Here is a 56289-nt window from a genome sequence, read left to right as displayed (position 1 = left end):
CCGGCGGTCCGGGCTGAGCAAGTCGACGGCCTTCCGGATCCTCGGCATGCTCGAGCGCAACCACGCCGTCGAGCGGGTCGGCAGCGACTACCGGCTCGGTGCCGAGCTCCACAACCTCGGCGGCCGGGTATACGCGCCACAGCACTCCGTCGTCCGCGACGTCCTCACCCCGTTCCTGGCCGACCTGTACGAGGCCACCCGTCAGACGGTGCATCTCGCGGTGCTGCACGGCGCGGACATCCTCTACATCAACAAGCTCTACGGTCACCGGTCCGTCGCGTCGCCGTCCCGCGTCGGCGGGCGCGCGCCGGCGCACTGCACCGCGGTGGGCAAGGCGCTGCTCGCGTACTCCGGTCAGGACGCCGAGGCGCTCATCGGCTCGCAGCTGGCCTCCCGGACGACGCACACGATCACCGACATCGGTCAGTTGCGGGTCGAGCTGTCCCAGGTGCGCAGGACGGGTGTCGCCTTCGACCGCGAGGAGACCCGCGAGGGGCTCGTGTGCGTCGGGGGTGTCGTGACGGGCGCCGGGTCGCGGCCGATCGCGGCGTTCTCGGTCTCGGGTCAGGCCTCCCGCTACTCGCCCGCGAGTGCGGAACCCGCGCTGCGTCGGGTGTGCCTGGCCGCGTCGCGGGCGCTGTCCGCGTCGCAGGTCGCACTCGCGTCGTAGGCGCCGTCACACAACGTTCGGGAAGAACCTGTCCCGGAATCTGATTCAGGCCGAAGGAGCCGTTCATGCCAGTCGCGCTGGTTGCGCTGTCCCACTCACCGCTGATCGGGCTCAACGATCCCGCTCAGCAGGTGCTCGACGAGGTCGATCACGCCGTTGCCGGGGCGCGGAAGTTCATCGAGGAGTTCGATCCCGAGGTCGTCGTGCTGTTCGCGCCCGACCACTACAACGGCTTCTTCTACGAGAAGATGCCCCCGTTCGCGATCGCCACCGGCGCGATCGCGGTGGGCGACTTCGGTTCCGCGGAGGGCGAGATCCTCGTCGACGCGGAGTCGGCCAACCGGATCGCCGAGGGTGTGCTCGAGCGGGACATCGACCTGACGATCTCGGCCCGCATGGTGGTCGACCACGGCTTCGTGCAGCCGCTGGAGATGCTGTTCGGCGGCATCCGGTCGGTCCCGGTCGTGCCGGTGTTCATCAATGGTGTCGCGGCTCCGCTCGGCCCGGTACGCCGCATCCGCCAGTTCGGCAAGGCGCTCGGCGAGGCGGCGGCGCTGCTCGACAAGCGGGTGCTGTTCCTGGCGTCCGGCGGCCTGTCGCACGACCCGCCGGTGCCGATCCTCGCGGGCGCCCCGCCGCGCGTCGCCGAGGCCCTGATCCTCGGCAATCCGCCCACCCCCGAGCAGCGTGCCCGCGGTGAGCAGCGCGTCGTGCAGTCCGGAATCGACCTGGCGGCCGGCACGTCCACCCGCAGGCCGCTGAATCCCGAGTGGGACAACGACGTTCTCGACATCGTCGCGTCCGGTGACCTCGAGCAGTTCGACGGCTGGAGCAACGAGTTCTTCGAGGAGCACGGCGGCGGATCGTCGCACGAGGTCCGCACCTGGATCGCGGCCTACGCCGCGCTCGCGGCATCCGGCGCGTACGAACTGCAGTCGCGCTACTACCGCGCCATCCCCGAGTGGGTGGCCGGCTTCGCGGTGACCACCGCGAAGTAGCACGTACTTCCGTGCAGGGCCGGGCGTTCGTCGGGAGCGCCCGGCCCTTGTCGTTCCGGGACCCGGGTGCTACCCATGAAGGACGCCTCGGGGGAGGAGACGACATGGTGACGTCGGCGTATCGCGGGGGATCCGGTGAGCCCGTGCTGTTGTTGCACGGCTTCACGCTGTCACACCACGTGTGGCATCGCGTGGTCGACGATCTGGCGTCCGACTACGACGTCCTCGCGCTCACGATGCCCGGGCACTGGGGCGGGCCGCGACTGCGGTGGCGCGATCTGGGGATCGGCGGAATCACCGACGGCATTGAACGGGAACTCGACGAGATCGGATGGGACACCTGCCATGTCGTCGGGAACTCGCTGGGCGGCCAGGTCGCGTTCGAACTGGCGCGTCGGGGCCGTGCCCGTTCCATAGCGGGGGTCAACCCGGGAGGTGGTTGGAAGCGGTTCTCTCGCACCGAGTTCCGGACCGGCTTCGGGTTCGTGGCGCAGTACCCGCTCATGGCGCTCGCCCGGGTGCTCGGTGACCGTGCCGCGTCGAATCGGTTCTTCCAACGACCCGTCATCGCGAACTGTAGCCACGACACGTCCCGGGTCGACCCCGACGACGCCACGAACGTCATCCGGGCGGTGTCGCACTGCACCGTGTACCTGCCGATCCTGCTCGCGTTCCTGCGCGACGGGCCTCTCACCGGACTCGACCGCGTCACCGCGCCGACCTCGCTGATCCTGGGGGAGTTCGACACGTTCCTGACCCGGGACACGTGCATCCAGCGATTCTTCGACGAACTGCCCGGGAGCGTCGAGGAGATCGTGCTGTCGGGTGTCGGGCACATCCCGATGCTGGAGGGCCCGGACGTGGTGGCGCGGGCGGTGCGCACGCACCTCGAGCGAGTCGTGGATTGCAACGATGTCGCCTGACGTCGAGTGACGGTTCGGACGGACCTTGGCCTGGCGGGGCGCAGGGCCTCGGGGGTTACATGGAGAACGGATCGGCGTCGATCGACTGCGGGGCAGGTCGGCGAGCGCGGCGAGCGGATCTGCCAACTCGACAACCGCCGAATGCTCGCCATCGTCGAGGAAGGCCACTGAGATGTCGGGTCGGCTTGCGGGAAAGATCTGCGTGATCACCGGCACGGGGGGAGCCATGGGGTGCGCCACCGCCCGGGTGTTCGCCCGGGAGGGAGCACTGATCGTCGGATGCGACGTGGCCGTCGCAGAGGCGGAGGAGACCGCCGAACTGGTGCGCGCCGTCGGTGGCGAGATGGTGTCGCTGCAGCCGTGCCGGCTGAGTGATCCGGCCGAATGCGCGCGGCTGGTCGAGTTCGCGACGGACCGGTTCGGGAGGATCGATGTGCTGTTCAACCTCGCCGGTCGGGCCTACTTCGACCGCCTCGAAGACATCAGCGACGCCGACTGGGCCGGCGCGCGTCGGGACGAGGTCGACCTGGTCTTCTACCTCACTCGCGCCGCCTGGCCCTGGCTGAAGGCCAGCCACGGAGTGGTGGTGAACATGGCCTCGCTCAACGCCTCGCTCAGCTTCAAGCAGATCCCGTCCCTGTCACACACCGCGAACAAATCGGCGGTCATCGGCATGACCCGCCAACTTGCTCTGGAGGGCAGCGAGCACGGGATCCGCGTCAACTCGATCTCGCCCGGCCTGATCGAGAGCAAGGCCACCGAGGCGCAGTTGGCGGACGCCGAGTGGACCAGGGCCATGCTCGGCCGGACGCTGCTGGGTCGGTTCGGTCGGCCCGAGGAGGTCGCAAACGTCGCGCTCTTCCTCGCGTCCGATGAGAGCTCGTACGTGACCGGCGTCGACCTCGTCGTCGACGGGGGCATGCGGGTCTGGTGATGAGCGCCCCTCACTGCGACGGCGATCCGCCGCCGTTCTGAGGCGCACTCAGTTGCACGTCGGCGACGAGTCCGTGGTGATCCGAGCCGACGACGTCGATGCGTTCGAGCGACGTCGCCTGCGCGCCCTTGGTGAGGATGTGGTCGATCCCGACGACCGCGGGGTAGCTCTTGTCGGTCGGGTACGTCGGCAGGATGCCGGCGCCCAGTTGGTCCGCGGCGTCGACGTAGCCGCCGTGGCGGAGATCCCGGAACTTGCGGTGCGCGTAGGTGGCATTGAAGTCCCCGCTGACGATCACGTTCTCGTGCACCGCGGCCTCGTCCATCGCGTCCCGCAGTCGATCGAAATCCTCGATCCAGTCGGTGGCCGGCGCGATGTACGCGGGCACGGGGTGCACGTCGAACACCACCACCGGTTCGGTCAGTCCGGCATCGACCTCGGCAACCAGATTCGTCAGCGCCATCCCGTCCACCTTGCGGCCGTTCGACAGCGGCAACCGGCTGTAGATCCCGGCGCCGCCGCCACCGGTCACGTGCGGCGCCAGGAAGGTGTGCGGCAGGACCTCCTCGAGCCCTGCCGCCCGCAACGCCTCCACCGACGGCTCGGTCAGCTCCTGGATCGTGAGCACGTCGACATCCCGCTCGCGGACCGACCGCACCAGCTCCGCCGGGTCCGCCGATCCCACCATGATGTTGGACTGCATCACCCGGATCGCCGGGCCCGTCGGTGGGGCGTGCTCGCCCGCGGCGCCGCCCACCCACAGCGGCCCCAACGCCCACGCACCCAGCGCCAGGACGACCGCCGAGACCCCGAGCAGCACCCACTGTCGAGCCGCGGCGGCGGCGATCGCGCCGACCACTGTCCCGACCAGCAGCAGCGGAGCGAACGAGGCCGCCACGATGACCACGTTGCTGGTGGCCCCGGAGCCGAACGCGACCAACGCGGCGAGCCCCGCCGCGATCCCGGCACCGGCGACGACCGCCGCCGCCCGCCGAAGTGTGACCGCACGCCTCATCGGATCCCCCACGTGTCGTCGAACCGGACGCCGCGAGCCTATCCGTCTCGTCCGGTGCGCGGCGGCGGCGACAGCCTGGCGTGGGTGAAGCGGACCAACTCCATGGGCCGCAGTGCGACCGACCGTGCCCAGAATCCCGCAGGGGCGGAGTCGGATTCACGCACGGACGCGACCGTCGACCATCCGGTCGCGTCCAGTCGACCCTCCAGTTCGGAGAGCGGAGGCGTGTACCGCCACGGTTCGCCCTGCGCGCCGACCGCGGCGGACACGGCCCGGGCGTAGTCGGCGCCGGCGTCGTCGCGGTCGGCCGGGGGAACGATGTGGTCGAACACCAACTCGGACCCCGGTGCGAGTGCACCCAGGGATTCGAAGGTGCGCCGCACCCCGTCGGCGTCGAGATACATCGACACCCCGAGCCAGGACACGAAGACGGGCTCGTCGGCTCGAAGGCCCGCGCGCACGAGTGCGGGAACCGGGTCGGCGACGGCGAGGTCGACCGGCACCGGCACACCGCGGTCCGGGACACCGGCCCCGTCGAGCAGCGACCCGCGCCACGCGAGCACCCCGGGGAGGTCGACGTGCCACACGGCGCACGATCCCGGTGCGCGCGATGCGGCGGTGTCGAGGCCCGCGCCCAGGACGACGAACTGGCGGAGGCCCGAGGAGCGCAGCAGTTGCTCGGCGTAGGCGCTGCGGGCGGCGGCCGACACGCGGGCCGCGGCGAGGATCGGTTCGGTGGGGTGGGCAAGGTGGAAGTCGAGCGGCGACGGGCTGCCGGCGGCCGCGCAGATGCGTCGCGCGGTCTCGTCGACGATCAGATGCGGCGGCGGGTCCACGATCGCGTGGGCGGCGCGGGCGGCGGCGGACATGAGGGCCGATGGGCTCGGCGTGGCAGATGCATTCACCTCAACCAAGTACCAGAACTCGAGTCGAGTGCGGGGGAGGCGCGCCGCAGCGATCCCCGAAAATGACTGAAGGGCGGTCGGATTCGGGTGAATCCGACCGCCCTTCGGGGCCGGCTCGGTCAGAGGGGCAGGTCGTCGACGGCGGTCGGCGCGTCCGCGACCCAGCCCGGTTCCAGGACCAGGAGGGACAGTTCGGTGATCGCACCGCGTTCCCCGGGCACGTCGACGTCGACGACGTAGCGGAATCCGGCGTCCTCGGCGAAGCCGATCGCGTCGAGGTCGCCGACCGGTACCGGCAGCACGATCCGTCGGCACGCCGGGTTCTCGCGCAGGATCCGCGCCCCGAGTCCGCGCAGCACCTGGGCGTCGCGCAGTCCGTCGATGTCGAGTTCGAGGTCGGCGATACCCGCGGGGTAGGCGTTCCCGAGGGGCCCGCGCACGGCGAACCGTGCGCGGACCGCGTGCGGAGCGCCACCGTCGTCGACGGTGTACGTCAGCGGCCAGCCCGGCGTGCTCATCGGCTCAGGGAACCGTGGCCGTCGGCCGCGAGCTTGCGGAGCGAGACCTTGTCGAGCTTTCCGGAACCGTTGCGCGGCAAAGAATCCAGAACGAGGATCTCCTTGGGCAGCTTGTACCGGGCGAGGCGTTCGCCGGTGAACTCGCGGATCTCCTCGAGCGTCGGATCGGTCTCGGTGGAGACGACCAGGACCGCGACGACGATCTCGCCCCACTTGGGATCCGGTGCGCCGACGACGGCCGCGTCCGTGACGCCCGGGTACTCGACGAGCACCCGCTCGACCTCGGCCGGGTAGACGTTCTCGCCGCCGGTGATGATCATGTCCTTGATCCGGTCGACGATGTAGAGGAAGCCCTCCTCGTCGAGGCAGCCCAGATCGCCCGAGTGGAACCAGTTCTCGGCGTCGAACGCGGCCTCCGTGGCCTGCTGGTTGGCCCAGTAGCCCGGCGTGACGTTCGGGCCGCGCACACAGATCTCACCGGCCGCGTTGGGTTCGGTGAGCGTCGTGCCCGTCGCCGGATCGACGATCTTGATCTCGGTGAACGGCATCGGCAGGCCCGCCGACGACGCCCGCTCGAGCGTGCGCTCGGGCGGCAGCGAGGTCGCGAACGGCGCGGTCTCGGTCAGACCCCAGGCCTGCTGCAGCGCGACACCGTGATGGCCGTAGTCCTTGACCAGGCTCGGCGGCACGGGAGCGCCGGCGACGATCGCCGAGCGCAACTGCGACAGGTCCGCGTCGGCGAAATGGGGCAGCTGGGCGATCGCGGAGAACATCGCCGGCACCGCGAAGATCGTGTTGACCTTGTACTCGACCATGTCGGCGAGCGTGCGCGCCGGATCGAACGTGCGGCGCACCAGCGTGGCACCGCCACGGGCGAGGCTGCGCAGGGTGAACGAGTTGAGGCAGCCGATGTGGAACAGAGGCGCCACCGCGAGGTTGACGTCGCTGCGGCTGGTCTCGACCACCGAGTCCACGTTGAACGAGTTCCACCAGATGTTGCCGTGCGTGAGCATCACGCCCTTGGGGCGTCCGGTGGTGCCCGACGTGTACATCAGCGCGGCCAGGTCGTCTGCATACCGCGGCAGCGGCGACAGGGTGAGTTCCTGGGCCGCGCCGCGGGCGAGGGCGGCCGTCAGTCGCTCCCAGCGCTCGGACGGCTCCCCGGTCAGCGGCACCGCGTCGTCGTTGTCGACCGCGAGCATCCGCGACGGCAGGACGGACGGATCGATCTCGTCGACCACCGGCATGTGGCCGGGCTCGACGACCAGAACGCGCGGTCCGAAATCGCCCAGCTGGTAGGCGATCTCGGCGGCGGCCAGGCGGAAGTTGATCGGCACGAACACGGCACCCACCCACGCCGAGGCGAGGTAGGTCACGAGGAACGTCGGGCTGTTCAGACCGAGGTAGGCCACCCGGTCGCCCTTGCGGATGCCCGACGCGTGGAGGGCGAGCGCCGCCGCGTGCACCCGCGTCGTCAGGTCGCGGTAGTCGATCGTGTGGTCTTCGTAGATCAGCGCCGTGCGGTCACCGTGCAGCCGGCCCAGGTTCTGGAGCGCACGGGCCGGGCTGATGTCGACAGGGGTCTTCTCGGTGCTCACAGATCGTCTCCGCCCGCTGCAGTGCGGAACCCGCGGGCGGCGATGCCGCCGTCGACGGGGATGATCGCACCGGTGATGTTGGAGCTGTTGGCCGACGAGGCCAGCAGCACGTACGGCGCCGTGAAGTCGGCAGGGTCGACGCTGGCGTCGTGCAGCGGCAGCAACGGGTTGGCGCCCGTCGTGGCGCTGCGCGCGAACGACGCCTCGATCGAGCGGTCGGCCAGACCGATCGATTCGGGTCCGCGCAGGTCGGTGCGCATGCCGCCGGCGGCGACGCCGTTGACGCGCACCTTCGGGGCCAGCTCGTAGGCAAGTTCGAGCACCAGTCCGCGGCAGGCGTGCTTGCTCGCGGTGTACAGCGGACCGCCTCCGTTCGGGTAGAAGGCCGAGTTCGACAGCGTCATCACGACGCTGCCCCGGGTCTTGACCAGCTCGCGCCACGCGGCCTCGACGGCCAGCAGGTAGCCCTTGACGTTGATCGCGAACAGTTCGTCGAACGCCGCGGACAGTTCCTCGCCGTCCAGGCGGGTGATGCTGCGCTGGTAGTCCCAGATGCCGGCATTGGGCACCAGGGTGTCGAGTTTACCGAAGCGCCCGACCGCCTCGGCGACCGCACGATGCTGGTCGGCGGTGGACCGGACGTCGGCCTCGACGGTGTGGACGCGGTCGGCGCGATCGCCGGCCGCCTCCAGCAGCTCGCTCAGCTTGGCGGGATCGCGGTCCGCGACGACGACCGATGCGCCCTCGTCGAGGAACCGCTCGGCGACGGCCCGGCCCAGCCCGGAGCCGCCGCCGGTGATGAGGGCGACATTGCCCTCGAGCCACCCGGTCACTGATCCTCCAGGAAATCCACCACGAGCCGCTCGAACTCCTTCTGCCGCTCGACCTGGACCCAGTGGCCGCACCGGCTGAACGCGTGCAGCTGCACGTCCGGGATCTGCTTGAGCATCAGCTGCGAGCCCTCGAACGTGATGGTGCGGTCGTCGGTGCCCCACAGCAGCAGCGTCGGCGCCTTGATCTTGTGGGCGTCGCGCCACAGCGGATCCATACCGTGACGACGGGCGAACGCGGCGTTGTAGCGGTGGTAGAACTCGATGTGGCTCTCGTCCAGCGACGCCTCGTAGCGGGCCTGGATGTTGGCGTCGTCGAACTGCTTGGGATCGGCGACCATGGTGCGGACGAAGTCCTTCATCTTCTTCACGGTCGGGCCGCCGCCGTTGTAGTAGCGGAACATCGCCTTCTGGCCCTCGGTCGGCGTCGGGCCGAACGGCAGCCAGCCGCCGCCCGGAGCCATCAGCACCAGGCGGGTGACGCGGTGCGGGATCGCCAGGGCGAGCGCGATCGCGGCGGCACCACCGAGGCTGTTGCCCATCAGGTGGAACTCCTCGATGCCCATTGCGTCGAGGGTCTGGATGAGCGCGTCCACGGTGATCTGCGTGATGCTGCGCTCCTGGAGGTCCTCCTCCGAGGGGCGGTAGCTGCCGCCGAAGCCCGGCTGGTCCGGCAGCACGACGCGGAAGTGCGGCGTCAGCGCCGGCAGGTTCTGGCTGTAGTTGGCGATCGCCGACGCGCCCGGGCCGCCGCCGTGCAGCATCACCAGGACCGGGCCGCTGCCGGCCTCGCTCACCTTGATGGTGCCGAGCGAGGTCTCGACCTCGCGGGTGGTCACGGCCGTCTCCGCCGCTGCATTCGTTGTCACTGTGTCACGCGCTCCTTGTGTCTGGGGGAGGATCGTCGCTTGTCGTCCGAGGGGGAACGAGAATCAGAAGAAGGTGCTGATGTTCTTGGCCAGCAGCACGTTCTGGTCGAGCAGGATCGTGCGGCGGGCGACCACCAGGCCGTTCTCGGTCTCGCGGAGGATGTCCTCGCGGCCGCCGGAGTAGATGTCGACCTCGCGCTCGAGCCGGTTGCGGTAGACGATGAAGTTCGAACGCGCGTACCACTGCCCGATCTCGCGCTCGTCCTCGCCGGTGTGTCGGACGATGACGTTGCTCACCAGGTGCCGGGTGCGCGACGGCGGATCCTCCGCCCACGCCATGCCCGAGTCGAAGCGGCGGATGCGCCACGCCAGGCTCGCCCGGGTCTCGTCGAAGAAGGCGGCCTCGCCGCGCGCGGCGACCGCGAGCGACTGCTGGCGGCGCAGACGGTTGCTGCGGGTCGGGGCCCAGTAGTGCAGGTCCTCCGCGAGCAGGTCGAGCCAGTCGGTGAAGCGGCCGTCGTCGAGCAGTTCGGCCTCGTGGAAGTAGAACTGCTGAACCCGGAAGTGGGTGTCGGCGTCAGCGGCCTGCCGCTGGGCGGCCGCGGTGGTGTCGGTTGCCATGAGTCGAGTCATCCTTTGGCGAGCTTGCGCAGATTGACGGACGGATCGGCCAGAGCGGTCGGATCCACCGGAAGTGCGCGGTCGATGATGATGCGCGCGGCCCGCACTGCGGGACCGCCGTCGATGAACGCGGCTCCGACCAGGGTGTTGCCCCGGACTCGGAACACCATCTGCGGGCGGGCGGCGTCGTCGGGGTGCGGCCGGATCACGGTCTCGCCCTCGGCGGTCATCGATCCGACGCCCTGCACGTGGATGCCGTGTCGGTCGGACCAGAACCAACCCGCGCACTCGGGCTCGGGTTCCTGCCCCAGGACGCGGGCGGCAACCGCACGTCCGTTCAGTTGTGCTGCTTCCCAATGCTCTTCGCGCCGGTGCAGCGTGCCGTCGGACTCGCGGCGGCGAGCGACGTCGCCGGCGGCGAACACCGCCGGGTGGCTCGTGCGGAAGTTCTCGTCGACGAGCACACCGCCGTCGACGTCGAGGCCCGCGGACTCGGCGAGTTCGGTCGAGGGGATCGACCCGATTCCCACGAGCACCGCGTCGGCGGCAAGTTCCTCACCGGTGGTGAGCACGACGGTCACCGAGTCGCCGGTTTCCCGGATCTCGGTGACACCCGCGGTGTGCACCGCGATGCCGTGCTCGGCGTGCTGGTCGTGCAGGTAGCGCGCCATCTCCGGGCCGACCGCGGGAACGATCGGCGGATCGGTCGGGTCGACCAGCGTGACCTGGGCGCCGAGCTGCAATGCCGCCGAAGCAGTTTCGGCGCCGATCAGGCCGGCGCCGATCACGACGAGGCGTGCACCGGGGACGAGCCGGGCCTTGAGGGCGCGGGCGTCGTCGATCGTGCGGAGCAGGTGCACCTGCGGCAGGTCGCCGCCGGGCACCGGCAGGGGTCGGGCGCCGGCTCCGGTGGTCAGGATCGTCACGTCCGCGTCCAGCCGGGTGCCGTCCGCGAGTTCGACCACGCCCTCGTCCGGCTTCAGTGCCGTCACCGGGGCTCCGGTGCACAGCGTGATCCGCTGCGTGACATACCAATCCGGCTTGGCCAGGGCGAGATCCGACTCGTCGGCGGTGCCGAACATGAACGCCTTGGACAGCGGCGGACGGTCGTACGGCGCGGGCCCGCCGTCGACCAGCGTGATCTCACCGTCGAAGCCGCGGTTACGCAGTTCGCCGGCGGCGCTGACGCCGGCCAGCCCGCCACCGACGACGACGATGCGCTCAGGGGTGCGCTCGAGTGTGCTCATGGACGCGTCACTCCGCGGCGGCGGCCTGGCCGGGGTACAGCCAGATCTCGTCGCCGTCGACCTCGACCTTGTGGGCCGCGACGTCCTCGGTGGCGGGCATGGAGAGCACGGAACCGGTGCGCAGGCAGAACTTGCCCGAGTGCAGCGGGCACTCCACCTGGCCGCCCTCGATCCAGCCGTCCGCGAGGGACGCCTCGCCGTGGCTGCAGCGGTCGTTGAGTGCGAAGTACTCGCCCTCGTCGTGGAAGACCGCGATGGGCTCGCCCGTGCCCGTCTGCTCGGCGTCGACGACCAGCGCCTCGCCGTCCTCGATGTCGCCGACCGCGCCGACCTTGATCTTGGTGATGGTCTCGCTCACTTCGCGCCCTTTTCGTGCCATGCCGGTGTGTTCATCAGTTCAGCCCAGCGCCGGTAGAAACCGCGTCCGGCAGCGTCGCTGTACAGCTCGCTGGTCTTGCCGGGGTAGACGCCGTCCTCGCGCTCGGAGCCCAGGCCCATCTGGTAGTTCAGCGGCACACCGTTGGTGATGAAACCGCCTGCGATGGACTGGCACTCGCTCCAGTTCTCTCCGTCGTCCTGCTCGAAGATGCCGCTGGGACCGAAGGTGCGCAGGTTGTAGAGACGCTGCGCCTCACGCACGTCCTCGGGCATCGACTTGTCGACGATGGTCCACGCCCAGACCTCCATCTTGTCCGGTCCCTTGGGGTGCCAGACGCGGATGCTGCCGTTGACGGGCAGGTACGAGAAGTTGGGGAAGACAGTCGCGTGACCGGTGGTCAGCGGGCCCTCGACGCGCTCGTCGCCGAGGCGCTCGCGCAGCGCGTCGTAGTCGTAGTACTCGTGCACCGGCTGCGCATCGAAGCGGCTGCGCGGGTGCGTGGGGAACCCGGCGCCGTGCCCCAGCGGGTCGCTGAACTGGCGGCCGGGGGTGTTGGCGATTTCCGTCTTCGGTCCGCGGCCGGTGGGGGAGAGCACCATCAGCGCCGACGCGTGCGACATGTTGACGTGGTACCAGTCGGTGGCGAACTGCTCGGCCGCCAGCTTCCAGTTGCCGTCGAGCACCCACTTGTGGATGCCGCCGACGGCGACCGTGCCCTCGGGGTCGCGGTCGAGCATCGCGTCCATGTAGTAGGTCATCCCGCCGAGCGCTTCCTTCAGCGGGGGCGCAGCGGGGTTCCACGTCGCGAAGATCAGCCCGTGGTAGGTGTCGAGCTGGGCGACCTCGACCAGGCCCCAGTCCTTCTTGTCGAAGGACTCCGGGTAGCCGGCCTCGTTCGGGACGCTCACCAGCTGACCGGCGGTGTCGAAACTCCAGCCGTGGTAGGTGCACGTGAAGTTCTTGGTGGCGCCGAAGTCGGCGCGGCACACCCGTGCTCCGCGGTGGCGGCACGAGTTGAGGAACGCCCGAATCTTGCGGTCCTTGCCCATCGAGACGATGACCGGGTCCTCACCCATGTAGGTGGTGAGGAACTCGCCGGGCTTGGAGATCTGCGACGTGTGCCCCAGGAACAGCCAGCTCGGCGCGAAGATGCGACGCAACTCCTGCTGGTAGATCGACTGGTCGGTGAAGACCGCGCGATCGACGTAGCCGTTGTCGCTGTCCACCATCGTCGACACGTCGACGAACCTGGTGAGGGCGGACGGCCTCTTGATCGAGCCCGTGGTCGGGCTGCCTCCGTCGGAGGTACACATGTGTCGTCTCCCTTGATCTAGACGATGCGGACGGTGACGTCGGGCAGGCCCGGCGAACTGACACCGAATGTGGAGCCGGCGGCCAGCGGAACCGCGGCGTGCACCGCGCCGGCCAGGACGAGGTCCCCGGCGCGCAGATGATCGCCGTACTCGGCGAGCGAATTGGCCAACCAGACAATGGCATTGAGCGGATGATCGAGTACCGCCGAGCCGGGGCCCGCGGCGACGTCGTCGCCGTCGCGGGTGAGCGTGAGGATCATCTCCGGAAGGGCGTCGAGGAGTTCCCGGGTGGCGGGCACGCTCGGTCCCGCCACCAGCCGCGCGCTGGACGCGTTGTCCGCGACGGTGTCGATCAGGCCGATCTTCCAGTCGGCGATCCGGCTGTCGATGAGTTCGAGGCTCAGCATCACCTCGCCGATCGCGTCCCGGACCTGCTCGAACGTGAACGGGGCGTCGCCGGGAACCAGGTCGCGGCTGAGCCGGAACGTGAACTCCGCCTCGGCGCGCGGCGCGACCAGGTCGTCCGCGGCCTGCTCGCCCTCGTGGGCGATCACCATCGTGTCGAGGATCGCACCGAAGTCCGGCTGGTCGACACCGAGCTGCTGCTGCATCGCGAGCGAGGTGAGTCCGATCTTGCGACCCACGATCCGCTCGCCGGCCTCGATCCGCTGCGCGATGTTGCGGCGCTGGATCTCGTAGGCGTCGGCAACCGTCAGGTCGGGATACGACGAGGTGGGTTGCGCGACCGGCTGCCGAGTGCGCTCCGCCTCGGCCAGCTGCGCGGCGAGGGAAGGTACCGCCGTGTGCAGCGCGCCCGTGGTGTCAGTTGGCATGCGTACAGGAGAACGCCACCTCGAGTTCCGGGGCCAGCGGTCGTGCCGAGGTACGGAACGCGCCCTCGCGCGCGATGGGGCGCCGCGCCGAACATGGCTATCCGAACACGTATTTCACGGCCGCTGCACCCGGTGGCTGTGTCCGACCGCACAGGAGAACCCCATGCTCGCAGCCGTCGCCGTCGCCCAGAACGCAGACGATCCGCTGAGCGGACTCGAGCTCCGCGAGGTCCCCGACCCGGTCGTTCCGGACGGCTGGGCCAAGGTCGCAGTGCGTTCGTCCGCCCTCAACATGCACGACGTGTGGACGCTGCGCGGCGTCGGTCACCCGGCCGACCGGATTCCGATGATCCTCGGCTGCGATGCCGCCGGCGTCGACGAGGACGGCAACGAGGTGATCGTCTACCCGGTGATCGCCGACGCAGACGGGGGCATGGGCGACGAGACGCTGGACCCGGGGCGCGCTCTCCTGTCGGAGCAGCACGACGGTGCCTTCGCCGAGTACCTGGTGGTGCCGAAGCGCAACCTGATCCCCAAGCCGGAGTGGCTCTCGTTCGACGAGGCCGCCTGCCTGCCGGTCGCGTGGACCACCGCCTACCGGATGCTGTTCACCCAGGCGCAGATCAAGGCGGGCGACCGGGTGCTGGTGCAGGGCGCCGGCGGCGGTGTCGCGACCGCCGCGATCAGCCTGGCCGCCGCCGCGGGCGCCAAGGTGTACGCCGCGAGCCGCAGCGCCGAGAAGCGTGCCACCGCGCTCGAACTCGGTGCACACGCCGCGATCGAGGCCGGCGCGCGGCTGCCCGAGAAGGTCGACGTCGTCATCGAGACCGTCGGCGAGGCGACGTGGGCGCACTCGATGCGTTCGCTGCGTCCCGGCGGCACCATCGTCATCGCCGGCGCGACGTCCGGCTCCAACCCGCCGGCGGACCTGACCCGGATCTTCTACCTGCAGCAGCGCATCCTGGGCTCCACCGGCTGCACCCGCGCCGAGCTCGTGTCGATGCTGCGGATGATGGAGGCGACCGGCCTGCGGCCGAAGATCGACCGCGTGATCCCGTTGCAGGACATTCACGCCGGATTCCAGGCCATGATCGACGGTGACGTCAACGGAAAGGTCGTGGTGAAGGTCTCATGAGCATCTGGATCGGCGATCCCACCGTCGAGATCGCCAACGAGAAGGGCGTCGACACCCTCAACCGGAACCTCGGCATCGAACTGACCGAGATGACCGAGGACTCGATGAAGGGCCGGATGCCGGTCGACGAGCGGACCAAGCAGCCCGCGGGGGTGCTGCACGGCGGAGCGTCGGTCGCGTTCGCCGAGACGCTCGCGAGCTGGGCCTCGATCTTCGCGGTGGACCGCACAAGGTTCCATTGCGTCGGCATGGAGATCAACGCCAACCATGTGCGCCCCGTGAGCTCGGGGTGGGTCTACGGCGAGGCGACGCCGCTGGCGCTCGGGCGTCGGACGCACGTCTGGGAGATCAGGATCGTGAACGACGAGGGCAAGCTGGTGTGCGTCTCGCGCTGCACGATGGCCGTGCTGGAGATGCCGTCGCAGTACTGAGGATCCCGGGAAGTGGCGTCGGAGCAATCCTCCGGCGCCACTTTCGTGTTCCGGCGCGGGGCTCCGGCGCACGCCGCCCTTGAGTGCTGGCACTCTCATGTATAGAGTGCTAGTCGACGCTGAGCGAGTCCCGGCACCCGCGACGACGGGACCCGTGAGGAGTCACCGTGGTGACTGAACTGATCGTGGTCCGAGGAACAGCCTCGGGCCCAACGAACCCCTGAAAGTGGAGGGCTCATCGTGGCGAGCGTGAACATCAAGCCGCTCGAGGACAAGATCCTCGTCCAGGCCAACGAGGCCGAGACGACGACTGCCTCCGGCCTGGTCATCCCCGACACGGCGAAGGAGAAGCCCCAGGAGGGCACCGTCGTCGCCGTTGGCCCCGGCCGCTGGGACGAGGATGGCGAGAAGCGCATCCCGCTGGACGTCCAGGAAGGCGACACCGTCATCTACAGCAAGTACGGCGGAACCGAGATCAAGTACGCCGGCCAGGAGTACCTGATCCTGTCGGCTCGCGACGTCCTGGCTGTCGTCGCCAAGTAAGCCTCACGCCTCCCGCCCCGGAGTTCCTCATCGGACCCGGGGCGGAGTGCGTTCCGGCCGAAGCCCTGAAATCCAGGAGAAGCTGAATCAATGTCCAAGCAAATTGAATTCAACGAGAAGGCCCGGCGCGCGCTCGAGCGCGGCGTCGACCAGCTCGCCGACGCCGTCAAGGTCACCATCGGCCCGCGCGGCCGGCACGTCGTGCTCGCCAAGGCATTCGGTGGCCCCACCGTCACCAACGACGGTGTGAGCATCGCCCGCGAGATCGAGCTCGAGGATCCGTTCGAGAACCTCGGCGCGCAGCTCGTCAAGAGCGTCGCCACCAAGACCAACGACGTCGCGGGCGACGGCACCACCACCGCCACCGTGCTCGCGCAGGCCCTGGTCAAGGCCGGCCTGAAGAACGTTGCCGCAGGCGCGAATCCGATCGGCCTCGGCGTCGGCATCGGCAAGGCCGCGGACGCCGTGTCCGAGGCTCTGCTCGCGGCCGCCACCCCGGTCGAGGGCAAGAACGCCATCGCCCAGGTCGCCACCGTCTCGTCGCGCGACGAGGAGATCGGCGAGATGGTCGGCGAGGCCATGACCCGCGTCGGTGTGGACGGTGTCGTCACGGTCGAGGAGTCCTCGACCCTGCACACCGAACTCGTCGTCACCGAGGGCGTCCAGTTCGACAAGGGCTTCCTGTCGCCCTACTTCATCACCGACATCGACGCGCAGCAGGCCGTCCTCGAGGACGCGCTGATCCTGCTGTACCGCGAGAAGATCAGCTCGCTGCCCGAGTTCCTGCCGCTGCTCGAGAAGATCGCCGAGTCCGGCAAGCCGGTCCTGATCATCGCCGAGGACATCGAGGGCGAGTCCCTGTCGACCCTCGTCGTGAACTCGATCCGCAAGACGCTCAAGGCCGTTGCCGTCAAGGCCCCGTTCTTCGGTGACCGCCGCAAGGCGTTCCTCGAGGACCTGGCCGTCGTCACCGCGGGCACCGTGATCACCTCCGACATGGGCATCACGCTCAAGGAGGCGGGCCTGGACCTGCTGGGCACGGCGCGTCGTGTCGTCGTCACCAAGGACGAGACCACCATCGTCGACGGTGCCGGCACCGAGGCCGACATCGAGGCCCGCGTCGGACAGCTCAAGCGCGAGATCGAGAACACCGACTCCGACTGGGATCGCGAGAAGCTCGAGGAGCGCCTCGCGAAGCTGGCCGGCGGCGTCGCCGTCATCAAGGTCGGCGCGGCCACCGAGACCGACCTCAAGGAGCGCAAGTTCCGCGTCGAGGACGCGGTCAACGCCGCCAAGGCTGCGGTCGAGGAGGGCATCGTCCCCGGCGGCGGTTCCGCCATCGTGCAGGCCGGCCAGGTCCTCACCGATCTCGCGGCGTCGCTCTCGGGCGACGAGGCGACCGGCGTCGAGGTCGTCCGCAGCGCGCTCGAGGCTCCGCTGTACTGGATCGCCACCAACGCCGGCCTCGACGGTGCCGTCGTGGTCAGCAAGGTCGCCGAGGCGCCCAAGGGCCACGGTTTCAACGCCGCGACCCTCACCTACGGCGACCTGCTCGCCGACGGTGTCGTGGACCCGGTCAAGGTGACCCGCTCGGCGGTCGTCAACGCGGCCTCCGTCGCACGGATGGTGCTCACCACCGAGAGTGCCGTCGTCGAGAAGCCCACCGAGGAAGCAGCGGACACCGGCCACGGCCACGCCCACTGATCTCCTCGGCACTCGCCGAAACGCGAAGGTCCCCGGACGAATTCGTCCGGGGACCTTCGCGTTTTCGTGTGCCCGTCACCTACCGGTGACGACGCGATCCCCTCAAGCGATCCGGCGGCGAGACTGCCTGGTCAGCATCTCCCGCTCGGATTCCGACATCCCTCCCCAGATCCCGTACGGCTCGGAGACCGCCAGGGCATGGTTGCGGCACTGGGTCAGTACCGGGCACCGCCGGCACATCTCCTTGGCGCGGCTCTCCCGCTGTGCCCGAGCACGGCCTCGTTCGCCGTCCGGGTGGAAGAACACGGAGGAATCGACGCCACGGCACAGCCCGCGCATCTGCCAGTCCCAGATGTCGGCATTCGGGCCGGGAAGGTGATTAGGAACAGGCATCAGAACTCCTCTGTCAGCAGGCTCGCGATGAAGCTGCGAGCGGCCCGCCACCCCCCGTGGATGACGGGACCAATGAAAATCGGTCACGCACAGGCAACCGTAAAGGGGTGTACGAAATCACGTCAACACTTTCGTCCAGTGGCGATTTACATATCCGGCAAGCGAAGAATTAACGAGCTGGTCATTTACAACGATGAGCAGGTGTGATTGCGTGGCGGGTACGCGGGCCGATGCCGTCGGTGCTGGTAGCGCTGTGCCCTACCTGGACGATCGTCCGAAAGAGATGTCCGATTTTGTTACCCGGGAGTATTGCTCGGCGATTCCCGTTAACCCGCCGGCCACATATTCTTCAAAATTGAAGCAAATCGAGTGGGCTCCGCGTCGCGGCACGATTCGGAAATTTAACAGGTCGTCCAGTTGGAAAATGCGGGTCGCATTTCGCGGCCGGTGGCCCCATATCGGTTTCGGGATGTCGGGTGCATCGGTGGGATGATCTTCGGATGCTTCGTGACGTTGCGTTCGGCCCGGACCCCGGGCGAAACCCGCTGCCCGCACCGCCCGATTCCGTCGGACGCTGGCTGCGTGCCGTGGCGCTCGGCGGCCAAGGGCGCTACGCCCAGGCTCGCGCCGAGCTGGAGGTGGTGCGGCGGTCGGCCACATCGCCGGCGGTCGCATCTCTCGCGGCCAGCACGCAGGCGTCGCTGCTGCGGCAACTGGGTGGCCACGCCCTGGCGTCCGAGTACGATGGCGCCGCGCTGGCGTTGGTCGGGGTGACCCGGGAGGGTGACCCGGGGGAGGACCCGCTCCGGCACGAAGCGCGATGCGACGCGCTGACCGGACTCGCGGCGGACGCGCTCGGATGCGGTCGGCTGGCGCTGGGGCATCGGCTGCTCGATCGCTGCGGCGCGTACCTCGGGGAGGTCGGGGAGGTCGGCGACGTGGACGGGCTGTGGCGTCAGCGAGTGCGACTGCACTGGGTGACCGCCGAGATCGCACTCGCATCGGGCGACTTCGAGACCGCGACGACGCATGCGCAGGCCGCCGTGGACCGGTCCGCCGACGGCCCGTCCGTGCGGCACCGCATCAAGTCGGCGCTACTGTTCGCGGCCGCCGCCACCGGCCGGCCCGAACCGGACCTGGCGCTCGCGACCGCCGAGCGGGTGGAGGCCGACAGCCGCGCGCACGGGCTCCTGCCGCTGCGGTGGGCGGCCGCGATGCTCATCGACGGCGTGCGCCCGAGTGCGGCCGCACGAGCCGTCCGGGACGAATGCGCAGCTGCGATCGTCCACCGGGGCGGGAGCTTCGCGAATTGAGGGCCGGATATTCGAACGATGCACGGACCGGTCGGACTCTGTCGTTACTCTTACAGACGTTCCGCCGCGAGGTGGAAGCACACCCGGCTGGGGGGACGTGCCACTGTAACGCCAGGATTCGCTCAGACGATGTCTAACACGGGTGAGGAGTTGAACTCCGCCGTCGCCGCTGCGGCACAGGGCGACCGGAGTGCTCTGTCCCAGGTCTTGCAGACAATCCGCCCACTTGTGGTGCGGTACTGCCGGGCTCGGGTCGGAGCCGCGGAGCGGGGGAACCTGTCCCCTGACGACGTCGCGCAGGAGGTGTGCCTGGCCGTCATGACAGCGCTGCCGCGCTACCAGGATCAGGGTCGTCCGTTCATGGCGTTCGTCTACGGCATCGCCGCGCACAAGGTTGCAGATGCGCACCGAAACGCGGCGCGTAACAAATCCGATCCAGTTGCTGAAGTACCAGATGTCGTTTCCTCCGAAGACGGTCCCGAAGACCGGGCACTGAGTTCGGAGACGAGCCGACAGGTGAACGCGCTGCTGGAAACGCTTCCCGAGAAGCACCGCGAGATCCTGGTTCTCCGGCTCGTCGTCGGTCTGTCCGCCGAGGAGACGGCGGCGGCGGTCGGAAGTACCGCCGGTGCAGTGCGCGTGGCTCAGCACCGAGCCATCGCGAAGTTGAAGAAAGAAGTGACGAGAGCAGGTGAGAGACATGGCTAGGGGACACAATGGCGAGCCGAGCGATCCCTACGCTGATCTCGCCGGGAACGGCAATCCGGTCGACGTCTCGGCGGTGCGCCGCGACGACGCGCTGATCGACGCGATCGCCGGCGGCGATCCCGTCGCGACCGACAGTCCCGAGGAATACCAGGTCGCGGCTCTACTCTCGAACTGGCGGACCGAGATCCTCGCGCAGCCGATGCCCGCCGAGCCGGACCTCGACGACATCGTCGAGCGCGTCCACCGCGAACTCGAGGCTCAGGGATCCCTCTCGACGCGCACCCGATCGGGCCGCAGCCAACTCCGGTTGCTTCGTCCCATCGCGGCCGCGGCGGCGGTCGTCGCGATCGCCATGGGCGGGATGACGATCTTCTCCTACAACGCCGAACCCGGCGATCCGCTGTGGGGCGTCAAACAGGTCGTCTTCACCGAGCGTGCGGCCTCGACCGTCGCGAAGATCGACACGACCTCCAACCTCGAGGAGGCCGAGCGGCTGATCGCATCGGGCGACACGGCCGGTGCCAAGGCCAAGCTCGACTCCGCCGCTGCCCGCACGGGCGACGTCAACGAGGCGAGCACCCGTGACGAGTTGAACGGGTGGCGGGATCGGCTCCTGACGCAACTCGAGAAGACGGTGCCGCCGCCACCCCCGCCGCCCACCACGCCGGTGGAGGAGCAGCCCGCGTCGTCAGCCGGCGAGCAGTCCTCGTCCGTGCCGGACTCGACGATGATGATGACGGGACCGGGTGCGACGTCCGCCCCGGAGTCGTCGAGCGTCCCCGGAACGCCCACCGCGCCCGAGACGTCCGCATCCGCGACATCGACCGCGGCGCAACCCCCCGCCTCGTCCTCGTCGGCGACGCCGTCGCCGACCACCACGACGACGACGCCTCCTGCGACGTCGACCACAAAAGCGACGAGCGGATCGGTCGGCGGTACGACGCCGTCGCCGACCGGCTGACCCCGCCCGCACTCGAGACCGTACGAAACGACCACGGCCCGGCAAGTTTCCTTGCCGGGCCGTGGTCGTTGTTCGTGTGTGCGGTCTGTCTCAGAGGTCGAAGCTGTCGCCGTGCAGCGCGTCGTTCATCGAGGCGTCCGCGTACCCGCGGCAGTAGTCCCACGTCACGTACGCGTCGGGCGACGGGTCGTATGCCGGCTCGTGCGGGCGGACCGTGCCGTCGACCAGGAGCTGGAGCAGGTTCGCGCGCAGCATGTCCCAGTCGTGGTAGTGGTCCTGCTGGCAGTCCTCGCAGCACACGACCAGCCCGCGGATTCCGCGGTGGCCGAGCAGCGCCTCGTAGACGGCGAGGTCGGCGAGGTCCTCCTCCACGGCGAGGCGCTCGTGGGGATCCAGCGGCTGTCCCGGCTCGATCGCATCGAGCGCGGCGGACGGGTCGGCGGGGTCGCCGGCGAAGGGGTCCGGCGGGAGACCGGGAGGCAGTTGATCGCGCACAAGACCACGGTACGCAGGTCAGCCCGGTCTGCGCTAGCTGATAGCGCCCGGTGAGTCGCCGGGAGCGCTCGTGTGCCTGTTCGGGCGAGCCGATACCATGGTCTCGGGACGGGTGGACGCCACCGCCTCACGGTCGCGCCGCCCGCCGCTACTTCCTTTACTCGATCGACGCTTCATGGAGGGCCCGAGCCGCATGAGTAGTTCCGCAGGGCACGTGCACACCGGGGGAGACGACCCGAACAAGGTTGCGATGCTGGGTCTCACCTTCGACGACGTGCTGCTGCTGCCGGCGGCATCGGACGTCGTTCCCAACCAGGTCGACACCTCGACCCAGCTGACCCGCGACATCCGTCTCAACGTCCCGCTCGTCAGCTCCGCGATGGACACCGTCACCGAGGCTCGTATGGCCATCGCCATGGCGCGCGCCGGCGGCATGGGTGTCCTGCACCGCAACTCGTCCATCGAGGCGCAGGCCGGGTGGGTCGAGACCGTCAAGCGGTCCGAGGCCGGCATGGTCACCGACCCGGTGACGTGCAAGCCGACGAACACCCTCGCCGAGGTCGACGCGATGTGTGCGCGCTTCCGCATCTCGGGTCTGCCGGTCACGGACGACGCCGGGCAGCTCGTCGGCATCATCACCAACCGCGACATGCGGTTCGAGGTCGACCAGAACCGTCAGGTCGCGGAGGTGATGACCAAGGCGCCGCTGATCACCGCGCGTGAGGGTGTCACCGCCGAGGTCGCGCTCGGCCTGCTGCGTCGCCACAAGATCGAGAAGCTGCCGATCGTCGACGGCCACGGCAAGCTCACCGGCTTGATCACGGTCAAGGACTTCGTCAAGACCGAGCAGCATCCGAACGCCACCAAGGACCGCGACGGCCGCCTGCTGGTCGGCGCCGCAGTCGGTGTCGGAGACGAGGCCTGGACCCGCGCCATGGCGCTCGCGGACGCGGGTGTCGACGTCCTCGTCGTCGACAGCGCGCACGGCCACTCCCGTGGCGTGCTCGAGATGATCACCAAACTCAAGGGCGAGATCGGCGACCGCGTCCAGCTCATCGGCGGCAACGTCGCGACCCGGTCCGGCGCGCTGGCGCTGGTCGAGGCCGGTGCGGACGCCGTCAAGGTCGGTGTCGGCCCCGGCTCCATCTGCACCACGCGTGTCATCGCGGGTGTCGGCGCCCCGCAGATCACCGCCATCCTGGAAGCAACTGCGGCCGCCGCCGCTCACGGTGTCCCGGTCATCGCTGACGGTGGACTCCAGTTCTCGGGTGACGTCGCCAAGGCGCTCGCCGCCGGCGCGTCCACCGCGATGCTCGGCTCGCTCCTCGCGGGCACCGCCGAGTCGCCCGGCGAACTCATCCTGGTCGGCGGCAAGCAGTTCAAGAGCTACCGCGGCATGGGCTCGCTCGGCGCGATGCAGGGCCGCGGCCAGGGCAAGTCGTACTCCAAGGACCGCTACTTCCAGGACGACGTCCTCGCCGAGGACAAGCTCGTCCCGGAGGGCATCGAGGGTCGGGTCCCGTTCCGGGGTCCGCTGTCGCAGGTGATCCACCAGCTCACCGGCGGTCTCCGCGCGGCCATGGGCTACACCGGATCCGCCAGCATCGAGCAGCTGCAGCAGGCGCAGTTCGTCCAGATCACCGCGGCGGGCCTCAAGGAGAGCCACCCGCACGACATCACGATGACGGTCGAAGCGCCCAACTACGCAGCCCGCTAAGCACCACACAACACAATCGAGAAAGGGGCGCGCGTGCGCGACCTCGTCGAAATCGGCATGGGCAGGACTGCCCGACGCACCTACGAGTTGGACGACATCAACATCGTTCCCTCTCGCCGGACCCGCTCCTCCAAGGAGGTGTCGACGGCCTGGCAGATCGATGCGTACCGCTTCGACATCCCGGTGCTGGCTCATCCGACCGACGCGCTGGTGTCGCCGTCGTTCGCGATCGAGCTCGGCAAGGCCGGCGGCCTCGGTGTGATCAACGGTGAGGGCCTGTGGGGTCGGCATCCCGACGTCGAGGCCAAGCTCGCCGAACTCGCGGAGTTGGCCGAGAAGGAGGTCGATCCGGACGCCGCCGTGGCGCGCCTGCAGGAATTGCACGCCGCGCCGCTGCAGCCGGGTCTGCTGGCCGCCGCCGTCGCGCAGGTCCGTGACGCCGGCGTCACGACCGCCGTCCGGGTCAGCCCGCAGAATGCCCGCGCGCTCACTCCGGAGCTGGTCAAGGCCGGCATCGACCTGCTGGTCGTCCACGGCACGATCATCTCGGCCGAGCACGTGGCGCACGGCGAGAGCGAGCCGCTGAACCTCAAGACGTTCATCTCCGAGCTGGACGTCCCGGTCATCGCGGGCGGCGTGAGCGACCACCGCACCGCGCTGCACCTGATGCGGACCGGTGCGGCCGGCGTGATCGTCGGTTACGGCTCCACCGAGGGTGCCACCACCACCAACGAGGTGCTGGGCATCGGCGTGCCGATGGCGACCGCGATCGCGGACGCCGCCGCGGCCCGCCGGGACTACCTCGACGAGACCGGCGGCCGGTACGTGCACGTCATCGCCGACGGCGACATCACGACGTCGGGCGACTTCGCGAAGGCCATCGCGTGCGGTGCCGACGCGGCGGTCCTCGGTGCGCCCCTCGCGGTCGCGCAGGAGGCTCCGGGCGGCGGCTGGTTCTGGCCGTCGGCGGCCGCGCACCCGTCGATGCCGCGCGGCTCGCTGCTGCCCGTCTCGTACGGGGAGCGTCCGAGCCTGGCGCAGGTGCTCAACGGGCCGTCGGACGATCCGTACGGTTCGCTCAACTTCGTCGGCGGCCTGCGTCGCTCGATGGCGAAGTCGGGTTACTCCGACCTCAAGGAGTTCCAGAAGGTCGGTCTGAGCGTCCGGGCCTGATCCCCGCCGGACCCCTTCGTCCCTGTGGCCGAATGTCACATCCGTTCAGTCCGACTGAACCGGTGTGACATTCGGCCACAGGCGTTTCAGGGAACCGCCACCGTTCGTGCGACCGGTGGTTACAGTTAGGGCACCCTTGTGGCTCGAGTCACAGGTAGGCGGTGCATACTGGCGAGTAACAAATCTGGTTCTCCGGTGGAGGTATCCCATGGGTAAGCAGCGCGCGACCGACTACGACGTGCTCATCGTCGGCTCCGGATTCGGCGGCAGCGTCACCGCGCTCCGGCTGGTGGAGAAGGGCTACAAGGTCGGTGTGCTCGAGGCGGGGCGGCGCTACGCCGACTCGGACTTCGCCAAGACCAGCTGGGATCTCAAGCGCTTCCTGTGGGCGCCGGCCCTGGGGTGCTACGGCATCCAGCGCGTGCACCTGCTGCGCGACGTCCTGATCCTCGCGGGAGCGGGCGTCGGCGGCGGCTCGCTCAACTACGCCAACACCCTGTACAAGCCGCCGTCGTCGTTCTTCCAGGACCCGCAGTGGCGCGACATCACCGACTGGGACGCCGAACTCACGCCGCACTACGAGCAGGCGCGCAAGATGCTCGGAGTCGTGCAGAACCCGCACATGACGCCCGCCGACGAGGTCATCAAGTCGGTTGCCGAGGACATGGGCGTGGGCGACACGTTCATCCAGACCCCGGTCGGGGTGTTCTTCGGCGAGCCCGGCAAGACCGTCTCGGACCCGTACTTCGGCGGCGCCGGTCCCGCCCGCACCGGCTGCATCGAGTGCGGCGAGTGCATGACCGGCTGCCGGCACGGCGCCAAGAACACGCTGATCAAGAACTACCTCGGCCTCGCCGAGAAGGCCGGTGCCACGATCGTCCCGATGACGACCGTCGAGTCGCTGCACGAGGCGTCGGACGGCACGTGGGACGTCGTGACCCGCCGCACCGGGGCGAAGGTCCGCAAGAACCACAAGACCTACACCGCGAAGTACGTTGTCGTCGCGGCCGGCACGTGGGGCACCCAGCACCTGCTGCACAAGATGAAGGACACCGGCACGCTGCCCAAGCTGTCGGAGCGGCTGGGCGAACTCACCCGCACCAACTCCGAGTCGATCGTCGGTGCCGGGAAGATGAAGGTCGATCCGGCGATGGACCTCACCCACGGCGTCGCGATCACGTCGTCGTTCCACCCGACGTCCGACACCCACATCGAGCCGGTCCGCTACGGCAAGGGTTCCAACGCCATGGGCCTGCTGCAGACGCTCATGACCGACGGCGGCGGTCGCACCCCGCGCTGGGTGAAGCTGCTCGGCACGATCGCGCGCAATCCGGTGCAGATGCTGCGGATGCTGTCGGTCAAGGACTGGAGCGAGCGGACGATCATCGCGCTCGTCATGCAAAACCTCGACAACTCGATCACCACGTACACCAAGCGGGGGATCCTCGGCCGCCGCAAGGTGACCAGCAGGCAGGGGCACGGCGAGCCGAATCCGACGTGGATCCCGGCCGGCAACGAGGCGACCCGCCGCATCGCCGACAAGATCGACGGCGTCGCCGGGGGCACGTGGGGCGAGGTGTTCAACATCCCGCTCACCGCGCACTTCCTCGGCGGCTGCACGATCGGCGCCGACGCCGACCACGGCGTGATCGACCCCTACCACCGCGTGTACGGGTACCCGACGCTCAGCGTCGTCGACGGTGCCGCGGTGTCGGCCAACCTGGGCGTGAACCCGTCGCTGACGATCAGCGCGCAGGCCGAGCGGGCTGCGTCCCTCTGGCCGAACAAGGGGGAGCAGGACACCCGGCCCGCGCAGGGCGCGCCGTACCAGCGCGTCGCGGCCGTCGCGCCGAGCAAGCCGGTGGTCCCCGCGGGTGCGCCCGCCGCCCTGACCCTGCCGATCGTCGAGATCCGTGGTGGTCAGACGAAGGACGCCGGGGCGGACAGCGGGGTCGCCTAGGCCGGGGAAGGCGTCGGAGCTGCGCATATTAGACTGTGGAGGTGTCAGAAACCCAGCAGGACAGGCCGGTTCTCGTCGTCGACTTCGGCGCCCAGTACGCGCAGCTGATCGCTCGCCGCGTACGTGAGGCGAAGGTGTATTCGGAAGTGGTGCCGCACACCACGACCGTCGAGGAGATCGCGGCGAAGAAGCCGCTCGCGGTCGTCCTGTCGGGTGGCCCGTCCAGCGTCTACGAGGAGGGTGCGCCGCAGCTCGACGCCGCCCTGTTCGACCTGGGTATTCCCGTCTTCGGTATCTGCTACGGCTTCCAGGCGATGGCCAACGCCCTCGGCGGAACCGTGGCGCACACCGGTGGACGCGAGTACGGCCGCACCGAGATGACCGTCACGGGTGGCGTCCTGCACGACGGCCTGCCGGCGACCCAGCCGGTGTGGATGAGCCACGGTGACGGCGTCACCGCCGCGCCCGAGGGCTTTGAGGTCACCGCGTCCAGCGCCGGTGCGCCGGTCGCCGCGTTCGAGGACCGCGCCCGCAAGCTCGCCGGCGTCCAGTACCACCCCGAGGTCCTGCACTCGCCGCACGGTCAGCAGGTGCTCAGCCGCTTCCTGCACGAGATCGCCGAGATCCCGGGTGCGTGGACGGCCGCGAACATCGCCGACTCGCTCATCGAGCAGGTCCGCGAGCAGGTCGGCGACGGCAAGGCCATCTGCGGTCTGTCCGGTGGCGTCGACTCCGCCGTCGCCGCCGCGCTCGTGCAGCGCGCGATCGGCGACCGCCTCACCTGCGTGTTCGTCGACCACGGCCTGATGCGTGCCGGCGAGCGCCAGCAGGTGGAGAAGGACTTCGTCGCGGCAACGGGTGCCCGCCTCGTCACGGTGGATGCCTCCGAGACGTTCCTGCGCGAGCTGGCCGGCGTGTCCGACCCGGAGACCAAGCGCAAGATCATCGGCCGCGAGTTCATCCGCTCCTTCGAGGGCGCGGTGTCCGAGGTGCTCGGCGAGAGCGCCGCGCAGGGCGAGACCGTCGACTTCCTCGTCCAGGGCACGCTGTACCCGGACGTCGTCGAATCCGGCGGCGGCACCGGCACCGCGAACATCAAGAGCCACCACAACGTCGGTGGTCTGCCCGAGGACCTGCAGTTCAAGCTGGTCGAGCCGCTGCGTCTGCTGTTCAAGGACGAGGTGCGCGCCGTCGGCCGCGAGCTGGGTCTGCCCGAGGAGATCGTCGGACGTCAGCCGTTCCCCGGTCCGGGCCTGGGCATCCGCATCATCGGCGAGGTCACGCAGGAGCGTCTCGAGATCCTGCGTCACGCGGACTCGATCGCCCGTGAGGAGCTCACCGCCGCCGGTCTGGACGGCCAGATCTGGCAGTGCCCCGTCGTGCTGCTGGCCGACGTCCGCAGCGTCGGCGTCCAGGGCGACGGCCGCACCTACGGTCACCCGATCGTGCTGCGCCCGGTGTCGAGTGAGGACGCGATGACCGCCGACTGGACGCGTCTGCCCTACGAGGTGCTCGAGCGCATCTCCACCCGCATCACGAACGAGGTCGCGGACGTCAACCGCGTCGTGCTCGACGTCACCAGCAAGCCGCCGGGAACGATCGAGTGGGAGTGATCCCCGAATGACGAAGGGCGCCTCGGCCATCCGGCCGGGGCGCCCTCGTCGTTCCGGGAGGTCAGCGGCGCCGGCCCGGCGCGAACACCAGGGCCGCGCCGATCGCGACGGCGATGATCACGAACAGCCAGTGGAACTCGAGGTTCGCGAGCGGTTCGAGGGAGAAGGGGCCGACGAGGGCCCACGCGCTGACCAGCAGCGCGGCCAGGCCGGCGAGCAGCAGCCCCACGGAGGGCCCGCGGGACGCCTTGGCGGTGGACTGCTCGTCGGTGCCGTCGGCGCCGGTGTCCGGGGTGTCAGCGAATTCAGCCACGGTAGACCCTCACTTCTCCGACCTTGTTGTGGATCTTCAGGTTCAGGACCGGACCGGCGGTGCCGTCCGCGCCGCCGTCGACGAACCCGTCGCCGATGCAATTCTTGTCGCCGACGGTCACCGAGCAGTCGGTCTTGACGTTCATGTTCTCCGGCACGATCACCGTGTAGTTGCCGACCTTGCCGTCGATCCGGACCTCGCGATTCGTGGTCAGGTCGAGGTGCGTGAGGTCGAGCGTGAAGTCGCCGGCGGTGCCCTCGTAGACGGGGGCGAGTTCGGGCAGCGACGTCGGGGTCCACACGTGTTCACCGACCTTGGACTCGTCCCAGTTCAACGGCCCGACGATCGATGCCAGCACGACGAACCCCAGGAGCGGGAAGGTGACCACGAGCAGCCCGTACCCGCGGCGCAGGAAGGAGCCGAGGACGAGCCCGACGCCGATCACCGCGAGGGAGATCGCGCCGATCCGGGCGGGGGACAACCACTCCGAGCCGACCGCGGCGGACACCGCTACCGCGGCGGCCGCGGCCAGGACGGCGAGCCCGAGGACGACCGACGTGAATCGGCTGCGGGGCTTGCGCGGCAGCTCGGCCGGCGGCTCCGCCGTGCGGGCGGGTTCCGGTAGGTCCCACGCGAACGGTGCGACGCCGAGCGGATCCCATGCCGGCGGTGTCGGGGACGTCGAGTCCGTGCTCGCGCCCGTGTCCGCGTCGGTGGTGCCGCCGGTCGACTTCTCCGCGGGAGCAGGCTCGGGTTCGTAGTGGTCGGGCAATCGCGTGTACGGGCTGTAGGCGGGTGGCGGGTACGCCGCCGCCGGGGCGGTCTGGAACGACGTGACCGGATAGCCCGCCGTGGTCTGCGTGACGCTCGCCGGCAGTGCCGGGGGAACCGGCTCCCGCTGGTACAGCAGCCACAGGCCGCCGAGCATCAGCGCGAAGCTCAGGAGGACGGATCCGCCCATGCCGAACCCGATCGGACCGATCGTGCTCAGGGCGATCGCGAGCGCCACGACGAGCACCACCGTCTTGGTGCCCGACTGGGAGCTGCGGCCCCGGCCCAGCAACGATTCGGCGGGCGACACCTGGTCGCCGGGCTTGCTGAGCAGCAGCCAGCCGGCGAGGTACAGGATGATGCCCGCACCGCCGAAGATCGTCGACACCACGAACGCGACCCGCACCAGGATGGGGTCGACGCGGTATCGGTGGCCGATCCCGGCGGCGACGCCGGCGATGTGCCCCTGCTGCGGCAGCCTCAGTGGGCGGGTCCGCCAGAGGTCGTGAAGCTGATCCGAGAAGGTCCCAGTCGTCATGCATCAATCCTGACGTGGACGATGCCGGTCGGACCATCGGGAACTACCCTGATCTTTCCCTGAACCGCAGTCTCGGAGACCGTCTATCTCAGGGTCGGGCCCTGATGTCGCATCGAGCCAACCGTGCCAGGATCGGACTGTGCACCCTCTGGTCGATCCGAACGAGCCGGCGAACCCGGCGGTGACCCCCGCGCTGTCGGCGGTTCCCGCTCCCGCCGCGGACGAAACTCTCTACCCGAAGCTGCAGCGTCGGGTCGGGGGTCGGATCGTGGGCGGTGTCGCCGGCGGGATCGCCGATCATCTGGGCGTCGACGTGTTCAAGGTGCGGGTCGCGTTCACGCTGCTCGCGTCGCTGGCGGGCGCGGGCATCGTGGCCTACGGGCTGCTCTGGATCTTCACGCCGCCCGGTACCGACACCGAGCGGCCGAGTGCCGCCGAGCGGCGTCGGGCCATGGGCCTCGCCGTCATCGGTCTGGCCGCCGCGGCGAGCCTGAGCTGGCTGATCGACGGCACGGCGGCATCGGTCGTCACCCCGTTCATCGTGGTCGCGGTGGGCGCCGCACTGGTGTGGCGCGAGTTCGACACCGACGGGTCGCGCTCGGTCCTCGGACTGCCGCACCGCCCGACGGTGCTCACGTGGGCGCGGGTCCTCGGCGGTGTCACGCTCATCGTCACCGGCCTCGGCGTGGTGATCCTCGCGCAGGTCGACATCGACGCACTGCGGTCGTCCCTGCTGGCCGTGGTCGTGACGCTCGTCGGGGCGGGTCTGCTCACGGTGCCGCTGTGGCTCAAGCTGTGGCGGGCACTCGGCGAGGAGCGCGCCGCGCGCATCCGCAACGAGGAACGCGAGGAGATCGCGTCGCACCTGCACGACTCGGTGCTCCAGACACTCGCGCTGATCCAGAAGCAGGCGGACTCGCCCCACGAGGTGGCGCGGCTGGCGCGCGGTCAGGAGCGCGAGCTGCGCCGGTGGCTGTTCGGCGGCGGGGAGACGGCACACACGAGCCTGTCGGAGGCGCTGCAGACGATCGCCGGCGAGGTCGAGGACCAGCACGGTGTCACCGTGCGCCCCGTCACCGTCGGTGACGTCGCGCTCGCCACCGAGGGCAAGGAGGGCTCGGGGCTGTCGCGGGAGTGCTTCACCGCGCTGCTCGGCGCCACCCGGGAATCCCTCGTCAACGCGGCCAAGCACTCGGGTGTGTCGAGCATCGACCTGTACGCGGAGACCGAACGTGACCAGGTGAGCATCTTCGTGCGCGACCGCGGCGTCGGGTTCGACCCCGACTCGGTGCCCGAGGACCGGCAGGGGCTGGCGAAGTCGATCCGCGCCCGCATCGAGCGTCGTGGTGGACGCGTCGAGGTGCGGTCGACGCCGGGGAAGGGCACCGAGGTGCGGATCCACATGCCGCGCCCAGTCGACGACTCAACCGCCGACGACTCGGCGCCGGAGGAGGTCGCGGGAGAGCCCGACGCGATGTCCTAATCTGGGGCCGTGACGTTCCCGGCCTCCCCTTCGCCTGCCCCCGACAAGTTTCGTGTCTTCCTCGTGGACGACCATGCGGTGTTCCGGGCGGGGGTGCGTGCCGAACTCGGCCGGGAGTCCGACATGGAGGTCGTCGGCGAGGCCGGTGGCGTCGCCGAGGCGATCGCCGGCATCAATGCGCTGCGCCCGCAGGTGGTGCTGCTCGACGTCCACATGCCCGACGGTGGTGGTGTCGCGGTGCTGAACGGGATCGACTCGGGCCCGGTGTGCTTGGCGCTCAGCGTGTCCGACGCCGCCGAGGACGTGATCGCGGTCATTCGGGCCGGCGCCCGCGGCTACGTGACCAAGACGATCTCCGGTGCCGAACTCGCGGACGGGGTGCGACGGGTGGCCGGCGGCGACGCGGTGTTCAGTCCGCGGCTCGCGGGGTTCGTGCTGGACTCGTTCACCGGACGGTCGAGTGTGCCGGAGCCGCCGCTGGATCCGGAACTCGACTCGCTCACCCCGCGGGAACTCGAGGTGCTGCGACTGCTCGCCCGCGGCTACACCTACCGGGAGATCGCGGAGGAACTGGTGATCTCGGTGAAGACCGTCGAGACCCACGCCTCGAACGTGCTGCGAAAGACGCAGCAGTCCAACCGGAATGCGCTCACGCGGTGGGCGCACCGGCGTCGTATCGACTGAGGCCCGCGGCCCGGCTCACAGCGCCAGCGCGACGATCAACACCACGACGAACGCCAGCACGATGATGCCGACCATCACCGCCATCGCGAGCGGTGCGGCCGCGACGATCCTGCCGCGCAGGTCCGTCGGCGCCTGCGGGCCGGTCAGCCCCTCGGTGAGCTGACGCAGCCAGGCCCGCCCGGCGGGGCGCGGAACCGAGCCGAGCGGGGTGTTCGGTTGCACCGCAGGAAGATCGGTGGCAGTCGTGGAGCCGAGGCGGCGTCGGGGAATCGCCGCCGGTGCCGACCGGTACGCCCAGTTCGGGACGGCGCCGTCGGCCGTCTTGACGGGCTCGCCCATCAGCAGGCCGGCCTGCCCGGGTGCGGCGGTGTCGGCCCCGAGTGCGACGGCGGCGAGCGCGTCCCGCGCCTGCGCCATCGTGGGGCGGCGGGTCGGATCGGGCTCGAGCATGTGCAGCAGCGTGTCGGTGAGCGGCCCGCTGAGGCTGGGCCGGTAGATCTCCGCCTTCGCCACCCGGTGCAGCAGCGCGATCGGGTCGCTGTCGAGCCCGAACGGAGGCTGCCCCTCGACCACGGTGTACAGCGTGGCGCCGAGGGAGAAGACGTCGCTGGCCTCGGTGGGGTCGTCGCCGCGGGCCACCTCGGGGGCGAAGTAGGCGGGCGTGCCGGTGATGACGCCGGCCTTGCCGCTGGGGGCGTCGCCCTTCGCGCGCGCGATCCCGAAGTCGCTGATCTTGACGATGCCGAGCGCGTCGCCCCGGTCGGCGACGAGGATGTTGCCCGGTTTGATGTCGCGGTGCAGGATGCCGGCCGCGTGCGCGTCAGTGAGGGCGGCGGCGATCTGCGCGCCGATCTGTGCCACCTCGAGTGGGGGCAGGGTGTCGACGAGGTTCATCGCCTCGGCGAGGCTGCGGGACGGCAGGTACTCCATGACGAGCCACGGCTCGCCCGACTCGACGGCGACGTCGTACATCGCGATGGCGTGGTCGTGCGACAACTGCGCGGCGTTGCGTCCCTCACGCAGGGCGCGGTCCCGGATCTCGCGGGCCTCGGCGTCGCTCAGCCCGGTGGTGGAGGTGACCTGTTTCACGGCGACTTCGCGGTCGAGGAGCGTGTCGTGCGCGAGCCACACCGCGCCCATGCCGCCCCCGCCGAGCTTGGAACGCAGCCGGTACCTGCCTGCCATCAGGTAGTCCGGCCCGACGACCGCTCTGCTTCGTCGGTCGGCTCGGCTGCGTTCCTGCTCAGTCACGCATTCGAGGTTAGTGGATCGGTGGGATTCGGCTTGACGAGCTGACCCCGGGGGAGCTTTACTGGAGGTGTTCGAAAGAATGTTCGAATACTTGTGTGTCGCGTCTTCCCCGCGCGCCGAACCATCTCGGGACGGAAACGTTCCGAGACCAGCACGTGTGACCCGGGGAGCCGATATGACCGAACCTGCCCAGCTGTCCGTACCGTCACCGCCGACGCCTCCCGCCTCCCCGCTGTCCGGGCTGACCCGTCAGCAGCGTCTGGAGTATCTGCGCCGACGGATCGCGGCGGTGCCGGCGCGGGGCGAGGCGGTCTCCCGGGACGGGGCCGGTGCCGGGGACATCGCGGAACGGATGCTTCCCGTCCCCGGGCCACTCGCCACACTCCTGCCGCGCGGCGGGCTGCCCCGGGGCTCCGTGGTCTCGGTCTCCGGTGCGGCGTCGCTGCTGCTCGGGCTGTTGGCCGCGGTGACGGAGGCGGGTGGGCACGCCGCGGTGATCGGGCACCCGAGGCTCGGGGTGCTCGCGGCCACCGAGATGGGCGCCCAGTTGCGGCGACTGGCCTTCGTGCCGGACCCCGGACCGGACCCCGTGGAGGTCGCGGCGGTGCTCCTCGACGGCATGGACCTGGTGGTGCTGGGGCTGGGCGGGATCTCGGTCCCGCCGTCGCGGGCCCGGGCCGTGGTCGCGCGGGCCCGCAGCAAGCAGTCGACGCTGGTGGTGACCGACGGGCACTGGGGCGGGGCCGAGGTCCGGTTGGACGCCCGGGTGCACGGCTACGACGGGGTGGGCCGCGGCGCGTCCGCCGGACGCGGTCGGTTGTGCTCGGTCCGGTTGTCGGTGCGGGCGCAGGGCCGGGCGTTCCAGCCGCGGACCGCGCGCCTGGACGTGCGGTCGAGCTGCGGGCGGGTCGAGTGGGTTCCCGAAGCCGTCGCGCTGATCCCGGATGCGGTGGCGCGATGAGTGCGCGGGTGCTGGCGGTGTGGTGCCCGGACTGGCCCGCGGTGGCGGCGGCCGCGGCGGCGGACCTGCCGGTGACGCACCCGGTCGCGGTGCTGCACGCCAATCGGGTGATCGCGTGCTCGACGCCGGCGCGGTCGCAGGGGGTGCGCCGCGGGCTGCGGCGCCGGGAGGCGCAGGCAAGATGTCCGGAACTTCATGTGGCGCAATCCGATCCGGATCGCGACGCGAGGCTGTTCGGGTCCGTGGTGGCCGCCGTCGACGAGGTGGCTCCCGGTGTGGAGATCCTGCGTCCCGGGCTGCTGGTGCTGGCGGCGCGCGGCGCGATCCGATACTTCGGCTCGGAGGAGGCCGCGGCCGAGCGGATCGTCGACGCGGTGGCCGCGGCCGGGGCGGAATGCCGGATCGGCGTCGCCGACGAACTGTCCACCGCCGTGATCGCGGCCCGCCGGGCGGCCCTGGTGCCGTCCGGGGGCGGCGCCCGGTTTCTCGCGCCGCTGTCGATCGCCGAATTGGCGGCCGAGCCCAGCCTCGCCGCGCCGGACCGCGGCGACCTGGTCGATCTGCTGCGCCGACTCGGGCTGCGCACCATCGGATCCTTCGCGGCGCTGTCGCCGGTGGACGTGGCGTCGCGGTTCGGCGCCGACGCGGTTCTCGCACACCGGGCCGCCCGCGGGGAGCCGGAGCGCCCGCCGTCGGCCCGGGTCCCGCCGCCGGACCTGGAGGTGGAGCAGCAGTGCGATCCACCGATCGAGCGGGTCGACGCGGCGGCGTTCGCCGGGCGGGCCATGGCCGAGCGTCTGCACGCGAAGCTGTCCGGAGCGGGTGTGGCGTGCACCCGGCTGCAGGTGTCGGCGAGCACCGGGAACGGCGAGCATCTGGTCCGGACGTGGCGGTGCGCCGAGCCGCTGACGCCGGAGGGCACCGCGGATCGGGTGCGGTGGCAGTTGGACGGCTGGCTCACCGGTCGCAGCGAGTCCCGGCCCACGGCCGGGATCACGGTGCTGCACCTGGAACCGGTCGAAGTGGTCACGGCCGGGGCTCTGCAGCTGGGGCTGTGGGGCGGTGTCGGGGAGGAGGACGAGCGGGCCCGGCGGGCGCTGGTCCGGGTGCAGGGTCTGCTCGGCGGCGAGTCCGTCCGGGTGGGGGTGCTCAGCGGTGGGCGTGGTCCGATGGAGCGGATCACGTTGGTGCCCTTGGGGGACGAGTTGGTTCCGGATGCGGACCCGGCGGCGCCGTGGCCGGGGCGGCTGCCCGAACCGGCGCCGTCGACGGTGCTGCCGAACACCCCCACGGTGACGCTGCAGGATCGCTCGGGTGGCGCGGTGGACGTCACCGAGCGGGGGGAGTTCACCGCCGCACCCGCGAGGCTCCGATGGGGGAGCCGGGAATGGGACGTGCAGGGCTGGGCGGGGCCGTGGCCGGTGGACGAGCGGTGGTGGGACGCCGCGGCGGCGCGGAACGCCGCGCGTGCGCAGGTGCTGCTCGCCGAATCGCGGGCATTGCTTCTGATCTGCGAGGGAGGAAGGTGGGGGGTGGAGGGCATCTACGAATAACCCTTGCCGAATACCCATAGGGGGTATACGTTCCATGGGTATGAACCCACACGGCGAAGCACTTCACGATCACCACGTGGCGGACGCTCCCGATCACGAGGGTGAACATTTGGGTGGCCATTCGGGTCATTCAGAGCACTCGGGCCATTCCGGGCATGCGGGCCATGGCGGGCACGGCGATCACGTCGCTCAGTTCCGTCGGCTCTTCTGGATCATGCTGTTCCTGGCGATCCCCGTGGTCGGCGCGAACATGATGTTCGCCGACCTCGTCGGCTACACGCTGCCGGACAATCCTGCGGTGGAATGGATTTCACCGCTGCTCGGCACCGTCATGTTCGTGTGGGGCGGCCGTCCGTTCCTCACCGGCGCGGTGAGCGAGATCCGGGCGCGTCAGCCCGGCATGATGCTGCTCATCGCGCTCGCGATCACCGTCGCGTTCGTCTCGTCGTGGGGGTCGAGTCTCGGGGTGCTCGGCCACGATCTCGACTTCTGGTGGGAACTGGCGCTTCTGATCGTCATCATGCTGTTGGGGCACTGGATCGAGATGCGGTCGCTGGGACAGGCGTCGAGCGCGCTGGACTCGCTCGCGGCGCTGCTCCCCGACGAGGCCGAACGCGTCGGCGCTGACGGCTCCGTCACCACCGTCTCGACCGCCGACCTGGTGACCGGCGACATCGTGATGGTTCGCCCCGGCGGGCGCATCCCGGCCGACGGCCGGATCGTCGAGGGCGCCGGTGACCTCGACGAATCGATGATCACGGGGGAGTCGCGCACCGTGCGCCGCGAACTCGGGGACCCGGTCGTGGCCGGCACCGTCTCGACCGACTCGGCGTTGCGAGTCGAGATCACCGCGGTCGGCGACGACACCGCCCTCGCCGGGATCCAGCGGTTGGTCGCGGAGGCACAGAGTTCGTCGTCCCGCGCGCAGGTGCTGGCCGATCGGGCGGCGGCGATGCTGTTCTGGTTCGCGCTGGTCGCGGCGGTGATCACATTGGCGGTGTGGTCGATCTTCGGCACCCCCGAGGAGGCGATCACCCGCACCATCACGGTTCTCGTCATCGCGTGCCCGCACGCGCTGGGGCTGGCGATCCCGCTCGTCGTGTCGATCGCCACCGAACGGGCCGCCCGCGCCGGTGTGCTGATCACCGACCGGCGGGCGCTCGAGGCGATGCGCACCGTCGACACCGTCCTGTTCGACAAGACCGGCACCCTCACCAAGGGCGAACCGGCGCTGGTTGCGGCGGCCGCCGTGCCCGGTGTGGGCGAGGACGCCCTGATCGCGCTCGCGGCGGCCGTGGAACGCGACAGCGAGCACCCGCTGGGGCGCGCGATCGTCGCGGCGGCCGAGCATCGGGAACTGCGGATCCCACAGGCCGCCGCTTTCCAGGCCCGCAACGGCGTCGGGGTCACCGCCACCGTCGACGGCGCCGAGGTGAGCGTCGGCGGACCCGGCATGCTGGACAGTCACGGCGCGTCCGCGCTGCCGGTGTCCGAGGAATGGGCGGAGCAGGGGTCGACCGTCCTGCACGTCCTGCGCGACGGCCGGGTGATCGGCGCCCTCGGACTCGCCGACGAGATCCGCCCCGAGTCCCGCGACGCGATCGAGGCGCTGCACGCCCGCGGCGTGCAGGTCGTGATGCTGACCGGCGACGCCTACGCCGTCGCGCGGGCGGTCGGCGACGACCTCGGCATCGACGACGTGATCGCCGGCGTCCTGCCGCAGGACAAGGGGGCGAAGGTCAAGGAACTGCAGGCGTCGGGTCGCAAGGTCGCGATGGTGGGCGACGGCGTCAACGACGCGCCCGCACTCGCGCAGGCCGACGTCGGCATCGCGATCGGTGCGGGCACCGACGTCGCGATCGCCTCCGCCGGGGTGGTGCTGGTCAGCGACGATCCGCGCGCCGTGGTCTCGGTGATCGAGTTGTCCCACGCGACGTACCGGAAGATGGTGCAGAACCTCGCCTGGGCGGCCGGCTACAACGTGATCTCGGTGCCGCTCGCGGCGGGGGTGCTGGCGCCCGTCGGGTTCGTGCTGCCGATGGAGGTGGGCGCGATCCTGATGTCGGCGTCGACGGTCGTGGTCGCGGCCAATGCGCAGTTGCTGCGCCGGCTGAACCTGGCCCCGCAGCGGCTGACCCGATCGGTTCCCGAGCGGGAGCACGACTACGCTCGATGATCGTGCAGCTTACCGAGACGACAGTCGGCCGCAGCGGCCACACGATCGCCTACCGCGACAGTGGTGCCACCGGTTCGGTTGTGGCACATCCAGTTCCGGTGATCATGGTGCACGGCATGGGTGGCGACAACCGCACGTGGGACCGTTTCGCGCGGTCGGTGTCGGCGCAGGGCCGACGGGTGCTGGCCGTGGACCTGCGCGGGCACGGCCGCAGTGCCCGCGCCGAGTCGTACCTGTTCGGCGAGTTCGGTGACGACATCCTCGGCCTGTGCGAGGACCTCGGGTTCGACAGCGTCGACCTGGTGGGGCACTCGCTCGGAGGGCACGCGGTGTCGCTGGTCGCACAGGAACGGCCCGACCTGGTGCGCCGACTCGTGCTCGAGGAGGCGCCGCTGCCGCTGCGGCCCGGCGACCCGGTCCCGAACTTCGGTGGCCGGTTGCCGTCGCTGGTGGAACTGTGGCACGCCACCACCAGCATGCTGCGGAGCCCGCGTGCGGTGTGGGCGTTCGACCGGTCGATGACGGCGTCGGCGCTCACCCAGTTCCACGAGCCGAATCCACTGTGGTGGCGGCGTCTCGCCGACATCGAGGCGAAGACCCTGATCCTGCGGGGCGGCCCGACCGGCATGGTGGATCCGGTGCTGCTCGAGGCGGCGGTCGACGCGATCGGGGACTGCGAGGTGGTGGCGTTCGCATGCGGACACAGCATCCACCGGGACCGGTACCGCGACTTCGAATCCGCGGTGCTGCCGTTCCTGATGGCGCCCTGAATCCCCCTCCCGCGTGGCATCATGCGGGGCATGGGTTTCCGGGGTGGTTCACTTCGTGCAAACGGCAGGCTGATCGCCTGGTCCGCCGCCTTCGTGGTGTCGCAGGCCAACATCCTGCGCCTGCTCGGGCCGGTGGGGTCGAAGCTGCTGAAGACGCAGACGGCGCCGTCGGCGCGCGCCTACACCGCGGTTCTCGACGGCATGGACGCCGCCGAGACCGAGCGCTACCGCAGCCACTTCTACCCGGACTTCGTTCACCCGATCGTCTACGCGGCGGCGCTGCGGGCCGGAGTCCGGCGCCTCGACGAACTCGCGACGCTGCCGCCGACGACCAAACGCGTGCTCCTGACCGCGCCTGTCGTGGCGGCCGCGGGCGACTACATCGAGAACGTCGCCGGCCTGTACCTGCTCGACCACCGCGACCGGATCACCGACGCCACCATCCGCACCACGACCGCGGTCAGTACCACGAAGTGGGTGCTCGGGCTCGGCACTTTCGCCTACCTGGCGCGGGGCTTCGTCCGGGTGTGGAGAGGACGCTGACGTGGCCGAGGAACTGACCGTCGGTGACTTCGCCGACCAGGCCGCGTTCCGGGAATGGTTGCGCGACAACGTCTCCACGTCTCCCGGTGTGTGGCTGAAGCTCGCGAAGAAGGGGTCGGCGCACACGTCGGTGACCTATGCCGAGGCCGTCGAGGTGGCACTGTGCTTCGGCTGGATCGACAGCCAGGCCCGAAGGCTGGACGACGACTTCCGGCTGCAGCGCTTCACACCCCGTCGGGCGCGCAGCCCGTGGTCCAAGCGGAACCGTGAGGCCGTCGAGGCGCTGATCGCGCGCGGGCTGATGGAGCCGGCGGGACTGGCCGCGGTGGAGGCGGCCAAGGCCGACGGCCGGTGGGAGCGGGCGTACGCGGGGTCGAAGGATGCCCAGGTGCCGGAGGACTTCGCCGCCGCGCTGGCCGCGAACCCGGCGGCCGAGGCGTTCTTCGCGGCCCTCGACAGCCGCAACCGGTTCGCGGCGCTGTACCGGATCCAGGACGCCAAGCGGCCCGAGACCCGGGCCCGCCGGATCGCGACATTCGTCGAGCAGTTCGCCGAGGGCCGCAAGTTCCACGGCTGAGCGCCGGTACACAATGGCGGGGTGAGTCAATCGGTTCCCCAGGCTGGCCCCTTCACGTGCTCCGTGCTGTCCGCGGACGAACCCCTCCCCGGGACCGCGGCGCATGTGACCGGCTGGGTCTGCGTCGAGTACCCGGGCGCGTGGGGGCGCGACGTGCTGGACGGCACCGCGCTGGGGAGGGAACTCGCGGACGAACTGTCCCGGCGCGCCGACGCTGCCGGGGTCCGGGTGATGTTCATCCGCCGTCCGGGGCGCTCCGAGTACGTGCGGGACGGGCGGACCGTGCTGCTGGCGAACTCGGATCCGGACAACTCCTGGTGCGAGCGGCTCGTGATCGGGGACGTCGCCGGGCTGCTCGACATCGATCTGACCCTGGTGTCCGGTCCCGCACCGGGGCTGGGTGAACGCGTCACGGGGCCGCTCGTGTTGGTGTGTGCGCACGGCAAGCGCGATCAGTGCTGCGCCGTGCTCGGCCGCCCGGTCGCGGCCACGTTGGCAGCGGAGTTCGGGGACGTCGTGTGGGAATGCTCGCACACGGGCGGCCACCGGTTCGCGCCGTCGATGATCCTGCTGCCCAGCGGCAACACCTACGGTCGGCTCACCCCGGAGGAGAGCACGTCGGCGGTCCACGCGGCCGCGGCGGGGGAGGTGTACCTGCCGGGACTGCGCGGCCGCAGCTACTGGGGGCCGCGCGGGCAGTCCGCGGAGGTGCTGGTGCGTCAGGATGTCGCCGCCGGTGTCGACGATCTCACCGTCGATGAGGGCGGCGACGAACTCGTCGTGACGCACCGCGACGGCCGGCGGTGGCGGGTCGTCACCGAACAGCGTGAACTTCCGGCGCGGCCGGCGAGTTGCGGGACCGATGCCAAGCCGATCCGCCCCGTGGTCGCGGTGGACATGCGCGAACTCCCCGCCGGGGTTCCGGCAGGGAGTTCGTGACCCCGCGTCTCGGGCGGGATCAGCCCGAGAGTTCGGACGAATGCTCCGACCGCGCGCGATGCGGTCGCGCGAAGCGCGGGCCGATCGGCGTCACCTTGCGCGGAGCTGCGGTATCGGTAGTTCCGAAATTATTGTTCAGGAACGATTCCGCGGAATCGTCGAGGATATTCATCCACTCGTCGTGCAGTGGCGGTGCGACGGTACCGGTCAGCGTCGAGGTGTAGCTGCAATTCCGGTAGCCCATGATGTCGCTCTTCTTGTCCTTCTTCCACCGTTTGAAGAGCTCACCCTGCTTTTCGACATGAAATTCGGGGTAGTCGGTTCGATCCACCAGGTCGCGAATGTAGGCGGCCTGGAAATCGATCTCCTCGGCGGCTGACCCCAGATTTTCCTCGCGTGCGCGCCACTCGTCGATATCGCGCTCGCGAGTTTCGTGGTCGGGCAATTCGATGCGGCCCAGAATGACGTCACGCACGTACCACGCCTGGGCGTCGAACATGTTGAACGTGAAGTACTGGTCCTGCATTCCGAGGAAGAACAACTGCGAATTCGCCTGTGAGACGACACCCTTGTAGATGTCCCGCGGGTAGAGGCGGTTGTTCGTCCTCAGCGTCAGTTCGTCGGGCAGGAACGGGAAGTGGTGGCGGTACCCGGTGCACAGGACGATCGCGTCCACCTCGCGGGTGCTGCCGTCCTGGAATCGCGCGGTGTGCCCATCGATCCCGGTCAGCAACGGCACCTCGGAGAAGCCCTCGGGCCAGTCGTGGCCCATCGGGTTCGAGCGGTAGCTGAACGTGACCTCGGCCGCGCCGTACTTGAAGCACTGCGTGCCGATGTCCTCCGCCGAGTAACTACTGCCGACGAGCAGGAGACGCTTACCTGTGAATTCGCGCGCGTCCCGAAAGTCGTGGGCGTGCAGCACGCGGCCCGGGAAGTCCTCGATGCCGTCGAAATGCGGAACGTTGGGCGTCGAGAAATGTCCGGTCGCGACCACCACGTGGTCGAACAACTCGGTTTCGAGGACGTCGTTGCGGTGGTCGGCGACGGTCACCGCGAACTGTCCCGCCTCGCCCTCGTTCGTGGGCGGGACGTACTCGACCCACCGGACGGCGGTGTCGAAGCGGATGTACTTGCGCACGTCGTCCTGGTCGACGCGGCCCATGATGTAGTCGTGCAGCACGGCACGCGGCGGGTACGACGGAATCGGTCGGCCGAAATGTTCTTCGAAAGAATAGTCGGCGAACTCGAGGCACTCCTTGGGTCCGTTGGACCACAGGAAGCGGTACATGCTGCCGTGCACCGGTTCGCCATGTTGATCGAGCCCCGTGCGCCACGTGTAGTTCCACATGCCGCCCAGGTCGCTCTGCTTTTCGTAACAAACAATTTCGGGCATCGACCCAAGACCTGATTTCCGTGCAGACTCGAATGCCCTCAGCTGTGCGAGGCCACTCGGACCGGCTCCCAAAATCGCGATCCTTGGCGTCAAAGTTTTCTCCCTATTTTCGTTGGTCCCCTATCTTGCTTAGCACAGCGAAAGACGGTTTGGCCAACTCGCGAATCGAAATTCTGTGCGATTCGTCGGGTGAAATACGCCTGTTCACCAGTGCAAACGCGTCACCAGTGGGTGCCCGGGATCAGTCGGGCGAGACGTCGCCCGAACCGGGCCGCGGCGGCGGTCGGACCGGTCGGTCGAGGGACAGGAGTCGACGGCTGGGGCGCGAGTTCCACCTCGCCGCCGGCCTCCCCGCGCGCGGCCGGCGAATCGGGGAACGCGTGGTACATCTGCGACAGCGCGCGGTCCTTGAGGCGTGGTGCGAAGATGCTGCCGAATTCGGCGAGGGTGCCGACCGGGACGTCGATGCGCTTGGGCCTGTCGACCAGTGCGCGGACCACCATCGCCGCCGCCTTCTCGGGACTGGCGGCCGGGCCCGCGTTGTACTGGCCGGTCGGTGCGATCATCGGCGTGCGGACCAGGGGCATGTGGATGGTGGTGAACGTGATGCCGTCGGAGAGCGTCTCGGCGGCGGCGACGTCCGCGAACGCGTCGAGCGCCGACTTGCTGGCGATGTACGCCGCGAACCGCGGGGTCCGGGCCTGTACGCCGGCGGTGCTGATGTCGACGATGTGTCCGAACCGGCGCTCGCGCATGTGCGGCAGCAGGGCCAGCACCATGCGCACCGCACCGAAGTAGTTGACCGCCATCGTGCGTTCGAAGTCGTGCAGTCGGTCGGTCGAGCGGTACAGTCCGCGCCGGATGGACCGGCCCGCGTTGTTGACGAGCATGTCGACGTGATCGTGTTCGGCCAGGATCGACTTCACCGTGCGCTCGACGGCCTCGCTGTCGGTGATGTCGCACTGGTAGGCGTACGCGGATCCGCCGGCCTCGCGGATCTGGGACACGACGGCGTCGAGTTCGTCGGCGCGGCGGGCGAGCAGCAGTACCGTCGCGCCCTTGGCGGCGGTGGCGACGGCGGCCGCGCGCCCGATGCCGGACGACGCCCCGGTGATGACGACGTTGCGGTTCACGAGAGGTCCGGCGGGGTCGTCGCGGCGGGCGCGATCCGGGTCGAGGTGCTCGCGCCAGTACGCCCACAGCTTCGTCGCGTACGACGGGAAGGGAGGCACCGCTATGCCGCTGTCCTGCAGTGCCTCTCGGGTCCTCTCTGTCGTGAAGCGCGTTGGGAGGGTGAGGTTGTCGAGCATGACGGGCGGGACACCAATCCGGCGCAGGGCGACGTCGCGGACGCCGCGCACCCGGGCGGGGGGCTCCAGTAGCGGGCGGGCGAGGGCGCCCGGAAGGTCGGCGACCGGAGTCGGTGCATGAGCGGCCTTCGCGAGCGCCGCATAGATCTGGCGGACCGGCTGCGCCTCGGGGGAGACGAGGTGGAAGGTGCGCCCGTCGAGTCCCGGTCGCAGCATCAGTTCTACGAGGGCCGCGGCGACGAAGTCCACCGGAACGATGTTGGTGTAGCCGAGTTTCGGGACCGCGACCGGCAGCGCGGACGGCAGTTTGGCCAGCGCGGCGAGTGCGGGGAAGAAGTAGTAGGGGCCGTCGATCTTGTCCATCTCGCCGGTGACCGAGCTCCCGACCACCGCCGCCGGTCGGTAGATCCGCCACGGCGCGCCCGATGCGCGGACCAGGCGCTCGGCCTCGAACTTGGTCCGGTGGTACGGCGTCGGGAAGTGCTGGCCCAGGTCGAAGTCGTCCTCGGTGAAGCGTCCGCGATGGTCGCCCGCCACCGCGATCGACGAGACGTGGTGCAGGGTCGCGCCGAGCCCGGCGGCCAGGTCGATCACCGACCGGGTGCCGTCGATGTTGGTCGATGCCTGCTCCTCGCCGGCCGTGAGGTCGTAGACGGCACCGAGATGCACGACGTGGTTCGCGGCCGGCGGCGGGGCCTCGAGCCCGAGACCGGGCTCGGTCAGATCGCCGACGAGCGCCCGGACCCGGTCACCGCCCGCCCAGTCCTGCGACATCCGTTCGAGCTTCGACACCGATCCGGGCCGGACCAGGGCGTGGATCTGTCCCGCGGGATCGCGTTCGAGCAGGCGCTCGATCGTGTGCCTGCCGAGGAACCCCGTGCCGCCCGTGACGATGTACGTGGCCATACCCGGAACTTACTCCGAAGTAAGTAGTGGTGCCAGGGTTCGCAGCGGGCGCGGTGTCCTCAGTGCCCCAGGCCGACGCGTTCGTGTATCCGCCGCATCCAGGCCGGCGCCCACCAGTTGGCCTCGCCCATCAGTTTCACCAGCGACGGCACCAACAGCATCCGCACGACGGTGGCATCGATGATCAGCGCGAGGATCATGCCGACGCCGAGGAACCGCATGATCGACAACCCCGACACCGTGAATGCGCCGGTCACGACGATCAGCAGCATCGCCGCCGCGGTGACGACGCGGCCGGTGCGTTCGGCGCCGATCCGTACCGCCTCCTCCGTGGTGGCGCCGGCCGCCCGGGCCTCGACCATGCGCGACATCAGGAACACCTCGTAGTCGGTGGACAGGCCGAACACGACCGCGAGGATCAGCACGACGAACGTGGCCTCGAGCGGTGCCGGCGTGACCCCGAGCAGGTCCGCGCCGTGCCCCTCCTGGAACACCCACGTGAGGACGCCGAACGTCGCGGCCAGGCTCAGCCCCGCCATCGCGACGGCCTTGATCGGCAGCACCACCGATCCGAACGCCAGGAACATCAGCACCAGCGTCGAGACCACCATGATCGCGATCATGGCGGGCAGCCAGCGCACGATCGCGGCGTTGCCGTCGTCGACGGACGCCCGACCGCCGCCGACGAGCAGTTCGGTGCCGGGCGGGGCGTCGATCGCCCGCAGGCCCTGCACGGCGTCGCCGGCGGCGGCGCCCGCGACACCCTCCGCGTAGAGCGCCTGGATCGCGGTCACGTCGTTCTTCGTCGCGAGGACCACGGCCTGCGAGATGCCGTTCACCTGCTTGGCCGCCGCGACGACCTTCGACAGATCGCCGGGCGACGCCGGTGCGCCGTTCGGGCCGCGCAGGACCAGCGTCGCGCCCTCTCCGGTCGACGGGAACTCGGTCGCGAGAGTCTCGGTCGCGATGCGGGCCGGATCGTCGGCGGGCAGTGCGGTGTAGGTGATCTCGCCGAGAGTCGCCTTCGTCAGCGGTGCGGCGAGCACGAGCAGGCCGGCGGTGATGCCGACGGCGACGACGGCCGGTCGCTTCATCACCTTCGTGACGACACCACCCCAGAAGCGCCGGGCGCGCTCCTCGCCGCGCTGCGCGGCACCCTGACGCCACGACAGCGCGTCGATGCGGTGTCCGAGGATCGCGAGCAGGGCGGGCACGACGGTCAGCGACAGCACCGCCGCACCCGTCACGGCGGCGATCGCGCCGAAGCCGAGCGAGCGGATCACCGCCTGCGGGAACACCAGCATGCCCGCGAAGGCGCACACCAGCAGCAGGCCCGAGAACATGACGGTGCGCCCCGCGGTCAGCACGGTGCGGCGGGCCGCGTCGGCGGGCGCCGACCCGCTCGCGAGTTCCTCACGGAACCGGCTGACGATGAACAGGCCGTAGTCGATCGCCAGGCCCAGTCCGATCAGCGACGCGACGTTGAGCGCGAACGAACTGACCTCGGTGACCTGGGTGAGCAGGCGCAGGATGCCCAGCGAACTGAGCACCGAGAGCAGGCCGACGAACACCGGGACCGCCGCCGCGACCAGTCCACCGAAGACGAACACCAACAGCACCAGCGTGATCGGGATCGCGATCGCCTCGGAGCGGACCAGGTCGGCCTGCAGGCGATTGCTGAGCGAGACGCCGACCACGGCCCCGCCCGCGAACTTCGAATCCACCCCGTCGATCTCGAGTTTCGGCAGCAGATCCTCGAAGTTGGCGACGGTCACGTCGGCGTCCGGCGAGAGCACGATCGACGCGCCCACCTTCGTCCCGTCGTTCGAGAGCAGCAACTGTTTCGCGGGGGGCACCGCCGACCAGTACGACGTCACCGACTGCGTCGGCACCTCGGCCGCGAACCGGTCGAGCGTTGCGGTGACGGCCGGTTCCAGATCGGCGAGGGTCTGTCCTTCGGGCACCGTGTAGATCGCGACGATGTCGGGGTCCTGCCGGCCGAAGTTGTCGTCGACGATCCGCGACACTTCCGCCGATTCGCTGCCCGGATCGGTGTAGCCGCCCTGGCTCAGTTTCGAGAACACCCCGGTGCCCCAGATGCCGGAGACGATCGCCGCGACGAGGACCACCGCCAGGACCCACCACTTGCGCGCGACGACGATCGAGGCCCAGCGTGTCATTCGAGTTCTCCGGATCCGGGGACGGCGGCGGGGCCGCACCCGAAACGGATGCGGCCCCGCGACTCTAGCGACTGACGGGTCTGCCCAGACGTGGCCCTGTCACTTGAGGCCGGAGCGGACGAACGCGTCGACGACGTGCCGCTGCAGGAAGATGTAGATGAGGAAGATCGGCAGGCACGCGACGCCGGCCGCCGCCATCACCGCACCCCAGTTGTTCCCCTCGGCGCCGAGGAAGCTGCGGATACCGATCTGCACCAGCGCGTCCGAGTTGCGCAGGATCAGCGACGGCCACAGGTACTCGTTCCAGGCCGAGATGAACAGCATGATCCCGAGTGCCGCCAGCGCGGGACGCATGTTGGGCACGATCACCTTCCACAGGGCCGCCCACGCGCCCTGTCCGTCCATCTCGCTCGCGTCGAGCAACTCGCGCGGGAACGCCTCCATGTGCTGACGGAGCAGCATCACGCCGAACGCCGAGCACAGGTTCGGGATCACCACGCCGGCGACCGTGTCGAGCAGTCCCATCTGCGAGATCAGCAGGTAGTTCGGGATCATCGTGACCTGGAACGGAACCAGCCACGAGCCGACGAACAGCAGGAACAGCAACTGCTTGCCGAAGAAGTTCCATCGGGCGAACCCGTACGACGCCAGCAGCGCCACGAACAACTGGCTGACGGCCACGACGAACGCCATCGCGAACGTGTTGACGAGCATCGAGAGCATCGGGATGGTGTCGAAGACGTACCGGAAGTTCTCCGTGCTGAGCGGCCACGGAACGGGACTGCCGGACAGGGAGTCCTCCGGCCGGCGCAGTGCGGTCGCGAACATCCAGTACACCGGGAAGACGCTGAACACCGCGAGAGCCGCGAGGACGATGTGGCCGACTGCCGCGCGTCGGCCGCTCTTTCGCTGCGGCGCGGGGGATTCCTGCGGCACTGGGTTTTCGTGCGGCGCGTACGGTGCTGCGCCGGCCTTGGGGGGATCGAGAATGACGAAGGCCATGACGTTTTCCTAGTTGTCGTAGAAGCTCAGTCGCTCGGACAGCCGCACGAACACGAGCGCGATCACGCCGAAGCCGACGAAGAACAGCGTGCCCGCGGCCGCCGAGAGTCCGGCGTCGAAGTTGCGGAAACCGAACTCGTACAACAGGTAGTAGATGTTGGTCGTCGATCCGCTGGGGCCGCCCTGGGTGAGGACGTCGATCACCGGGTACGTCCACTGGGCACTGAGCAGGATCGTCATGAGCGCCAGGAAGACCAGTGTGGGCGAGAGCAGCGGTAGCGTGATCCGCCGGGTGATGGTGGACGGGCCGGCCCCGTCGAGTGCGGCCGCGTGGCCGTAGTCGGGGCTGATGCCGGCCATGCCCGCCGAGATGACGAGGACGCCGAAGCCGAGCATCTGCCACCCGACGATCACGACGACGCCGATCAGCGCCAGCTTCGGATCACGGAACACGTTGCCCAGATCGTGGCCCATGGTGGCCGAGATGCGCGGGATCATGCCGTTGTCGGGGTTGAACAACCAACGCCAGATGGCGCTGCTCGCAACCGGTGTGACAAGGAACGGCACGAAGATCAGCGCCTGGTAGAAGGTGCGGGCGCGTCCGCTCACCCGGGTGCACAGCAACGCGATCGCGAGCGGGAGCACCAGCGAGAACACCATGAACGCGGCGATGTAGAGGGCCGTGTTCCACAGAGCCTGGTGAAGTTCCGGCAGCGACAGCACGGCGGTGTAGTTGTCGAGTCCCACCGGCTTCTTGGGGCTCGTCGGAATCATGTTCCACTTGTAGAACGAGAGCCCGACGGTCTCGGCGAGCGGCTTGTAGGTCCACAGGACGAGCAGCACCACGGCCGGCAGCAGGAACAGGTAGGGGACGGCGCGGCGCGACACGCGCGACCGCCACCCCGCCCCGGCCCGCACGGGCTGGGGCGAGGCGGCGGTCTGCGGCAGGGCGCTCGCCGGAACTTCGACGAACATTGATTTCTCGCAATCGGTTTCGGGAGGGCGTCAGTGGCTCGTCGACTGCGCCATGGCCGCGAGCTGCTCCTCGGGGGACAGCGACTGGAAGTAGCGCAGCTGCTCCAGCGTCACCTCGTACAGCGTCGGGCCCTCCTCGACAGGCACGACCGTGTGCAGGATCCGATCCGAGTACACGTGCACCAGGTTGAACGACTGGCCGCTGTCCTGGCCGCGCATGCCGCCGCCGGAGGGGAACAGGTCCTGGGTGTAGCAGGTCGCCGATGCCACCGACACCGGGATACCGGCGAAGGTGCACGTCGTCGAGTAGTGCAGGTGGCCGCCGAGGATGGCGCGGACATCGGTGCCGCGCAGGACGTCCTCGAGCCGACGCTGGTCGCGGAGCTCGACGGACTCGAGCATCTCGATCGGGCTCGGCACCGGCGGGTGGTGCAGCGTGAGCAGGGTTCCGTGCGGGGCCGGCGTCGCGAGAACGTCACGGAGCCAGTCGATCTGCTCGTCGGTGATCTCGCCGTGGTGGTGGCCCGGGACGGTGCTGTCGAGGGCGATGATCCGCAGACCGTCGATGTCGTGGACCATGTCCACCGACTCCTGCGTGGGCTCGGCGCCGAGCAGTCCGGCGCGGAACTCGGGCCGGCTGTCGTGGTTGCCCATCACCCAGATCACCTTGGCGCCCAGCTTCTCCGCGGCCGGCTCGACCAGGTCGCGCAGTCGTGCGTACGCCTGCGGATTGCCGGCGTCGGCGAGATCGCCGGTGAACACGATCGCCTGGGGGCGCTGGCCGGCGCGGTCGAGGCGGTCGAACAGACGACCCAGGTTGGCGTCGCTGTCGACCTTGCCGTGGAGCAACTCGCCGTCGGCGACGAAGTGGGTGTCGCTCACGTGCAGGATGTAGTGGTCGGGCTGTCCGTACTCGCTCATGATCGTTCCTCGAAGTTCGTTGTCGGTTGTCGCCGCACGTCAGCCCAGCAGGGCCGCGTGCAGGTCGGTGAGTTCGGCCTCGGACATGCCGTGGTCGCGCAGATAGGACCGGACGCCGCCGTGCTCGGCGTCGATGCCGGCCAGCGTCGCGCGCATCGTCGCCGCGGGGCTCGCGGCGACGATGCCCTCGATGTCGAAGCCCTCGGGCAGTTCCCGCTCCCGGAACGAGGCGACCATCGCGTCGACCCATTCGCCGTGCAGCAGGGTCTCCGAGAGCGAGTAGTCGGCGACGACGTCGCGTGCGCCGACGCCCACCGCGGACAGAGCCAGCGCGATCACCAGTCCGGTGCGGTCCTTGCCGGCCGTGCAGTGCACGAGCACCGGTTCGTCGCCCGATCCGGCGATGAGCCGGACGGCGTCGGTGAGCCGCGAGCCGTGGTCGGCGAGCATCCACCGGTACAGCGTGCCCAGGTCGAAGGCCGCGGCCGTCGGGTTGTGATCGATCTTGCCGTTGTAGACGGGCAGGTGCACCTCGCGGTGTCCGACCCCGTCGAGGGCGTTGGGCGCCTTGGAGATCTCGTCGTCCTCGCGCAGATCGATCACGAGCCCGAGCCCGATCCCGGTGAGGGTGTCACGCCCGTCCTGCTCGATGGTGTGCAGTGCGTCGGAGCGAAGCAGTTTGCGCCACCGCGTGGTTCGGTCACCCGCGGTGTAGCCGCCGATGTCGCGGAGGTTGTAGGTGCCGGGCAGGACGAGCCGGCGGGTGGTGGTGTGCGGCGGCAGGATGGTGGTCATCAGTCGATCGCTTTCGTCGGTCAGGGGAGCAGGTCCTGTGCCCGCGTCTGGGCGGCGGACATGGTGGCGGCAGGGTCCTTGCCGTAGAAGACGGACTCCTCGATTGCGGTGGCGAGAATGTCGTCGATCTGGACGTAGCTGTTGCCCGGGTACGACTGCCACGGCTCGAGTCGATCGAGCTGCGCGAGGTTGGGGGCGAGCAGCGGATTGCCGTCGGCCCACGTCTTCAGCGCGGCCGGATCGGTGGTGAGCGACGTGCGCAGCGGCAGGTAGCCGATCTTCGACGAGATCTCGGTGTACGCGTGGTCGCTGGTGAGGAACTTGATCAGCTCCCACGAGGCGCGCTGCTTCGCCGGGTCCTGGGCGAAGACGAACAGCGCCGAACCGGAGTTGGTGGGCACCGCCTCGCGGCCCTCGAACGCGGGCATCGCGGCGGCCCGCAACTCCCAGCCGGCGGCCTTCGACGCACCCAGCAGCATGCCCTGCACTGCCGACGACTGCAGCTGGATCGCGCTGTCGCCCTTCATGAAGCTCTCCATCTGACCCGCAGAGTCCTGGTTGGCCAGCACCCCCTGGTCGTACAGGTCGCGCAGCATCTGCACTGCCGCGAGCGATTCGTTGCTCGCGAACTCGACGGTGGTGCGGTCCTCGGACAGCACGTTGCCGCCCGCGGAACGGAACAGGCCCTGCATGCACCAGTTGCCGCCCTTGACCGCGCACGAGATCGTCAATGCAGGCTTGCCGGTCGTCGCGGTGATCTTCTTCGCGGCCTCCGCGACCTTGGGCCACGTCGACAGATCGGTGTCGGCGGGAAGCCCGGCCTTCTGGAACGCGCTTGCGTTGTAGAAGAGCACGGGGGTGGAGAAGACGTAGGGCATGCCGTACGTCTCGCCCTTCCAGTCGCCCAGGACGGCGGCCCGGGGGTGATAGGGGTGCGCGCCCGCCAGGTGCTCCTGGACGGCGTCGGTGCCGACCAGCGAGTCGAGGGACTGGGCGCCCAGTTCGTTGACCGCGAAGTCGAGGGTGTCGAACGTCAGCTGCGCCACGTCCGGCGGGTTGCCGGCCAGCAGTTGAGTCTGCACGCTGCTCGCGGTGCCGCTGCCGGCGGTCGACGTGCCCTGGGGTGGTTGGGCTTTGACGTCGATGTTGGGATGTTCCGCCTCGAAGTCGGCGATCAGTCCGTTGATGGTGTCGGTCCAGGGACCGGCCTGGGTGAGGTTGTACGACTCGAACGTGATCTGGACGTTCTGGTTCGGGTCGAGTTCGGGGACGATGCCGTCCGAGGACGAACTCGACGCGGCGGTGCCGGTGGCACATCCGGCCACCGTGAGGGCGGTGGCGAGCGACAGTAACGCCAGGCCGGTGGTGCGTCTACGCATGGGTCAGGCTCCTAGCGGGAGAAACGGGCTGGTCGGAGGGCTGGTCGGTGTCGATCCACTCGAGCCGTCGGCCGCTCGCGCGGTCGAACAGGTGCACGTGCTCGGGATCGGTGGTGAGGGAGAGAATCTGGCCGACGTGCATCGCGATCGGCCGCGGCGAGCGGACACAGACGGTGGACTCGCCGACGGTGCAGTAGGCGATCTCCTCGCTGCCGAGGTTCTCGATCGAATCCACTGTGGCGGTGAGGGACACGGTGTCGGAACGATCTCCCACCCGCAGGTGCTCGGGGCGGATGCCGAGCACCACGTCGAGATCGCCGGTCGTGCCGGAGAACAGTTCGGCGCGCAGTCCGGGCGCCTCCGCGCGGACCGTGCCGTGCGTGCCGACGACCGTCGCGTCGAGCAGGTTCATCGCGGGGCTGCCGAGGAACCCGGCCACGAAGACCGAGGCGGGCCGGTCGTACACCTCCTCGGGCGTGCCGATCTGCTCGACGGATCCGGCGTTGAGCAGCGCGATCCGGGTGGCCATCGTCATCGCCTCGACCTGGTCGTGGGTGACGTAGACGAACGTCGCGCCGAGCCGCCGGTGGAGGTCGGTGAGCTCGCGTCGGGTCGCCGTCCGCAGCTTGGCGTCGAGGTTCGACAGCGGCTCGTCCATCAGGAAGGCCTTGGGATTGCGGACGATCGCCCGTCCGACCGCGACCCGCTGGCGCTGGCCGCCGGACAGCTCCTTCGGCTTGCGTTCGAGCAGGTGCGCGATGTCGAGTTGGCGCGCCACCTCGTCGACCCGCTCGGCGGCCTCGTCCTTCGAGACCTTCCGAACACGCAGGGGGAAGCCGAGATTGCGCGCCACCGACAGGTGCGGATAGAGCGCGTAGTTCTGGAAGACCATCGCGACGTCGCGCTTGCGCGCCGGCGCGGAGGTGATGTCCTCGCCGTCGAGGACGATCCGACCGCTGGTCGGCTCGAGGAGCCCGGCGATCATCCGCAGGAGCGTCGTCTTGCCGCAGCCCGAGGGGCCGAGGAGGACGAGGAAGTCGCCGTCGCGGATCTCCATCGAGATGTCGTCGACGGCGGTCACGCCGCCGAAGGTTCTGCCCAGGCCCTCGATACGAATACTGCCCATGACCCTCTCCGATGAAACGCGATTACCCGAATCGGAACGATTCGGAATTCTCATTACATGGAGTAGTCAGCCAGCCCAATGTGAACGAGCACTGAATGGTCGTCCAACGAATCGTGAGCGTTGGAGGGCTAGTTGCGTTCCCCGGTGTCGGCGGAGTCCTGCGTCGGATTCATCAGGGCGACAAGATGTTCCACGTCCCGATCAGTGGCATCGGAGGTTGCGCCGTCCACTTCCGACACCGCGACCTGCAGGCCCAGCAGGAAGGTCATCTGGATGATCGTCGCCGACACTCCGTGCGCCGCGTACGGTCCCGACCCGCTGCCGACCACCAACGAGGTGTCCGCCAGGTCGACCAGGGACGACCGGGCGTGCGCGGTGACGCCGACGACGTGTGCGCCCGCGTCACGGGCGGTCCGGGCGGCGTCGATCGTGTACGCGTTCATGCCCGAGTCGCTGACCGCGACGCACACGTCGTCGTCGGACAGGGTCCGTGCGGTGAGGGCCTGCAGGACCGTGTCCGTCGGCGCCTCCGCGGCCCGGCCGCGCAGCAGGAAACGAACGGCGAACGCCGTCGCCGCCGTCGAAGACCCTCCGTTCGCGACGACCAGGATCCGGCGCGCGTTCGCGAGCACACGGACCGCGTCGTCGAAGGCATCCTCCGACAGCGGTGCGAGGCCGCCGGCCAGATCGGTGCCGACCTCGGCGACGATCGTGCGCAGCACACCGACACTGCCGGGTGGCGACGTCGCGTCGGCGGCCGTCGAGGATTCCGCGCCCAGGTCGCGTAGCAGCAGCATCCGCACGTGCTGGAATCCGGAGAAGCCGAGATTCTGGCAGGCCCGCACCACGGTCGCGGTCGACGTCGACGCCGCGGCCGCCAGGTCCGCCGCCGACCACCAGGCGACCTCGCGGGGGCGCTCGACGCACACGTCGGCCACCCGGCGTTCGCTCGGTGCCAGGCTCGCGGACAGGGCGCGGATGGTCGCGGTGGTCGTACCGATCGGCGGTTGCGTGCCGGGGGAGTCTGCGCTCATGGGCTCTGGATAACACACGCGGGTGAACCCGCGGGGCGTGCGCGACGCCGACTACGTCGTGGCGGCGAGTCTCCCCGCGATCGTCACGACCCTGGTCGCCAGGTGATCGAGGGCCGCGATCGTCGCGTCGTCCAGAGGGTTCTGGTTGTCCGGTCCGGTCACCTTGCTGACGCCGTACGGGTTGCCGTCCGCGAACTTCACCGGATCGGTGTAACCCGGCGGAACGAGGATGCCGCCCCAATGCATGAGCGAGGTGTACAGCGAGGTCAAGGTGGTCTCCTGACCGCCGTGCAGGGTCTGGCTCGAGGTGAAGGCCGCGTAGACCTTGTCGGCGAGCCGACCCTGTACCCACAGGCCGCCGAGGGTGTCGACGAAGGCCTGGAAGGGGCTCGCGGTGCTACCGAACCGGGTCGGCGACCCGAAGATCACCGCGTCGGCCCAGACGATGTCGTCGCCGGTGGCCGCGGGGAGGTCCTTGGTGGCTTCGTAGTTGGCGGACCATGCCGGGTTGCCGGCGAATGTCGCGGGGTCGCGCGTTTCGGCGATATGGCGCACCCGCACGTCCGCGCCTGCGGATCGGGCGGCCTCGGACACCCGATCAGCCATGGCCGTGCCGTGGCCGGTGGCGGAGTAGTAGATGACGGACAACTTGGTCATCGGGACGTCCCTTCGGTGCGTCGGCCCCCATCCCATGAGACCGTGCATCCGGATCGGACGCACGGCTTCGGCCACATCGGCCCGGTATGTGCGGTGGGCGAGCGTGGTGAGCAGGGCGAGTGATGTCCGGAGTGTTTCGCCGCCAGGGGTACTTTCCACCCATGATCTCGCGCGAGGATGTTCTGGACCGCTCGGCCGCCGGAGGCGACCGGTACCCGCTACTGACAGTCCGGGAGTTCTTCCACGGGAACGAAGTCGAGGACTCGATCGCTCCGAATCAGTACGGGTACGGGCGCCCGGACCTCGCCGAGATCGCCCGGCGCCTCGACGTGCTGGCCGCGGATCCTGTGGTCGCGTGGGTGCGTGTCCAGCTACACGAGGAGATGTTCGAGGACTTCTACGAGGGGCTCGCGGCCGAGGCCGTCGCCGTCTGCACAACTCTGTCCGGCGGGGACGTCGATGCCCGCCTCGACGTGGCGAGTCTGCAGGCAGAGCCGGTGTGGGAGGGCCTCGTCTACGACGTCGTCGACTTCTGCGACGTGCCGCCCGTCCCCGACGGATACCGGGTGCTGTCCCTCGTGTGGGACTGAACGGCGGACCGAACGCGGCGTGCGACGGCGCGGATCTCGTATGGGGCAAGGGCTTCCGGTGGCCCACCCACCGTCGTCGCGCGGTTCGAGGCTAGGGTGAAGCGCGCGACGGAGTCACCCGACCACACCACGGGGCACCGATCGTGTTGATACGCAAACTTTCCAGGGGGAGTCATGCCCGCGCTCGCGATGTTGTTCCAGGACCGACTCGACGCCGAAGTCACCGCGGACGCTCTGGCTTCGCAACTGCGACAGGACTGGCCGGACGTCGATTTCTCCGGGCTCGTCGTCGACCGCGACGAGTCCGCCGACCGCGACGGGCCGGTGTGCCTGGACCTGGACGGCAGGATGATCGCATTGCTCGGCGTTCCCGCGCAGGTGGGTGACGACGTCGCCGAGATCGCCGAGCACAGTCGCCTGTGGCCGAACGCGGAGCCCGCACCGGTCGACTACGCCGCGCACACCATCGTCACCGTCCTGCGCCCGGGAACAGGACACGACGACGCGCCCCATGAGGATGCGATCGCGGACGCCGTGCTGTTGTCCCGTGTCGTCGCATCGATCGTCGCGCTCACCGACACCGTCCGCGCGGTGTACTTCGGTAGCGCGAATCACGTCGTCCTGCCCGCACTGTTCCGCGACCTCATGAAGGACGCGCTGCCGGAACCGCCGCTGCTCGCGTGGGTCGCGATGAACGTCGGCCAGCGCCCGGACGGCGTGATGACCGGTCACACACGAGGTCTCGACATGCTCGACCTCCCGGACATCGAGATTCCGGAGACCCCCGAGTCCGCCGGCGACACCTTCGAGCGCCTCGCCGGCATCGTCTCGTACCTCGTCGAACAGGGCCCGGTCATCGGCGACGGCGACACGATCGGATCCACCGAGGTCGCCGAGATCGTCGTCGACCACACCCCGAGCGCCTTCGATCCCGAACGCACCGTCCTCCGCCTGAGGTTCGATGTGGACCGGCCCGAGCGCAAGCGGCGTTGGTTCGGCCGCCGACGCTGATCGTGTCGCTCGTGACATCATCGTGGTCATGGATGACGTGTGGGTGTGCTTCGTCGGCGACTCCTTCGTTGCGGGAGTGGGGGATTCCGAGTTCCTGGGCTGGGCGGGAAGGCTCGCGGCAGGCTCCGCCGGGGTGACGTTGACGATGTACAACCTCGGGGTGCGACGGGAGACGTCGAGCGACATCCGGGCCCGCTGGCGTGCCGAGTGCACGGCGCGGATACCGCAGGGCTGCGACGGCCGAGTGGTGTTCTCGTTCGGCTCCAACGACACGACCGTCGAGAACGGTGCGACACGCGTCGCCCCCGACGTCTCCGTCGAGAACCTCGCCGCGGTCCTGCGGGAGTGCGCGGCGAGCGGATGGCGGCCGTTGGTGGTCGGGCCGCCGCCGATGGCCGACGTGGAACAGAACGAGCGCACCGCTCGGCTGGATCGACGGTTCGCCGACGTCTGCGCGTCCGCCGGCGTGGAGTACGTCGGCGTCTTCGACGCCCTCGTCGCCGATGCGGTCTGGATGGAGGAGGTGCGCACCGGCGACGGCGCACACCCCGACAGCGGCGGCTATCGCGCGTTCGCGAGCCTGGTGCGCCCCGGGTGGGAACGGTGGATCGGGACCGCAGCGGCGGTTCAGTAGGCTGACCGGCATGGTGGA

55 protein-coding genes (2 of these 55 running past the window's edge) are annotated in these 56289 nt (G+C 69.7%); 28 read left to right on the top strand and 27 right to left on the bottom strand.

The annotated features are described in order from the left end of the window. The 4 genes from EGT67_RS03765 to EGT67_RS03750 all read left to right on the top strand — a co-directional run. On the top strand, nt 1–670 hold the 3' portion of the coding sequence (locus tag EGT67_RS03765) for an IclR family transcriptional regulator (protein ID WP_241565862.1). The gene continues 137 nt to the left of window position 1, outside the view; the window shows 670 of its 807 coding nt (coding positions 138–807); the start codon falls outside the window, past its left edge; the stop codon is at nt 668–670. 65 nt (nt 671–735) lie between these two features. Continuing rightward, complete coding sequence (locus EGT67_RS03760; protein WP_127914658.1) at nt 736–1668, top strand: 3-carboxyethylcatechol 2,3-dioxygenase; 933 nt, start codon at nt 736–738, stop codon at nt 1666–1668. A gap of 104 nt (nt 1669–1772) precedes the next feature. Beyond that, nucleotides 1773–2591 (top strand): alpha/beta fold hydrolase, encoded by an 819-nt coding sequence (locus tag EGT67_RS03755; RefSeq protein ID WP_127914657.1) that lies wholly within the window; start codon nt 1773–1775, stop codon nt 2589–2591. Nucleotides 2592–2763: 172 nt separating this feature from the next. After that, nucleotides 2764–3525: an SDR family NAD(P)-dependent oxidoreductase gene (locus tag EGT67_RS03750; protein ID WP_127914656.1), complete on the top strand. Its 762-nt coding sequence runs from the start codon at nt 2764–2766 to the stop codon at nt 3523–3525. 10 nt (nt 3526–3535) lie between these two features. On the opposite strand, the gene EGT67_RS03745 is transcribed toward EGT67_RS03750, so the two are convergent. The 11 genes from EGT67_RS03745 to EGT67_RS03695 all read right to left on the bottom strand — a co-directional run bounded on the left by EGT67_RS03745 (nt 3536) and on the right by EGT67_RS03695 (nt 13653). After that, nucleotides 3536–4540 carry an endonuclease/exonuclease/phosphatase family protein gene (locus EGT67_RS03745; protein ID WP_127914655.1) on the bottom strand — a complete coding sequence of 335 codons (1005 nt, stop codon included), beginning with the start codon at nt 4538–4540 and terminating at the stop codon, nt 3536–3538. A 38-nt stretch (nt 4541–4578) separates the two neighbouring features. After that, the gene (locus tag EGT67_RS03740; RefSeq protein ID WP_127914654.1) at nt 4579–5409 is read right to left on the bottom strand and encodes a class I SAM-dependent methyltransferase; all 831 of its coding nucleotides are present in this window, start codon (nt 5407–5409) and stop codon (nt 4579–4581) included. A 155-nt stretch (nt 5410–5564) separates the two neighbouring features. Then, nucleotides 5565–5963 (bottom strand): hypothetical protein, encoded by a 399-nt coding sequence (locus tag EGT67_RS03735; RefSeq protein ID WP_127914653.1) that lies wholly within the window; start codon nt 5961–5963, stop codon nt 5565–5567. Continuing rightward, the gene (locus tag EGT67_RS03730) at nt 5960–7561 is read right to left on the bottom strand and encodes an acyl-CoA synthetase (RefSeq protein WP_127914652.1); all 1602 of its coding nucleotides are present in this window, start codon (nt 7559–7561) and stop codon (nt 5960–5962) included. The genes EGT67_RS03735 and EGT67_RS03730 overlap by 4 nt, the downstream gene beginning before the upstream one ends. Continuing rightward, the gene (gene hcaB / locus EGT67_RS03725) at nt 7558–8394 is read right to left on the bottom strand and encodes a 3-(cis-5,6-dihydroxycyclohexa-1,3-dien-1-yl)propanoate dehydrogenase (protein ID WP_127914651.1); all 837 of its coding nucleotides are present in this window, start codon (nt 8392–8394) and stop codon (nt 7558–7560) included. The genes EGT67_RS03730 and hcaB overlap by 4 nt, the downstream gene beginning before the upstream one ends. Next, the gene (locus tag EGT67_RS03720) at nt 8391–9260 is read right to left on the bottom strand and encodes an alpha/beta fold hydrolase (RefSeq protein ID WP_127914650.1); all 870 of its coding nucleotides are present in this window, start codon (nt 9258–9260) and stop codon (nt 8391–8393) included. Before EGT67_RS03720 ends, hcaB begins: the two co-directional genes overlap by 4 nt. Nucleotides 9261–9323: 63 nt before the next feature. Next, complete coding sequence (locus EGT67_RS03715) at nt 9324–9881, bottom strand: aromatic-ring-hydroxylating dioxygenase subunit beta (protein WP_127914649.1); 558 nt, start codon at nt 9879–9881, stop codon at nt 9324–9326. Nucleotides 9882–9889: 8 nt separating this feature from the next. Next, nucleotides 9890–11128, bottom strand: coding sequence for an NAD(P)/FAD-dependent oxidoreductase (locus tag EGT67_RS03710; protein ID WP_127914648.1), 1239 nt, complete (start codon nt 11126–11128; stop codon nt 9890–9892). 7 nt (nt 11129–11135) lie between these two features. Then, nucleotides 11136–11486 carry a bifunctional 3-phenylpropionate/cinnamic acid dioxygenase ferredoxin subunit gene (locus EGT67_RS03705; RefSeq protein ID WP_127914647.1) on the bottom strand — a complete coding sequence of 117 codons (351 nt, stop codon included), beginning with the start codon at nt 11484–11486 and terminating at the stop codon, nt 11136–11138. Further along, nucleotides 11483–12820, bottom strand: a complete 1338-nt coding sequence (locus EGT67_RS03700) for an aromatic ring-hydroxylating dioxygenase subunit alpha (protein ID WP_127914646.1) — start codon at nt 12818–12820, stop codon at nt 11483–11485. Before EGT67_RS03700 ends, EGT67_RS03705 begins: the two co-directional genes overlap by 4 nt. A 17-nt stretch (nt 12821–12837) precedes the next feature. Continuing rightward, the gene (locus EGT67_RS03695) at nt 12838–13653 is read right to left on the bottom strand and encodes a 2-keto-4-pentenoate hydratase (protein ID WP_127914645.1); all 816 of its coding nucleotides are present in this window, start codon (nt 13651–13653) and stop codon (nt 12838–12840) included. A 163-nt stretch (nt 13654–13816) separates the two neighbouring features. On the opposite strand from EGT67_RS03695, the gene EGT67_RS03690 reads away from it, so the two are divergent. The 4 genes from EGT67_RS03690 to groL all read left to right on the top strand — a co-directional run bounded on the left by EGT67_RS03690 (nt 13817) and on the right by groL (nt 17466). Beyond that, nucleotides 13817–14788 (top strand): zinc-binding dehydrogenase, encoded by a 972-nt coding sequence (locus EGT67_RS03690; RefSeq protein ID WP_127914644.1) that lies wholly within the window; start codon nt 13817–13819, stop codon nt 14786–14788. Further along, nucleotides 14785–15219 carry a hotdog fold thioesterase gene (locus tag EGT67_RS03685; RefSeq protein WP_127914643.1) on the top strand — a complete coding sequence of 145 codons (435 nt, stop codon included), beginning with the start codon at nt 14785–14787 and terminating at the stop codon, nt 15217–15219. The genes EGT67_RS03690 and EGT67_RS03685 overlap by 4 nt, the downstream gene beginning before the upstream one ends. 240 nt (nt 15220–15459) lie before the next feature. Then, nucleotides 15460–15762, top strand: a complete 303-nt coding sequence (gene groES, locus EGT67_RS03680) for a co-chaperone GroES (RefSeq protein ID WP_005518479.1) — start codon at nt 15460–15462, stop codon at nt 15760–15762. 90 nt (nt 15763–15852) lie between these two features. After that, entirely contained in the window at nt 15853–17466 is a 1614-nt protein-coding gene (gene groL / locus EGT67_RS03675; protein WP_127914642.1) for a chaperonin GroEL, read from the top strand. A 102-nt stretch (nt 17467–17568) separates the two neighbouring features. Here the strand turns inward: groL and EGT67_RS03670 are convergent, their stop codons facing one another. Next, entirely contained in the window at nt 17569–17859 is a 291-nt protein-coding gene (locus tag EGT67_RS03670) for a WhiB family transcriptional regulator (protein ID WP_127914641.1), read from the bottom strand. A 500-nt stretch (nt 17860–18359) separates the two neighbouring features. On the opposite strand from EGT67_RS03670, the gene EGT67_RS03665 reads away from it, so the two are divergent. From EGT67_RS03665 to EGT67_RS03655, 3 genes are all read left to right on the top strand, one after another. Further along, nucleotides 18360–19172, top strand: a complete 813-nt coding sequence (locus EGT67_RS03665; protein ID WP_127914640.1) for a hypothetical protein — start codon at nt 18360–18362, stop codon at nt 19170–19172. A gap of 129 nt (nt 19173–19301) precedes the next feature. Continuing rightward, entirely contained in the window at nt 19302–19880 is a 579-nt protein-coding gene (locus tag EGT67_RS03660; RefSeq protein ID WP_127914639.1) for a sigma-70 family RNA polymerase sigma factor, read from the top strand. Beyond that, complete coding sequence (locus tag EGT67_RS03655; protein WP_127914638.1) at nt 19873–20841, top strand: anti-sigma-D factor RsdA; 969 nt, start codon at nt 19873–19875, stop codon at nt 20839–20841. Before EGT67_RS03660 ends, EGT67_RS03655 begins: the two co-directional genes overlap by 8 nt. A 90-nt stretch (nt 20842–20931) precedes the next feature. Here the strand turns inward: EGT67_RS03655 and EGT67_RS03650 are convergent, their stop codons facing one another. After that, complete coding sequence (locus tag EGT67_RS03650) at nt 20932–21336, bottom strand: DUF5319 domain-containing protein (RefSeq protein ID WP_127914637.1); 405 nt, start codon at nt 21334–21336, stop codon at nt 20932–20934. Between the two features lie 193 nt (nt 21337–21529). On the opposite strand from EGT67_RS03650, the gene guaB reads away from it, so the two are divergent. The 4 genes from guaB (at nt 21530) to guaA (ending at nt 27799) form a co-directional block, all read left to right on the top strand. Next, on the top strand, nt 21530–23053 hold the full coding sequence (gene guaB / locus EGT67_RS03645; protein ID WP_127914636.1) for an IMP dehydrogenase: 1524 nt from the start codon (nt 21530–21532) through the stop codon (nt 23051–23053). A 33-nt stretch (nt 23054–23086) separates the two neighbouring features. After that, complete coding sequence (locus tag EGT67_RS03640) at nt 23087–24226, top strand: GuaB3 family IMP dehydrogenase-related protein (RefSeq protein WP_127914635.1); 1140 nt, start codon at nt 23087–23089, stop codon at nt 24224–24226. 208 nt (nt 24227–24434) lie between these two features. Further along, nucleotides 24435–26186, top strand: a complete 1752-nt coding sequence (locus tag EGT67_RS03635; RefSeq protein ID WP_127914634.1) for an FAD-dependent oxidoreductase — start codon at nt 24435–24437, stop codon at nt 26184–26186. A 41-nt stretch (nt 26187–26227) separates the two neighbouring features. Next, the gene (guaA, locus tag EGT67_RS03630) at nt 26228–27799 is read left to right on the top strand and encodes a glutamine-hydrolyzing GMP synthase (RefSeq protein WP_127914633.1); all 1572 of its coding nucleotides are present in this window, start codon (nt 26228–26230) and stop codon (nt 27797–27799) included. A 61-nt stretch (nt 27800–27860) separates the two neighbouring features. On the opposite strand, the gene EGT67_RS03625 is transcribed toward guaA, so the two are convergent. Together EGT67_RS03625 and EGT67_RS03620 are read right to left on the bottom strand one after the other, a co-directional pair. Beyond that, nucleotides 27861–28112, bottom strand: coding sequence for a hypothetical protein (locus EGT67_RS03625; protein WP_127914632.1), 252 nt, complete (start codon nt 28110–28112; stop codon nt 27861–27863). Continuing rightward, the gene (locus tag EGT67_RS03620) at nt 28105–29421 is read right to left on the bottom strand and encodes a PspC domain-containing protein (protein ID WP_127914631.1); all 1317 of its coding nucleotides are present in this window, start codon (nt 29419–29421) and stop codon (nt 28105–28107) included. The genes EGT67_RS03625 and EGT67_RS03620 overlap by 8 nt, the downstream gene beginning before the upstream one ends. Nucleotides 29422–29602: 181 nt before the next feature. On the opposite strand from EGT67_RS03620, the gene EGT67_RS03615 reads away from it, so the two are divergent. Together EGT67_RS03615 and EGT67_RS03610 are read left to right on the top strand one after the other, a co-directional pair. Beyond that, nucleotides 29603–30904: an ATP-binding protein gene (locus tag EGT67_RS03615; RefSeq protein WP_241565882.1), complete on the top strand. Its 1302-nt coding sequence runs from the start codon at nt 29603–29605 to the stop codon at nt 30902–30904. A gap of 9 nt (nt 30905–30913) precedes the next feature. Continuing rightward, complete coding sequence (locus EGT67_RS03610) at nt 30914–31588, top strand: response regulator (protein ID WP_127914630.1); 675 nt, start codon at nt 30914–30916, stop codon at nt 31586–31588. 15 nt (nt 31589–31603) lie between these two features. Here the strand turns inward: EGT67_RS03610 and EGT67_RS03605 are convergent, their stop codons facing one another. Then, nucleotides 31604–32773, bottom strand: a complete 1170-nt coding sequence (locus tag EGT67_RS03605; RefSeq protein ID WP_206612281.1) for a serine/threonine-protein kinase — start codon at nt 32771–32773, stop codon at nt 31604–31606. Nucleotides 32774–33014: 241 nt separating this feature from the next. Here EGT67_RS03605 and EGT67_RS03600 point away from each other — a divergent pair, with 241 nt between their 5' ends. Genes EGT67_RS03600 through EGT67_RS03570 form a run of 7 tightly spaced genes read left to right on the top strand, consistent with a single transcriptional unit; the run spans nt 33015 to nt 40358 of the window. Beyond that, the gene (locus EGT67_RS03600) at nt 33015–33800 is read left to right on the top strand and encodes a hypothetical protein (protein ID WP_127914628.1); all 786 of its coding nucleotides are present in this window, start codon (nt 33015–33017) and stop codon (nt 33798–33800) included. Further along, entirely contained in the window at nt 33797–35353 is a 1557-nt protein-coding gene (locus EGT67_RS03595; RefSeq protein WP_127914627.1) for a DNA polymerase Y family protein, read from the top strand. Before EGT67_RS03600 ends, EGT67_RS03595 begins: the two co-directional genes overlap by 4 nt. A 40-nt stretch (nt 35354–35393) precedes the next feature. Next, nucleotides 35394–37529, top strand: coding sequence for a heavy metal translocating P-type ATPase (locus EGT67_RS03590; RefSeq protein WP_421958076.1), 2136 nt, complete (start codon nt 35394–35396; stop codon nt 37527–37529). Then, nucleotides 37526–38299 (top strand): alpha/beta fold hydrolase, encoded by a 774-nt coding sequence (locus EGT67_RS03585; RefSeq protein ID WP_127914625.1) that lies wholly within the window; start codon nt 37526–37528, stop codon nt 38297–38299. The genes EGT67_RS03590 and EGT67_RS03585 overlap by 4 nt, the downstream gene beginning before the upstream one ends. A 21-nt stretch (nt 38300–38320) precedes the next feature. Further along, a complete protein-coding gene (locus tag EGT67_RS03580) occupies nt 38321–38842 on the top strand; it encodes a hypothetical protein (protein WP_127914624.1) in 522 nt (173 codons plus the stop codon). Between the two features lies 1 nt (nt 38843). Then, nucleotides 38844–39419, top strand: a complete 576-nt coding sequence (locus EGT67_RS03575) for a YdeI/OmpD-associated family protein (RefSeq protein ID WP_127914623.1) — start codon at nt 38844–38846, stop codon at nt 39417–39419. A gap of 21 nt (nt 39420–39440) precedes the next feature. Continuing rightward, entirely contained in the window at nt 39441–40358 is a 918-nt protein-coding gene (locus EGT67_RS03570; protein ID WP_127914622.1) for a sucrase ferredoxin, read from the top strand. 19 nt (nt 40359–40377) lie between these two features. On the opposite strand, the gene EGT67_RS03565 is transcribed toward EGT67_RS03570, so the two are convergent. The 11 genes from EGT67_RS03565 to wrbA form a co-directional block, all read right to left on the bottom strand. Next, nucleotides 40378–41844, bottom strand: coding sequence for a flavin-containing monooxygenase (locus tag EGT67_RS03565; RefSeq protein ID WP_127914621.1), 1467 nt, complete (start codon nt 41842–41844; stop codon nt 40378–40380). Nucleotides 41845–41972: 128 nt separating this feature from the next. Continuing rightward, the gene (locus EGT67_RS03560) at nt 41973–43967 is read right to left on the bottom strand and encodes an SDR family oxidoreductase (protein ID WP_127914620.1); all 1995 of its coding nucleotides are present in this window, start codon (nt 43965–43967) and stop codon (nt 41973–41975) included. 59 nt (nt 43968–44026) lie between these two features. Further along, nucleotides 44027–46147, bottom strand: a complete 2121-nt coding sequence (locus EGT67_RS03555) for an MMPL family transporter (protein ID WP_127914619.1) — start codon at nt 46145–46147, stop codon at nt 44027–44029. 99 nt (nt 46148–46246) lie between these two features. Then, on the bottom strand, nt 46247–47149 hold the full coding sequence (locus EGT67_RS03550; RefSeq protein ID WP_127914618.1) for a carbohydrate ABC transporter permease: 903 nt from the start codon (nt 47147–47149) through the stop codon (nt 46247–46249). A gap of 9 nt (nt 47150–47158) precedes the next feature. Then, nucleotides 47159–48124 carry a carbohydrate ABC transporter permease gene (locus tag EGT67_RS03545; protein ID WP_127914617.1) on the bottom strand — a complete coding sequence of 322 codons (966 nt, stop codon included), beginning with the start codon at nt 48122–48124 and terminating at the stop codon, nt 47159–47161. Between the two features lie 30 nt (nt 48125–48154). Further along, nucleotides 48155–49045 carry a phosphodiesterase gene (locus EGT67_RS03540; protein ID WP_127914616.1) on the bottom strand — a complete coding sequence of 297 codons (891 nt, stop codon included), beginning with the start codon at nt 49043–49045 and terminating at the stop codon, nt 48155–48157. 39 nt (nt 49046–49084) lie between these two features. Then, nucleotides 49085–49840, bottom strand: coding sequence for a tyrosine-protein phosphatase (locus tag EGT67_RS03535; RefSeq protein ID WP_127914615.1), 756 nt, complete (start codon nt 49838–49840; stop codon nt 49085–49087). Nucleotides 49841–49860: 20 nt separating this feature from the next. Beyond that, nucleotides 49861–51219, bottom strand: coding sequence for an ABC transporter substrate-binding protein (locus EGT67_RS03530; RefSeq protein ID WP_127914614.1), 1359 nt, complete (start codon nt 51217–51219; stop codon nt 49861–49863). After that, nucleotides 51212–52345, bottom strand: a complete 1134-nt coding sequence (locus tag EGT67_RS03525) for an ABC transporter ATP-binding protein (RefSeq protein WP_127914613.1) — start codon at nt 52343–52345, stop codon at nt 51212–51214. Before EGT67_RS03525 ends, EGT67_RS03530 begins: the two co-directional genes overlap by 8 nt. Before the next feature lie 128 nt (nt 52346–52473). Beyond that, nucleotides 52474–53379, bottom strand: coding sequence for a MurR/RpiR family transcriptional regulator (locus EGT67_RS03520; RefSeq protein WP_127914612.1), 906 nt, complete (start codon nt 53377–53379; stop codon nt 52474–52476). A gap of 51 nt (nt 53380–53430) precedes the next feature. Beyond that, complete coding sequence (wrbA, locus tag EGT67_RS03515) at nt 53431–54036, bottom strand: NAD(P)H:quinone oxidoreductase (protein ID WP_127914770.1); 606 nt, start codon at nt 54034–54036, stop codon at nt 53431–53433. Between the two features lie 161 nt (nt 54037–54197). Between wrbA and EGT67_RS25000 the strand changes: the two genes are divergently transcribed. The 4 genes from EGT67_RS25000 to EGT67_RS03495 form a co-directional block, all read left to right on the top strand. Further along, nucleotides 54198–54626: a hypothetical protein gene (locus EGT67_RS25000; RefSeq protein WP_164877472.1), complete on the top strand. Its 429-nt coding sequence runs from the start codon at nt 54198–54200 to the stop codon at nt 54624–54626. Nucleotides 54627–54800: 174 nt separating this feature from the next. Then, complete coding sequence (locus tag EGT67_RS03505; protein WP_127914611.1) at nt 54801–55637, top strand: DUF4261 domain-containing protein; 837 nt, start codon at nt 54801–54803, stop codon at nt 55635–55637. Nucleotides 55638–55665: 28 nt separating this feature from the next. Next, nucleotides 55666–56271 (top strand): DUF459 domain-containing protein, encoded by a 606-nt coding sequence (locus EGT67_RS03500; RefSeq protein ID WP_241565861.1) that lies wholly within the window; start codon nt 55666–55668, stop codon nt 56269–56271. A 10-nt stretch (nt 56272–56281) separates the two neighbouring features. Further along, nucleotides 56282–56289 carry the beginning of a helix-turn-helix domain-containing protein gene (locus tag EGT67_RS03495; RefSeq protein WP_127914609.1) on the top strand. 403 nt of this gene lie beyond the right edge of the window, so 8 of the gene's 411 nt are visible here — the first part of the coding sequence; the start codon lies at nt 56282–56284; its stop codon lies beyond the right edge, outside the window.

It is taken from the genome of Prescottella agglutinans, assembly GCF_004011865.1.
Taxonomy (GTDB): Bacteria; Actinomycetota; Actinomycetes; order Mycobacteriales; family Mycobacteriaceae; genus Prescottella; species Prescottella agglutinans.
This window is presented reverse-complemented; position numbering and strand designations above follow the sequence as displayed.

Coding starts and splice junctions, on each gene's coding strand:
- EGT67_RS03760 (WP_127914658.1), top strand. CDS start 736: ATGCCAGTCGCGCTGGTTGCGCTGTCCCACTCACCGCTGATCGGGCTC.
- EGT67_RS03755 (WP_127914657.1), top strand. CDS start 1,773: ATGGTGACGTCGGCGTATCGCGGGGGATCCGGTGAGCCCGTGCTGTTG.
- EGT67_RS03750 (WP_127914656.1), top strand. CDS start 2,764: ATGTCGGGTCGGCTTGCGGGAAAGATCTGCGTGATCACCGGCACGGGG.
- EGT67_RS03745 (WP_127914655.1), bottom strand. CDS start 4,540: ATGAGGCGTGCGGTCACACTTCGGCGGGCGGCGGCGGTCGTCGCCGGT.
- EGT67_RS03740 (WP_127914654.1), bottom strand. CDS start 5,409: ATGTCCGCCGCCGCCCGCGCCGCCCACGCGATCGTGGACCCGCCGCCG.
- EGT67_RS03735 (WP_127914653.1), bottom strand. CDS start 5,963: ATGAGCACGCCGGGCTGGCCGCTGACGTACACCGTCGACGACGGTGGC.
- EGT67_RS03715 (WP_127914649.1), bottom strand. CDS start 9,881: ATGGCAACCGACACCACCGCGGCCGCCCAGCGGCAGGCCGCTGACGCC.
- EGT67_RS03710 (WP_127914648.1), bottom strand. CDS start 11,128: ATGAGCACACTCGAGCGCACCCCTGAGCGCATCGTCGTCGTCGGTGGC.
- EGT67_RS03700 (WP_127914646.1), bottom strand. CDS start 12,820: ATGTGTACCTCCGACGGAGGCAGCCCGACCACGGGCTCGATCAAGAGG.
- EGT67_RS03695 (WP_127914645.1), bottom strand. CDS start 13,653: ATGCCAACTGACACCACGGGCGCGCTGCACACGGCGGTACCTTCCCTC.
- EGT67_RS03690 (WP_127914644.1), top strand. CDS start 13,817: ATGCTCGCAGCCGTCGCCGTCGCCCAGAACGCAGACGATCCGCTGAGC.
- EGT67_RS03685 (WP_127914643.1), top strand. CDS start 14,785: ATGAGCATCTGGATCGGCGATCCCACCGTCGAGATCGCCAACGAGAAG.
- groL (WP_127914642.1), top strand. CDS start 15,853: ATGTCCAAGCAAATTGAATTCAACGAGAAGGCCCGGCGCGCGCTCGAG.
- EGT67_RS03670 (WP_127914641.1), bottom strand. CDS start 17,859: ATGCCTGTTCCTAATCACCTTCCCGGCCCGAATGCCGACATCTGGGAC.
- EGT67_RS03665 (WP_127914640.1), top strand. CDS start 18,360: ATGCTTCGTGACGTTGCGTTCGGCCCGGACCCCGGGCGAAACCCGCTG.
- EGT67_RS03660 (WP_127914639.1), top strand. CDS start 19,302: ATGTCTAACACGGGTGAGGAGTTGAACTCCGCCGTCGCCGCTGCGGCA.
- EGT67_RS03655 (WP_127914638.1), top strand. CDS start 19,873: ATGGCTAGGGGACACAATGGCGAGCCGAGCGATCCCTACGCTGATCTC.
- guaB (WP_127914636.1), top strand. CDS start 21,530: ATGAGTAGTTCCGCAGGGCACGTGCACACCGGGGGAGACGACCCGAAC.
- EGT67_RS03635 (WP_127914634.1), top strand. CDS start 24,435: ATGGGTAAGCAGCGCGCGACCGACTACGACGTGCTCATCGTCGGCTCC.
- EGT67_RS03620 (WP_127914631.1), bottom strand. CDS start 29,421: ATGACGACTGGGACCTTCTCGGATCAGCTTCACGACCTCTGGCGGACC.
- EGT67_RS03605 (WP_206612281.1), bottom strand. CDS start 32,773: ATGGCAGGCAGGTACCGGCTGCGTTCCAAGCTCGGCGGGGGCGGCATG.
- EGT67_RS03600 (WP_127914628.1), top strand. CDS start 33,015: ATGACCGAACCTGCCCAGCTGTCCGTACCGTCACCGCCGACGCCTCCC.
- EGT67_RS03595 (WP_127914627.1), top strand. CDS start 33,797: ATGAGTGCGCGGGTGCTGGCGGTGTGGTGCCCGGACTGGCCCGCGGTG.
- EGT67_RS03590 (WP_421958076.1), top strand. CDS start 35,394: ATGAACCCACACGGCGAAGCACTTCACGATCACCACGTGGCGGACGCT.
- EGT67_RS03585 (WP_127914625.1), top strand. CDS start 37,526: ATGATCGTGCAGCTTACCGAGACGACAGTCGGCCGCAGCGGCCACACG.
- EGT67_RS03580 (WP_127914624.1), top strand. CDS start 38,321: ATGCGGGGCATGGGTTTCCGGGGTGGTTCACTTCGTGCAAACGGCAGG.
- EGT67_RS03560 (WP_127914620.1), bottom strand. CDS start 43,967: ATGGCCACGTACATCGTCACGGGCGGCACGGGGTTCCTCGGCAGGCAC.
- EGT67_RS03555 (WP_127914619.1), bottom strand. CDS start 46,147: ATGACACGCTGGGCCTCGATCGTCGTCGCGCGCAAGTGGTGGGTCCTG.
- EGT67_RS03550 (WP_127914618.1), bottom strand. CDS start 47,149: ATGGCCTTCGTCATTCTCGATCCCCCCAAGGCCGGCGCAGCACCGTAC.
- EGT67_RS03545 (WP_127914617.1), bottom strand. CDS start 48,124: ATGTTCGTCGAAGTTCCGGCGAGCGCCCTGCCGCAGACCGCCGCCTCG.
- EGT67_RS03540 (WP_127914616.1), bottom strand. CDS start 49,045: ATGAGCGAGTACGGACAGCCCGACCACTACATCCTGCACGTGAGCGAC.
- EGT67_RS03535 (WP_127914615.1), bottom strand. CDS start 49,840: ATGACCACCATCCTGCCGCCGCACACCACCACCCGCCGGCTCGTCCTG.
- EGT67_RS03530 (WP_127914614.1), bottom strand. CDS start 51,219: ATGCGTAGACGCACCACCGGCCTGGCGTTACTGTCGCTCGCCACCGCC.
- EGT67_RS03525 (WP_127914613.1), bottom strand. CDS start 52,345: ATGGGCAGTATTCGTATCGAGGGCCTGGGCAGAACCTTCGGCGGCGTG.
- EGT67_RS03520 (WP_127914612.1), bottom strand. CDS start 53,379: ATGAGCGCAGACTCCCCCGGCACGCAACCGCCGATCGGTACGACCACC.
- wrbA (WP_127914770.1), bottom strand. CDS start 54,036: ATGACCAAGTTGTCCGTCATCTACTACTCCGCCACCGGCCACGGCACG.
- EGT67_RS25000 (WP_164877472.1), top strand. CDS start 54,198: ATGATCTCGCGCGAGGATGTTCTGGACCGCTCGGCCGCCGGAGGCGAC.
- EGT67_RS03505 (WP_127914611.1), top strand. CDS start 54,801: ATGCCCGCGCTCGCGATGTTGTTCCAGGACCGACTCGACGCCGAAGTC.
- EGT67_RS03500 (WP_241565861.1), top strand. CDS start 55,666: ATGGATGACGTGTGGGTGTGCTTCGTCGGCGACTCCTTCGTTGCGGGA.